This is a genomic window from Mesorhizobium sp. M6A.T.Ce.TU.002.03.1.1, from assembly GCF_003997275.1.
In the GTDB taxonomy this organism is placed as follows: Bacteria; Pseudomonadota; Alphaproteobacteria; order Rhizobiales; family Rhizobiaceae; genus Mesorhizobium; species Mesorhizobium mediterraneum.
On sequence record NZ_RZTI01000032.1, the window covers coordinates 1 to 50,155 of the forward strand.

Consider the following 50,155-nt stretch of genomic DNA (forward strand, 5'->3'; position numbering starts at 1 on the left):
TCACCCGGCTCCGACACGATGGCGGAACTCGCCCGCCTCGGCTTCGGCCTTGTGCAGGCGCCGCACTACCGCTTCGCCGGCGATTTCGCGCGCGGCACCCTGGTCGAGGTGCTGCCGGACTATCCGCCGTCGCCGACGCCGCTGTCGGCGCTGTATCCGCAAAACCGCCAGCTTGCGCCGCGCGTGCGGGTGTTTATCGACTGGGTGATCGGGATTTTTGGCGAGGATGGGAAATCGGGCCGGGTGTGACGAGCCGGGGGGCCGCCGGCTACTTTTGCGCAGGGGCCGCGTTCCTTCGCGCCCCCCTCTGTCCTGCCGACGTCGCTGACGCCCGTCTCCCCACCCATCACGCGTCCATCGGCGCCCATGGCGGTTCTTCCCATCGTGATGTAGTAATCTTGTGTCCAGAACCGGCCATGGCGGCGGGCTTCAATTGGGGGATATGTTGCCATGCGAGCGATGCTGTTCGGCCTGATGCTGTTGCTGCCGACCATGGCCCTGGCGGAACCGATCGAAACCCAGAAGATCATCACCGCGCTGACCGGCGACTGGAACGGCGACGGCGCCGTCGATCTGATGATGATCGTCGAGACCAAGCCCGGCGACCCGATGGACATGTATTTCTTCCTTAGGGACCGCGAGGCCAATTTTCTCAAACCTGCCGGCATCGTGCGTGAGCAGATCTACGGAGAGTGGAACGGTTACGACCGGCCGGGCTACGGGGCTTCCGACACCGAGCCGGAGCTGTCCACGCTGCCCAACGGCTCGATCAACCTATACCTGCCGGCAATGCCGGTCGGCAGCAAACGGACCAACACGACGCTGACGCTCGCTTACCGCAATGACGCCTTCATCGTCGCCGGCTTTGCCTATGACTATCACGATTATCTTGAGGACAATGTCGCAAGCGACTGCGACTACAACGTTTTGACCGGCAAGGGCAAAAGCAGCAAAATGCAGCCCGATGGCACCACAAAGCAGAAGACCGTGGCGGTGGAAGGCAAGGTCATTGCCTTTTCGGAATGGAGCCCCGGAATGGGCTTTAGCGCCTGCGGCGAGTGAGGCACGCCTCACCATCGGATTTTCCGATAGCACTATCGTTTTCTTCCGTTTCCGCTTCGAGCCCAAACCTGCGACTTCCCTGACCAAGTGATCGTCTGTGGAAGCGAAGGATGGCGGATATGGCAAACAGGAAAGTTCTGGTCGTCGGCGGCAGTTCGGGGATGGGTCTGGCGCTGGCAAGGCAGTGTCTCGAGGCTGGCGCCGAGGTCATAATTGCCGGGCGCAACGAGGACAGGCTGAAGCGCGCCCGCGAGCAACTGGGCAACCCCGCCGCACTGGACACGGTCGCGGTCGACATCACTCGCGAGGACCAAGTCGCCGCTCTGTTCAGTCGGATCGGCCGGCTCGACCATATCGTCAGCACAGCAGCCGATATCGAAGGCGCCTATGAGCTGTTGCCTGCGCTCGAGCTGAAGGCGGCGCAAAGGGTGGTGGAAAGCAAATTCTATGGGCCGCTACTGCTGGCCAAACATGGCGCGCCGATGCTTTCGGCCACGGGCTCGATCACCTTCACATCAGGCATCGCGGCCTATCGGCCGGCGGCGCGGGGCTCGGTCGTCGCCGCGGTCAATGCGGCGCTGGAGGGGCTCGTGCGGGCGCTCGCCATCGAGCTGGCGCCCATCCGCGTCAACGCGGTCTCGCCGGGCTGGGTCGACACGCCGATCTGGACCTTCGTTGCCGGCGCCAAGAAGGACGACACGCTGAACGCGATGGCAGAGCGGCTGCCGGTCGGGCGGGTCGGACAACCCGACGACATCGCCGACGCTATTTGCTTCTTGATGGGCAACGCTTTCACGACAGGGACGACACTGCATGTCGAGGGCGGGCATCGGCTGGTCTGACCGGCGCGAAATTGTCGCCAGCGGCCGCCAGCAGCAGTTTCAAGGCTGGCGGCTGCACCCGCCTGCGGCGCCAGATCATGGCAATCGACGCCGTGCGGACCGGGCCCGGCCAGGGCATTTCGATGACCTCGCCACGATCGAGCGCCCCGACCACGGCCAGGCGCGGCACCAGACCAAGGCCGGCCCCAGCCGCCACCAGGCGCGCGATCGTGCCGATGCTGCCGACTTCGGCGGCAAGCCTCGGCGATGCAAGGCCTGCCTCGGCAAAAGCCTTGTCGAACAGGTGCCGATAGATGCATCCAGCTTCGGTGACGACGAAGCTCATTTTGCCGAGCGCCGTTAGATCGCCTCTCATCGCTGCCTCCTCAGGAGGAACGACAAGGATCAATGGTTCCGCCGATAGCGTCCGTCTGGCGAGGCGTTCGTCGACCTTCTCGAAACCGTCCCTGTCGAAGCAAAAGGCGACGTCGATCTCGCCATCTTCCAGCTTGCGCACGAGATCACCGCTGCCCGCGACCTTCAGCCGAAGATCGACGTCGGGATGGGCGACCTGGAAATCCGGGAGCCATTGCGCCAGCTTCGCCGAGGCGATCGTCTCCAGCGCGCCGATCGTCACCGATCCGGCGGCGTGTCCGGCGGTCACGTCCACGGCCGCCCGTGCCTGTTCGATCAGCATCAGAATGTCCACGGCATAGGGCTTCAGCGTGTCGCCCGCAGGTGTCAGCTGCAGGCCCTGCTTCGACCGCGTGAACAGCACCGTGCCAAGCTCGGTCTCAAGCGTCTGGATCTGATCGCTCACGCTCGACTGCGCGAGGTGGATCTCCTCAGCGGCGCGGGTGATGTTTCGACACCGCGCAACCGCGAGGAACGTCTTGAGCAGTCTTGGATGCATCGGGTGACCCGTATCGACTGCTTCACTGCAGCTGCGGTTTCTTGAGAAAGCTGTTGCGGTCGGCCGACTTGACGCGCAGCCAGGTTTCGCGGCCGTCGCGCACCACCCGCAGGGGGATCTCCGCGCCCGCCGGATTCTGCCATAGCTTGCGGTAGAAATCGGCGAGCCCGTCGACTTCGCCGTCGCGCACATCCGAGATGATGTCGCCTTGGCGCAGGCCGGCTTCGGCGGCCGGGCTGCCTTCGGCGACGCTCATCACCACCACCTCGCCATTGCTTTCGGCGGAGAAGGCGCCGAGCCAGGGGCGCGGTGGCTTGGAGACTTGGCCGCGTGTCAGGAGATCGTCGAGAATGGGCGGCAGAAGGTCGATCGGCACCACCATGTTGATATCGGCGATCTCGCCGGCGCGGCTCATCTGCAGGCGCAGCGAACCGATGCCGAGCAGCCTGCCGTCCTGCCCGATGAGTGCCGCACCTCCCCATGACGGATGGGCGGGCGCGGTGAAGATCGCCTCGTCCAGAAGATATTCCCAATAGCCGGCGAATTCCTGCTTGGTGATGATGTGCGCGCTGACCGACTGGCCGATGCCGTCGGCGAGCACCACGGGATCGCCGGCCATCGCCTTGGCCGCGTCGCCGAAAGCCACCGCGGGCAGGCCGAGCGGGGCCAGCGCCTGCACCAGGCCGAAGCCCGATTCCTGGTCGTAGGCGAGCGCGTGCGCGGGAACCACGCGCCCGTTATGGTCGGTCAGCCAGACCTCTTCCGCCTCGGTGATGAGATAGCCGATGGTGAGCACCAGACCGTCCTCGCGTATCACCACGCCGCTGCCCTCCCGGCTCGTGCCCAGCGCATTCGCGGTGAAGGCGTCGTCGGGGATCGAGGCGCGCACCGCCACGATGGACCGCAAAATCGTATCGATGGTCATGCTCTCAATCCCGGCAATATTCATGGCGGCCGCCAAAGGCCCGATATCCTCTATAGGTATGGCGCACGTGACGAGGCGCAAGGGCATCCGTGATCCCTTCCCAAGGGGGAGAACGTGGGCCGGCACCCGGAACCGACAATAGTTCAACACAAGTTGAACTTCCTGCTGCCAGCACTACCTTTATCTATGTGCGGATGAATCTGCCCATCCTCGCTCCCTTTCTCATTGCGCAAGCTGATCCTCCCCAAGACCCTCCCCGCTCCCAACAAAGGCCTCCCGAGATGAACCAATACACACCGCCGAAAGTATGGACCTGGAACAAGGAAAATGGCGGCGCCTTCGCCAGCATCAACCGGCCGATCGCCGGCCCGACGCATGACAAGGAGCTGCCGGTCGGCAAGCATCCGCTACAGCTCTATTCGCTGGCGACACCGAATGGCGTCAAGGTGACGATCATGCTGGAGGAACTCTTGGCGCTCGGCCACAAAGGCGCCGAATATGATGCCTGGCTGATCAGGATCAATGACGGTGATCAGTTCGGCAGCGGCTTCGTCGAGGTCAACCCTAACTCCAAGATCCCCGCGCTGATGGATCGCAGCGGGCCAAAGCCGATCCGCGTCTTCGAATCCGGCTCGATCCTGGTGCATCTGGCCGAAAAATTCGGCGAATTCCTGCCGACCGAGCAACCGGCGCGTGCAGAAACCTTGTCATGGCTGTTCTGGCAGATGGGCTCGGCGCCCTATCTCGGCGGCGGCTTCGGCCATTTCTACGCCTATGCGCCGGAAAAGATCGAATATGCCATCGACCGCTTCGCCATGGAGACCAAGCGCCAGATGGACGTGCTCGACCGGCGCCTCGCTGAAAGCGAATATCTCGGCGGCGATGACTACACGATTGCCGATATAGCCGTGTGGCCCTGGTATGGCGGGCTGGCCAAGGGCCGCATGTACAATGACGCCGGCGAGTTCCTGTCGGTCGCGGAATACAGACACGTGCAGCGCTGGGCCGACGCGATCGACGCGCGGCCGGCGGTGCAGCGCGGGCGCATGGTCAATCGCGCCTTCGGCGAGCCGGCGATGCAGTTGCACGAGCGCCACGACGCCAGCGATTTCGACACTAACACGCAGGACAAGCTGGCGGCGGAGTGAGCAGAGCGACGGAGCTGAGCGGATGACGCGCCGATCTCCCCGGGGGAGATCGGCAGCTTCAACCCGCCACGTCTCGACGGCGGATCAGGATTGCACAAGCCGCAGGCAGGCTTCCGCGCTGCCCAATCCCAGGCATATGTATTCGGAAATATATACTGGTTGACTAAAGTAACGGAACGTCCAATGCACATTCCCAGAACCGAACAAGTCCGCTTTCAAAAGGCTTAGACCATAATGTCTATTTCGGGAACATCATGATCTAAGCATATAGATATTCAGCCGGATTGGCGTCGAATCTCGACACGTCGTAAAACCGGATACCGTCTCGATGGTCCAGCACTCACGGGTCGCGGATCACTTGTGTGTCTTTCGCCCGGTTCTATAGATCAGCCGGACGACGAACACAAAATATCCAACCTGCAAAACGATCAGGGTCAGGACTGTCCAGCCCAGCGCCTTCCAGATTGAACCGGTTGCCAAAAAAGTCGAGAGCGCCACGACGAGTGACGCGGTGGTCATCCCCACCAGGAACTGTGGAAAATTCATTGCTTTTCAAGGCCGTCCCGGGCTTGCAACAGCCGCGACGACCCCCCTTGCCCATTTACCCCAGACCAACGTTTTCACCCTTTCAATGGTTGCGCAAGTGGCAAATGGAACAGAAGTGTGCACATATTTAACGCAATCTTTGGTTGAGGCTCTACCTTGGCTATCGCTGGTCCATTCAAGAAGAGACGACCTGTAACGGGAGGACATGATGGAAATTTGTTGCGCGCCGGACACTCCGGGCGCAACGTAGGCCCTACGGACTGACATAAAATAAGAATATCAGTCCATGGGAGGGATGGGGAACATGGCGCTCAAGGTAATCGGCGCGGGATTCGGACGCACGGGCACATGGTCGACCTTTGCCGCGCTGAACAGGCTCGGCTTTCCCTGCTATCACATGCAGGAAGTGATCCTCAACAAGGCCAACAAGGGCCACCTCAACTTCTGGCGCAAGGTGGCGAACAGCAAGCCCGGCACGCCGCACGACTGGGACCGAGCGTTTGCCAACTACACGGCGACGGTCGACAATCCCGGCTGCTGCGTGTGGCGGGAATTGCTAGCCGCCTATCCCGATGCCAAGGTGCTGCTGACGCTTCACCCGCGCGGCGCCGAAGGCTGGTACGACAGCACGATCGATACGATCTACTTCACCGAAAATCTCTGGCAGTTCAAGATTTTGGAGTGGCTGACGCCGTTCGGCCGGAAATTCGGCGACATGTCGCGCAAGCTGATCTGGGGTCGCGTGCTGGCCGGCGTGATGGACGACCGCGAGCGGGCAATCGCGCGCTACAACGCTTACACCGAGGAGGTGAAGGCCGCAGTGTCGCCGGAAAAACTTCTGGTGTTCACGGTGACCGAAGGCTGGGGGCCGCTGTGCCGCTTTCTCGGCGTGGCGGAACCACGGGAGCCGTTCCCGAACCTCAATGACCGCGAAAGCGTGAAGAAGGTGATCCGCGACGTCATCAAGGGATCGTATATGATGCTCGGGCTGTCGATCGCGGGCGGCGTAGCGGTGCTGGCTGGGCTTTGGTGGTGGCTGGGGTAGCCGGCGTCAGCCAAGGCGCCGCCAGCGAACCCTATTCGGGCGAAGGCACAGGCGGCTTGTTCGTCATGGTGGCGCCGAAGGCAGCGGCTATGACGGCGGCTACCCCCAGGCATTGCAGTCCGGTCAGGATCTCGTGCAGGAACAGGAACCCCGCCAGCGCGCCCAGCGCCGGCTCCAGGCAGGTCAGCGTGCCGTAGAGCCTGGCGGGCATCCTGGTCAGCGCCACCATCTCCAGCCAGAACGGCAGGGCGCTGGAAAACAGCCCGACCAGCAGGGCGCCGGCCAGGATCGACGGCGCGACCAGCGCCGGCCCCGCCTCGGCCACGCCGAACGGCAGCGCAAGCACTGCGGCGATTGCCAGGCCGTAAGCCGTGGTCTGGCCGCCAAGTTCCGCGCCCGCCTTCTGCGCGAACACGATGTAGAGCGCCCAGAAGCCGCCGGCCGCCAGCGCCAGCATCACGCCGGTCGGATCGAGCGGCTGGCGCGAATGCACGAGGGGCGACAACAGCACGATGCCGGCGACGGCAAGCGCCACCCAGGCGAAGTCGCTGCCGCGCCGCGACGATAGCGTCGCGACCAGAAGCGGACCGGTAAATTCGAGCGCCACCGCGATGCCGAGCGGGATCGTCTCGAGCGCCGTGTAGAACAAAAGATTGAGCGCGGCGAGCGTCACCCCATAGGCGATCAGCCACGGCCAGACGGCTTTGGACGGCCGCACCCGCCAGGGCCGCAGCACCGCCGCCAGCATCAGCGCGCCGACGACCAGCCGCAGCGCCGTCGTGCCCTGCGCGCCGACCAGCGGAAACAGGCCCTTGGCGAAGGCCGCGCCAATCTGGATCGACACCATGGCGCCGAGCAGTGCCGCGATGGGCAAGGGTGCAGAAACAGGTTTGATAACCGGCATCGACGTCACGGTGGTTGGTCCTCCCCTGCCGCCGGGCTATGCGCGACGGCATGCGGCGGAGATAGGACCAATGGGCTTGCCTGTCGTGAGGCAGCGAGGGGTGGTTGGGTGGGGCAAGCAAAGACTCTGATAGACGCTGGCGGGACAGCGCCCCCCTCTGTCCTACCGGACATCTCCCCCTCAAGGGGGGAGATTGCGCGCTCAGCCGCTTTCGCCAATCTCAAGCGTTGCAGAGGTGAGCGGAGCGCTGAGGCTGCTGATCTCCCCCCTTGAGGGGGAGATGTCCGGCAGGACAGAGGGGGGTACTGTCCCGCCGGCGCCAAAAATTACTACAGGCGCAACCCTGCCGCTCAGGCCGACATCGCCAGCGGCCTTGCGCTCTTGTTGGGAATCTGGATGTCGATATCCAGCGTCGACATCGTCTCGCCGCGCTCCATCGAGACCTGCAGATAATCCTGGTCGATCTGCACATGCCTGGCGATGACGGCCATGATCTCCTCGCGCAAGATGGAGACGAGATCGGGCTGGCTGCGGCTGCGGCGCTCATAGGCGAGCAGCACCTGCAGCCGCTCGCGCGCCACCGGCGCGCTGCCGCGCCGCTTGAAAAGGTCCAACAGGTTCATGCTGCCCTCCTTCCAAAAAGCCGGTCGAGAAAGCCCTTGCGCTCGAACGGCACGACGACCGGCAGCTCCTCGCCTTCGAGCCGTTTGGCCGCCTCGATATAGGCGCGGGCGGCGGAATTGGTGGGATCGCTGAGCGTCACCGGCGAACCGAGGTTGGAGGCCCTGAGCACGTCCTGGCTCTCGGGAATGATTCCCAGGAGCGGCGTCGACAGGATTTCCAGAACGTCGTCGATCGAGAGCATTTCGCCGCGCGCCGCGCGGGCGGCATCATACCGCGTCACCAGCACGTGCTTGGCGATCTGCTCGCCCCGCTCGGCCTTCACGGTTCTCGCATCGAGCAGGCCGATGATGCGATCGGAATCGCGCACCGAGCTGACTTCCGGGTTGGTGACGATGACCGCCTCGTCGGCAAAGCGCATGGCGAGCTGCGCGCCGCGCTCGATGCCGGCCGGGCTGTCGCAGAAGACATAGTCGAACACCGAGCGCAGCTTGTCGATCACCTCGCCCACGCCCTCCTCGGTCAGCGCATCCTTGTCGCGCGTCTGCGAGGCCGGCAGCAGGAACAGCGTCTCGACCCGCTTGTCGCGGATCAGCGCCTGCGAGAGCTTGGCCGTCCCCTGGATGACGTTGACCAGGTCGAACACGACCCGCCGCTCGGCGCCCATGATCAGGTCGAGATTCCTCAGACCGACATCGAAGTCGACCAGGGCCACCTTCTTGCCGGTTCTCGCGACCGCGGCACCAAGGGCGGCCGTCGAGGTCGTCTTGCCGACGCCCCCTTTGCCTGAGGTGACCACCACTACCTTGCCCATATATGCCTCCATTATTGTTGTTGGTATTGTTAAGCGTCTGATTTATGCGATGCGCTTAAGTCATTGTTTTCGTAAATGCTTCCTAAAGCCGCTGCGTTCCTTTGGTCGGCATGCATTAGCTGAAAGGCGCGATGCGCAGCGTGTCTTTTTCGAGAAAGGCCTGGACCGCTTTTCCACGCAGGGACGGCTCCATCTCCTCGGCGGTGCAATACCAGCCGTCGACCGACAGCAGCTCGGCCTCGTTCCTGCGGCAGAAGATGCGCGCCGCCGAATGGCCGAGCACACCGGCCGAGGCCCGCCCGCGCAGCGTGCCGTAGACATGGATGGAGCCGGCGGCGACGATCTCGGACCCGGAGGCGACGGAGCCCAGCACGATGACATCGCCATGCGCATGAAAGACCGACTGGCCTGAGCGGATCGGCGTCTTGACCATAAGCGTGGCCGGCGCTTCTGGCTGCTTGCCCTGTTCCGCCCTGCCCGCTTCTTCTGGCCTGCCCGTCTCTTCCGGCCTGCCCTTGCTGTCGGCCTGCATGAGCAGCCCGGCGGTGGCCTCCTTGGCGCCGATCAGCACTGGCGGCAGATTGGCCTCGAGTGCGGTGTTGCCGTCGAGCTCGATGGCATAGATGCGGATGCCGCGCAGGCCAAGCTCGGCGACCAGCGCTTCGATCTCGCCGACCTCCGGCTTCAACGTGTTGAGGTTGAGCACCACCGGTCGGCCGGCAAAGTAACCCGGCGAATTGCCGATCCAGCGATCGAGGCTTTCCAGCCATTCCGAAAGTGGCGCCTCCGGCGTCAGCGTGAAGGCGACGAACGAGCGGGCGCGAAAGCGAATGGATTTGGTCTCGACGGGGGCGGCGAAGGTCACGGACAGCGATTCCTTACTGATAGGTAAACGCTAGCCAGCCATGGTTAACGAAAGGTTAACGGAGGGGGTGTTTGCGGCATCCGGAAAGCTGTTACTGACAGACTTGGCGGTGTCAGCAGCCGAGCGGACAGCGTTGGAAATTGCCTGCCCTTTCCTCGACACCTTGCTGGCTAAGTGTCCTTCGCCGCGTCCTCGATCAGTTCCGCTAGCAAGCTAGAGAACCGCTCGTCAGACCTATCCCCTATGTTTCCCACTTCTCTCGCCACGATCCCGGGCGAAGAGACTGAGACTTCCCCACTAAGATGAACGTCGACCGTGAACGTCCTTCTGATTACCTCCTCCTCCATGCCCCGCTTCCTGTAGACTTGGAACCGAATAGACGGTGTTGACGCTTTGGCTTGGTGGCTTGGCGCGGTGTCTATGTCGACAGTCACCTCGCCCGTCACGTCAGCTTGGGCCGCTTGCAACGACGCAACCACGACGTCGTTTAGCCAGGCCCTGGCTTGTGCGCCGAAGTCCACCACACCTTCCTCGGCCTTCTCATTGCCGACCTTCCCCTCTTGCTCACGGCGAGCTTCCTTCCCGCGATCAAGGGCTTCTTTGAACTTTGACATCATGGTTTGCCTCCGATTGTGAGCGCATGAGACCGGCCGTCACATCCGCCATGCTCCTCTAATGGGTAAACGCGCGGAATCGGCGTGCGTTGCGTGAGCGGAGCCCGTGGTTCGCCGCTGCGCACGGTAGTCTTCTTCCGGCGCGGTCGATCGCCGGTGTGGCGGCGGTGATCGCGGCGCTGTCGTGGTGGCTGGGATAGCGTGTCAGCAGCCGAGCGACAGCGCTGGAAATTGCCTGCCCTTTCCCACAAGATGCCTGGACATCCCTGAGGGTTCGACATGTGCAACCTCTACAACATCACCACCAGCCAGGAGGCGATCCGCCAGTGGACCCGCGCCCTGCGCGACATTCTTGGCAATCTCGAACCCTCCATCGACATCTACCCCAACCAGCCCGGCCCGGTGGTGCGCAACGCGCCGGACGGGACGCGCGAGCTGGCCAACCTGCTGTGGGGCATGCCGACGCCGATTGAGCGGGTGAAGGGCAAGGCCGACTACGGCACCACCAACATCCGCAACCCGCAATACGGCCACTGGCAGCAATATCTCGGTGTCGAGAACCGCTGCGTGGTGCCGCTCACCAGCTTCGCCGAACCGAGCCCAACGCCGGGCGACAAGGACCCGGATACCGGTATCCAGAGGAACTACTGGTTCGCGCTGACCGAGGAGCGGCCGCTGTTCTTCTTCGCCGGCCTGTGGACGCGTTGGCAAGGCGTGCGCAAGGTCAAGGACGGCCCCGGCGACTTCGAGCTCTACGGTTTTCTGACCACCAGACCGAACGCCCTGATCGCGCCGATTCACGAGAAGGCCATGCCTGTCATCCTGACCACGCAGGAGGAAACCGAGACTTGGCTGACCGCGCCGTGGTCGGAGGCCAAGCACCTGCAGCGCACGGCACCCGACGACGCGCTGGTGATCGTCGACAAGCCGGCGACGCAGATCAAGTTTCCGCCGCAGGCGCCACAGGCGCCGGTGCAGGGTTCGCTGTTCTAAAGCTTGAACTTCTGCAGCACCCAGACGTAGCCCTTCGGCGGATGGTCCTGGTCGATGAACTGGGTGCGTACGGTGGTATCCTTCCGGCTGCACCGCTTGCACTTGAACCGGATGGTCTCCAGCGGCTTGTTCCAGCCCACCACCTTGGCCACGTCGTTGGCCCGGAAGCGGCCGACATGGTAGCAGTGGCCGCATTCCACGATGAGCAGCATGTTGGCCTTCGCGGCACGTCCAACGCTGTCCATCGGCCCGGCCATGGCTCATTTCCGGGTCAAATAATCCTCGGGAAGCGGAAGCAGGCCAAGATTCGGCATCCGGAAATCGGGCTCCTTCGCCGCTAGGCTGGCCATCACCTCATGCAATTTTTCGACAAGCCCGCAAAGCTGCCAATACAGCTCGCCATGCGCCTTCAGATGCAGCTGCGACGAAAGCACCGTCTTGCGCAGGCTCAGGGCGTCCCTGATGATCGCCTCCGCATCCCTCGTCGACAGCCTGTCAAACCGGCTTTTTCGTCTGCCCATCGCGGCTCTCCCCATTTTGTGAGGAACCGCCCCACCTACTGACAATAGGAAGGCATTCCTCGCGGAGTCAATTCACCCTTGACATTTTTGTTCCCGTTTTGTTCAATTTGAGCAGAAACTAGTGGAGGCATCGCCATGGACCACATCGTGACGCTGGACAGCCGCCAAGAAGCTGCCCTTCAGGCCATCGCCGACAAGTTCATCGCCCAGCACAAGGGCGATGCGGTGAAGGCGCTCAAGGAGATGATCGTGCTGAATGGGCATCTGCAGGAACGGCTTGATGCGATGGAGGGAGCGCGCCGGGCGACGCGTTAAGCGCTCAGAGATGACGGTAGCAGGGCGCGTGTTCAATCGTGCCGTTCGAAGGTCGGCTTAGCGCCATGTTCAGACATTCGCGGTGCTTCTCCAGAGCGGACGTTAGCTCATCGGTAGGAGTCGACCTGCGGACCATGCCTGATGGTAGGTGCAAGGGAACGGCGTGACCCCCATGCGATGAAGCGGCGGTAGGCCGCCGCTCCGAATTTGAGCGGCCCGTCCGGCAACGCTATAATTGACCGGCAGGGGACGTTATCGATGACGCAAATCAGAGCCATGACTGAGCAGGACGTGCCGTCGGTATCGCGGCTCATTGGAGAGTCTTGGCGCAGGACGTACTCGCCAATCATGGGTGCCGAGACCGCGGCCCGGATTTCGGATGAAGATCACACGCTGCAGCGGATTGCGGCGGAACTGACAGACACCAACAAAATGTCGTTCGTGGCAGAACGGCCAGACGGCTCGATTGCCGGCTACGCGATGGCTAAGATGAATGAAGCCGGCGACGTCATGCCGCCCATTCCGGCATCCCCAGCATCGCACTCGAAGTGCTCGAGGGAAACGACCGGGCAATGGCCTTTTACCGCAAACATGGTTCGAAGTGGTCGATCGCAGGACCGCGTCGCACGGTACAGAAGGCCATGCATCGTTGATTATGCGCAAACTGCTATCGCGCGCCTAGTCGGAACTCGCGCATCGAACAGTACATCACGTCTTCCGTCCCCAGCGCACCGGCGGCCTCCCCGTTCGCAATCCAAATAGACGTCATTCAGCTGTTTGATTGGCATGTCAGCGTGAGCGAACGCGAGGTCCTGAGCGTCAGAAGCCGACAATGAAGCCGGACTGATTGCGATCAGCACGGTGCCGAGCGTCCTTGGGGTCGCAGGTGTAGTGCCGTTCGAAGGTCCCGTCCGCGCGCCGCTGCTTGTCGAAGCCGCGATGTAAGGCTCGATCGCGCGTGGACCAGCCAAAGGGGATCTCGGCCGAGGCGTAGCCACTGCCGGCGGCCAACCGTTTCGGGATCGAGGCCGAAGCGATCCTAGTGCGCTCGATCGTCGTGCCGGCCGCGCCTGCCTCCGCATGCGCGGCTTCGCAAAGCGCACATGATTTCGTCACGTGAGATGCGGATGTCGCCAAGAACGTCATCGGGTAAACGGCTCAACTGGTCCGTTGCCGACAAGAGAGCTTTTCGCTCGGCGCGGAGGCGTAACCACCTGCGAAATGGACCAATGGCGGCAGCATGAATTATAACCATGATCAGATCGTCCCTTCATTGATCTGAATTGACCGGTACGGAACGGCGCGAACGGCACTCCGGGCGAGAGCGTCAGCCGTCCGCGAGGCAAGTTAGGCGTAGTGGTCGATGGATTGGTTTTGCCGCGGCGTGCCCATACGGCGCGCGGTGGCTGGCCCCGGGCCACGCATGTAATAAAGCTCCGGGCGGTAGCGCGGCGCGACGAATTTGCGAAACCCCGCAGCAAATTTTGTGACGGGAGCCAAGAATTTCATGACTGTTCCCTTTCCCTTCGCCGGCTTGCACACGAGCCGGCGGGCCTGACGTTGCAACAAGGATATGACAGTCGAACCAGGCTCGGCTGTGGGAATTCCCACACCGGGAAAACATTGGCGAAATCCGCTCCCAGTTTGCATCCCGGAAAGCGGGGCCTGCGGCCATCAAATTTCCTTGGATAGGGAGTAAGGTGAAGTACACTTGATTGAACAAGAGACCGTTGTGACAGGCTCTCTGGCCTTCATCTCAAGACTTTGCGATGCCGACCTCGCCGCGCTGACCAAACGGTGGCACGAGCGCAGCTATCGACACAACGAGCTAATCATTTCCCACGGCGACACTGGTCGCGATGTCTTCTTCCTGCTCGAAGGACGGGCTCGCGTGACACTGGTTTCAGCGGACGGCAGGGAGATAGCGTATCGCGATGTCGAACCGGGTGACATTTTCGGGGAGCTCGGAGGCATTGACGGGATTGCACGCTCTGCCAGCGTAGTCGCACTGGAGGCAACCCGCGCTGCACGGCTGTCCGGCACAGCATTCCGGGATATCGTGATGACCCACCCGACTTTTGCCTGGGTGCTGCTTGAGCATCTGTCTGCCCAGCTCCGGCGCATGACCGAGCGGGTATTCGAATACAGCACTCTGGTCGTGCGAAAACGGCTGATCGTCGAGCTCCTGCATCGGGCGGAGAAAGCCGCACTCGTGGACGGCGAGGTGTCCATAAGCCCGGCACCGACGCATTCCGAGCTGGCGGCAACGATGAGCACGCACAGGGAAGCGGTCTCGCGCGAAATGAGCGACCTCGCCAAGAGAGGCCTGATCGAAAAGCGCGGCAGCAGGTTATTGCTGCATGACGTCTCGGCACTACGGGCGCTGGTCGACAAGAAGGAATAGCGAAGGCTGTCGCTGCGGCGGGGGGGCACCGCACGTTTCATACTCCTCGGCCGCAAGTGATTACGGCATGCGGAAGGCTGCAACGCGGAATCGTGCCTGGGTCCTGCGTTCAAGAGTCCGCTTCGCCAAGGAGCCTAAAGGTCCGTTTCTGACAATCCGAGCCTCGAAGCTGCCGAGCTTGACCGCCATGCCTAATGTCACTTGTCCTGCCAGAAATCGAGCGGCATTTCGTACATAAGCTCGCGCATGAGGCGCGATACTTCCCGCTCCGTCCGGCGGTCCGACACGGTCTGGTCCTCCATTGCCATGTGCCTGCCTGCCACGCCGACGATCGCCCTCGCCTTTTTTCGAGCCTGCGCGATGACGACGTTCTCGATGTCATCGGGTGGCTCGAAGGCATAGACGAAGCGGCAGCCCATGGCTTCGGCGGTGGCCTGCATGGACTTCAGCGTGATGCCGCCATTGAGCTCGGCCCGTTCCGCCTGCGCGATGCGGGCGCGCGTCACCCCCATCCGCCGCGCAAGCTGCGCGCCAGACATGCCGAGCGCCTTGCGCACCGTACGGATCCAACCTTCCGGGGGTATATGAATATTGCCGCCCTGGGCGAGATTCACCGTCGCCTGGTACTGCTCCCGAACAGCCTGTTTAACGCTCATTGCAAACTCGTATATTGACGCAATAATCAAATCGTCAATGTATATATATACAGAGAGGCCCGATCTGTCAATACTTATATTGACACTGCTCAGAGCCGAGGAACCCAGGCTTTCAAGAAATCCCCAACAATCTCTGTATATGCCCGACCATCAAACCCCGAAAGCGCCAGCTCTCCTCCTGCATCTCGACATGGGACGGACCGGAGCGGCACCTTTCCTCCGCCTTCCGGAAGGTCCAGCACGTGTTTGAAGACGCGCGAGGCGCCGCTCACACTCGCACTGCCTCCGCGGGCCGCCTGAATAGGGCTGATAGCTGTTGTCTTCCGGGCGATAGGAGCGGTAGCGGCTGAAGAAATATTGCACGTGATCGGGCGGAAGCCAGGCGGCGCCGGCTTCCTGCGACGGAACGTAGCCATCCATTGGCAGCGTGTCGCTCGCCTCGACATAGCTGGCGCCATCGTCGGGAGGCTGTGCGGCGCGGTCGGCGCAGCGCCGGCATCGAGATAGGGCGAGATGCAGGGGCGCTGCTCTCCGCTGCAGGATGTATAGTGGTCGTCGCTTGGCCTGTAGGAGTGGTAGGCTTCGCGACGGCTTGTTACGGGCTGGAATTCAGGTTCCGCCAGGCATGCGGCGCAACTGCCTGGCGGGCACCGGCCACCGGCGCCCCCTCAATGCCTCTTGAAATACTGCACCTCGCGTTCGTGCTTTTCCGCAGCCTCGCGGCTGTCAAACGTCCCGAGATTGCGGCGCTTGCCGGTCTTTTCGTCCTTCTTGCGCGAATAGAGGCGGTATTTTCCGTCTTTGAGTTTTCTGATCATCCTGTCACTCCCCGAGCTGCTGCTTCCCCTTGAGGTTGCGCGCCGCTTGTTCGATAGCCGCCCGGTCGTTGCCCAGCCTGTCGATCAGCTCCTGCGCCTGTTCGCCCGATATGCCGGTGCGTATCGCCAGGGCCTCCACCGTCAACACGTCGGAGCTCGCGACCGCGCGGGTTTCCGGCAAAGCATCGCCTGCCGTCAACGGCAGGGCTGCCTCCCTGTCGATCTCGGCCTCGGCCCGGTGCCAGTGCCGCTCGGGATCGCCATGGATCCGGCCTTCACGTTCCCAGATCTGGTATGCGCGCTCACGAATCTTGTCTTCCCGGTCGTCGCCCATGTTGATTCCTCCTTTGGGTATCGAATGAACGCCGCGCCAACCCGAACGATCCAAGAAATCTGCGTGATCGTTGGGTGGGGTCGCACAAGGCGCCATGCACTGCGGCCGCCAGCCCGCCCTGCCTACTCGCACTGCCTGCGCGGGCCGCCGGAGTAAGGCTGATAGCTGTTGTCTTCCGGCCGATAGGAGCGGTAGCGGCTGAAGCAATATTGCACGTGGTCGGGCGGAAGCCAGGCGGCGCCGGCTTCCTGCGACGGAACGTAGCCATCCATTGGCAACGTGTCGCTCGCTTCGACATAGCTGGCGCCATCGTCGGGAGGCTGTGCGGTGCGGTCGGCAGCGCCCGCATCGAGATAGGGCGAGATGCAGGGGCGCTGCTCTCCGCTGTAGGACGTGTAGTGGTCGTCGCTTGGCCTGTAGGAGCGGTAGCGGCTTGCGCACCATTCTGCATGGCCGGCAGGCACCGCCTGCTGCTCGCCCGTCTGCTGCTCGTCCGCTTGCGGCTGGATAGAGCCGGTAACGATGGGCGCCGAAGCCGCGGCATCGGCAGGTTTCGAGCTGTGATCAACTGGGCGGGCGGGAAGACGCTCAAGACGCTGCGAAGCAGGGTCTACCTTCCGCGGTTCCTTCGGCCACAGTTCGGCGACGCTCGAGGTCGGGGCGGCTTGCCGCACCGGCTCGGCGGCAAGAATCCAGACAGCGAAGGCCAACCCGCTGGCGAAAACCGCAAGCGTCAGTACGAAGCCACCAAGTACCGCCGATAGAGCTTTCACCCTGCGCTCCTTTGCCCCTCATCTCTAAAATGCGAGGGCATTGGATCCGGTTCCAACCAGGCGCAACGGCAGGAGCTTCCGCGCTCAGGGGAAACCCTCTCCGTCTCGGCTTCGCCGAGACACCTCTCCCCGCTTTACGGGGCGAGGAACCCAAGCTTTCAAAGATCGCCGACAATCTCCATGTACGCCCTCACCTCCCCATCCTGCCCGCGAATCCGCCAGCTCTCACCGTCCTGCGCCTCGACATAGGACGGGCCAAGCGGCACCTTGCCTCCGCCATCCGGCAGGTCCAGCACATAGACGGGGTTGCAGATGCCCGACAGGCGCGCGCGCAAGGCGCTGGCCAGCGCCTGGCCCTCGGCGATCGTCGTGCGCCGATGCGCCATGCCGCGCGCGAGATCGCCGTGGTGCAGGTAATAGGGCTTGACGCCGAGGCGGTACATCAGCTCCCGGCACAGCTCCTCCAGCACCTCGACCGTGTCATTGACGCCTTTCAGCAGAACGCTCTGGTTGAGCAGCACGAAGCCAGCCTGCCGCAACGTGCGGCAGGCCTGCTCGGCGGCATCAGTGATTTCACGCGCGTGGTTGAAATGGGTGACGACGGTGACCATCAGCCGGCCCTGCAGAGAGCGAACCAGCCCTGGCGTGACACGCGAGGGCAGAGCGACGGGCACGCGCGTGTGGATGCGTAAGAGCCGCACATGCGGAACCGCCTCGATGCGGGCGTGAATTTCGGCCAGCGCCTTGTCCGGCAGCGACAGCGGGTCGCCGCCGGTCAGGATCACCTCGCGGATTTCGGGATGGGCCTCGATATAGGCGAAGGCCGGCTCCAGCGCCTCGCGCGTATAACCACGGCCGATCGAGGTCAGCGACTCCTTACGAAAGCAGAACCGGCAATAGACCGCGCATTGATAGGTCGGGAACAAAAGAACCCGGTCGGCATGGCGATGCGTCAATCGCGGCACCGGACTGAAGGCATGGTCGGCGATCGGATCGTCGAGCTCGCCTTCCTGCTCGGCCAGTTCTTCGGGCGACGGGATGACCTGCGCCCGGATGGGATCGGCGGGGTCGCTCCAGTCGATCAGGTCGAGATAGGCTTTTGGGATGCGTACCTTGTGGCGGGTGGCCGCGGCTTGGGCCGCCGCGCGCTCGGCTGGCGACAGTGGCAGCGAATCCAGATCGCGCACATGCCGCACGCCCGCGCGAACATCGTCCTGCCACGCGGCGTCGTCATCGGCCGGCATGCCGGCTGCATCCATGCTGGCGTCGGCGAGATGTGAGGTCATCGAGGGGCTCCTTGAATTCGGGGCTGGATACAGCATTGGAGCCGAGGCTTGAAGGGAATAAGCGGCGTTGCGATGGCACGGACGAAAAGGCCGCTCTCAGCTTCGGCGCCGCGACCCTGCTGCACCCTGCCCCATCAGCGCCCGCGTGATGTCCCAACGCGCCCGTCCGGCTTCATGATGATCTCGCGATGCGGATAGGGGATGTCTATGCCGTTTTCCCTAAAGGTGTCCCACAGCGCCAGCAGCACCCTTCCGCGCACGTTGGTCAGGCCTTGTTGAGGATCGTGGATCCAGAAGCGCAGGACGAAATTGAGCGAGGAGTCGCCGAAGTCCGTGAGCCAGCAGACCGGCCGCCGGCCCGCTTCGACCCGGCCGACGCTCGTGGCGGCCGCTATCGCCAGTTCACTGACCTTATGCGGGTCGGCGTCGTAAGAGACCCCGAAATTGACGTCGAGCCGCACAAGGTTATCGCTGAACGACCAGTTGATGACCCTTTGAGTGATGAAGTCTTCGTTCGGGATCAGGTATTCGCGGCCGTCGCGCGTCACCACCGAGACAAATCGCGCCCGCAATTCGCGTACCCAGCCGAAGGTGCCTTCGAGCGAAATGGTGTCGCCCGGCTTGATCGACTTGTCGAGAAGGATGATCATGCCGGAGACGAAATTTGAAACGACCTTTTGCAGCCCGAAAGCCAGGCCGACGCCGACGGCGCCGGAGAATATCGTCAGAGCCGTCAGGTCGAGACCGACGGAAGACAGGGCGATGACACCCGCGACCAGCACAAGGCCGACCTTTGCGACCTTGCCGACGAGGACGCGGATCGAGGGTGTCAGCTCTTCGGAGATCCGGACGCGCTCATCGATATATTTGCCGACGACCACCGCAAGCCAAACCGTGGCGATCAGCAGCAGCGCCGCTTTCAGCACCATGAGCGCCGAAAGGCGAACCGCGCCCAAAGGTATTGCGAGGCTGTCCAGGAAAGCCGCGGTGTCGTCATCGATGCCCAGGATGACGAGGGCCGCATAGATCCAGGTGAGCCAGGCGAGAGCCCGCGCGACAAAGCGGTTGCGGATGATGCGCGACAGCACCGACGCGAACAGCCACGCGAGGGATAGCGAGAGCGCGATAGTGATGAAATGGCTCCGGCTTGGCCAGGTGACGGCGCGCATGAGAAAGAGCGCGGCAAGCAGGAAGACCGTGAACAGGATCCAGTCGGTGCGCCGCAGCAGGGCAACCACAACCCTCAACAGTCCGGGATGGCCCTTTATCTGGCGTGCCCGGTTCTCCACGAGCGGTTCGATGCGCTGGGCCGCGAGCTTCGCGACGAGGAAGAGCACGACGATGATGGCAGCCTGATAGAAGAACCACGGCGTGACGGCGTAGTCGAACCATCCGCTGGCCCAGGCCAGCGATTCATCGATGGCGTTGCGAAAATCCATTCCCACACGACCGTTATGGACTGGCGAACAGCAACTCGCCATCCACAATGTCGCCGGCCTCCTGAATGGTCAAGCCGACCACCAAGACGCCTTCCAGGCCTCCGCTCTGCGCATCAGCCCTGCAAGTCCGGCGGCTCCTGCCAAAGCGTTCGGGACAGTCAGGTATAGCCGCTGCCATAGGTGTGGATGTCTCGGGCGTCAGTTCGGCACCCGGTTCGAGCGCACGGCCGATCAGAAACAACCGCTGGAAATCGCTAACTCATAACATTAGCTTGCGCTTACATTAGCTTGAGCGTATGTATCTAAATTGGCCGGTGATCTACCCCCCAACCGGTTAGGCTCGGCGCCAGTCCCCCCCTCAGGCCAACGACGCCGGGCCGCTCCGGGCTTGGTCCGGGAAGCCCTGCTTTAAGTGCCCCCCACTGTTCCTGTCGCGGCAGTTGAGAAAGTCGACCGATCGTCGGCCTTTTCGATATCGATCAAGGGCCTCGCCCACCGGCGGTGAACACATCGACGATGTCCCCTCAGGTGTCGGCCTTCCCGTCGCCAGCCATGGTCGCTAATCTCGGCTCAGGGAAAGGCTGGAGAAGAGGAATGGCGAACGACTTGTCGCCAAGGCTTTTGGCGATCGTCGATGCGCTGCCTTTGCGGCAGGGCATGCGGGTGCTCGAGATCGGCTGCGGACCGGGTGCCGCGGCGCGCGAGATCGCACGCCGGATTGGCGACGGCCACGTGCTGGCGATCGACCGCTCGGCCAAAGCCATCGCGCAGGCCAGGGCCGCCTCGCGCGCCGAGATTGCAGCGGGCCGGCTGAGCCTTCGTCAGGTCGCTATCGAGGACTTCAACCTAGAGGCGGACGAGAAGCCCTTCGACATTGCCGTTGCGGTGCGCGTCGGCGCACTGGACGGGCGTCATCCCGAGGCAGGAAAAATCGCCCTGCAACGGCTTGAGGCCGCGTTGACGGCGCAAGGCCGGCTGTTCATCGACGGCGGCGATCCGCTGCGCGAAATTGTGATACGCGGCTGAGCAGCCGGTGGCTTTCTCTCCGGAATCGAGGGTTTGAGTGACGGTGAGCGGCAGCGTCGGGCCTGCGCCTCAGCTCCTCAGCCCCGGCGCTTCCTGCCCGGTGCGCTCGACATATTCCGTATAGCCGCCGCCATAGGTTTGAATGCCCTCGGGCGTCAGTTCCAGCACCCGGTTCGACAGCGCTGCCAGGAAATGCCGGTCGTGCGAGACGAACAGCATGGTGCCCTCATACTGCGAGAGCGCCGTGATCAGCATTTCTTTGGTGGCGATGTCGAGGTGGTTGGTCGGCTCGTCCAGCACCAGAAGGTTGGGCGGGTCGAACAGCATCAAGGCCATCACCAGCCGCGCCTTCTCGCCACCCGACAGCACCCGGCATTTCTTCTCGATCTCGTCACCGGAAAAGCCGAAGCAGCCGGCAAGCGCCCTGAGCGGCGCCTGGCCGGCCTGCGGAAACGCGTCCTCCAGCGTCTGGAACACGGTGCGTTCGCCCTCCAGCACTTCCATGGCGTGCTGGGCGAAATAGCCCATCTTGACGCTGGGCCCGCGCGCCACCGTGCCATTGTCCGGCTCGGAAGCACCGGCCACCAGCTTCAAGAGCGTCGACTTGCCGGCGCCGTTGATGCCCATCACGCACCAGCGCTCGCGGCGGCGCACCTGGAAATCCAGCCCCTCATAGATCGAGCGACTGCCATAGCTTTTGTGGATGTTCTTCAACGTCACCACGTCCTCGCCGCAGCGCGGCGCCGGCTGGAAATCGAACGACACCTTCTGGCGGCGCTTGGGCGGCTCGACGCGGTCGATCTTCTCCAGCTTCTTCACCCGGCTCTGCACCTGGGCGGCATGCGAAGCGCGCGCCTTGAAACGCTCGATGAAGGCGATCTCCTTGGCCAGCATCGCCTGCTGGCGCTCGAACTGCGCCTGCTGCTGCCGGTCGGCGATCGCCCGCTGCTGCTGGTAGAATTCGTAATTGCCGGAGTAAGCGGTCAGCGAGCCGCCATCGATCTCCACCACCTTGTTGACGATGCGGTTCATGAACTCGCGGTCGTGCGAGGTCATCAGCAGCGCGCCGTCGTAACCTTTCAAAAACTGCTCCAGCCAGATCAGGCTTTCCAGGTCGAGATGGTTGCTCGGCTCGTCGAGTAGCATGGCGTCGGGCCGCATCAGCAGGATCCTGGCCAGCGCCACGCGCATCTTCCAGCCGCCGGAAAGTTTTCCGACGTCACCGTCCATCATCTCCTGGCTGAAGCCGAGGCCGTCCAGCACCTCGCGGGCGCGGCCATCCAGAGCATAGCCGTCGAGCTCCTCGAACCGCGCCTGCAGGTCGCCATAGCGGGCGATGATCTCGTCCATCTCGTCGGCCCGCTCCGGGTCGCCCATGGCGGCCTCGAGCTCACGCATCTCGGCCGCCACTTCGCTCACCGGCCCGGCGCCGTCCATCACTTCGGCAACCGCACTGCGGCCTTCCATGTCGCCAACATCCTGGCTGAAATAGCCGATGGTGACGCCGCGATCGACCGATACCTGGCCCTCGTCGGGCTGTTCCTCGCCGTTGATCATACGAAACAACGTCGTCTTGCCGGCGCCGTTGGGGCCGACCAGCCCGACCTTCTCGCCCTTCTGCAGGGAGGCAGAGGCTTCGATGAAGACGATCTGCCGGCCGTTCTGCTTGCTGATGCTTTCCAGTCGAATCATACTTTTCACGCGTGCCCAAGGGATTTTCCCTGGCCCAATACGCGATAGGCCGCGCCTGCGGAAGCCCGCAAATCAATGGGAATACGTCGCCAGATAGATGCCGGCCAGATAGATGCCGGAACGATCCGCTGAGCGTTCAGATCGAGTTCGAACTGAATTAGCGGAACCTTGGATACCGCCGGCAGTTTAGAAAGATAGGCTCAAACCGAAAGGAGGATGAGATGAAAACCCTAACTGCTATTTTGCTCGCCACCTCTATGATCGGCCTGAGCGCCGGCACGGCAAGCGCCACCTGCCATGACACGACCGCATCGATCGAAGCTCAATCAGGCATCGCAAAAGACGCAACGCGTGCGCCCCTCGAAACCGACGCGAATACCGGCAACAGGGTAGAGGGCGGCCCGGCCAATAAGGACGCCAACACCATGCCGCTTGCCAACCAGGAAGCCGGTGGGGATAAAAACCTTGCCACTTCGCAGCAGGATGTCGAGGCGCAGCAGGAGGGCGAAAAGACGGCAGCGGCCAAAGCCGACCCCTGCAAGCCGGATTGACGCGGATTGAAAGACTGGCCGCAGACGCTGCGCTGGATGCCGTGGCACCAGCCGAAGCGCGATGTTACCCAATCCCTCCCGTCACCGCATAGGCGCCGGCGATCCGTCCGTCCTCAAGACGCACGACGGCGGTGACGATTGAGCCGTACGAGCCGCGCCAGACGCTGTGGATCGCCTGGTGCGTGGCAGCCGGTACGACCGCACGCCCGGTGAAGCGCGCGCCGGTCCGCTGCATGGCGACAGGCTCGCCGTTGACATGGATTTTCACGCTGGTCTCGGCTCCGGCCTCGCCATGCACATCAAGCGTGATTGTTATCTCGTCCTGGCCACCCGCATGCCGCGCCTCGGCGGCAAGCGTGATGGTCAGGCGGCACATCATTGGTCGTGATGTCGCCATGCCGGGCGGCAAAGACATCGTCGGCCAATTCCGGCGTGCGCGGCGGGCGGGTGCGGCGCAGGCCGAAACGCTCGAAGTCGCCGGCCAGCCGAAGCAGCTTCGTATCCTCATAGGCCTTGCCGGCGAAGGTCAGCCCGACCGGCATGCCGATATCGGCCATCGTGCCCATCGGCACGGTGACGGTCGGAATGCCGAGATGGCGCGGCACGAGATTGCCGTTGGCGACCCAGGTGCCGTTTCGCCAGGCCAGCGCTGCGGACGCCTCGTTGACATCCGCGTCGGCCGGCCCGACGTCGGCGACGGCGGGAAACACCACGGCGTCGAGCCCTTGCGCGTCAAGCCAGTCTTCGAAATCGATCCGCCGCGTCGTCTCAAGGCCCTTCAGGCCGGCCTCCAGCTCGGGAATGGCCTCGAACGGTGTGACGCCGCGCTTGGCTCGCTCGACATATTCCGCCAGATCGAAGCTGTCCTCGTAACGATCCGGCAGCGTGCCCGGCGGTTGCGGAAAGATATTTGGGCCGTGGACCGAGGCGAGATCGGGGATGGCAGGGTCGGCATTGGCGCGCAGGAAATCGTCCCAGGCGAAGACGCACAGGTCCCAGATTTCGCGCTCGGCGAATTCTTCCGGAACCAGCCCGCGATCGACCATGTTCCTCGTGCCCGGCCGGTCGCGCTCGTAATTCGAGACAACGGGAAAATTGACCTCCACCACATCGGCGCCGAGCCGTCGCAAATCCGCTGCCGCCTGCTCCCACAGCTCCAACACCGACGCGCGGGTCTGGATCGGAACGTCAGCCTCGGTGTCGCAGCCGATATACATGCGGGGCACTCCGAGCCGCATGCCCTGCAGCGCCCCCTCCAGCCTGAGCCCGGTGTAGCGCGGTGGCCGTACATCCGAGCTCTTCGGCAGCGTTACCCAGGGCTGCGCGCGCCAGAAATCGCCTCTCGTGTCGGGGTCGTTGGCGACGATCACGTCGAGCAATTCCAGCATATCGGCAACGCTGCGCGTATGCGGCACCACCACGTCCATCGTCGGCACCAGCGGCCAGTTGCCACGCACGGAAATGACGCCACGCGACGGCGTGTAGGCGACCAGCGCGTTGTTCGACGCCGGCGCCCGCCCGGAGGACCATGTCTCCTCGCCCAGCCCGAAGGCGGCGAAGCTGGCGGCGGTCGCGGTGCCGGAGCCGTTCGACGATCCAGAGGCGAAGGCGGCGGTCAGCCAGTCGGCATTGTAGGGGCTTTCCGCCCGGCCATAGACGCCGCGCTGCATGCCGCCATTGGCCATCGGCGGCATGTTGGTCAGCCCGATCAGCACCGCGCCGCCGGCCCTCAGTCTTCCGATGGTAAAGGCGTCCTCGTTGGCGGTGAGGTGCTCGAAAGCGGGCGAGCCGGCGGCCACCGACAAGCCCGCCGCCTTATAGCTGTCCTTGGCGGTGTAGGGGATGCCGTCCAGCGGCCCGAGCGTCGCGCCGTCCCGGCGGCGCCGGTCGGACGCGGCCGCCTCTTGGAACATCTTTGGATTGAGCACGGGAACGGCGTTGAGGGTGATGCCATGCCGGTCGTAACGCGCAATTCTGCGCAGGCAGGCGCCGACCAGCTCGACGCTGGTGACGGTGCCGGCCTCCAGCGCCCGCCGCAACTGTTCGATCGACGCCTCGACGAAGTGGAGATTCGTCATGTTCGGTCCCTCCACCCTGCGCGACGATGGGGCCTTGGGCCGATTTTGTACAGGTCGCGTTTGCCCTCGAAACTAATCTGCGCGGAGGAGCTTACGGCGATCACTCCGGCGCGCCCGGAAACAGCACCACCCCATCGCCGCCGCCGGCAGGCCAGTCCCGGATGGTGCGGTCGTAGCCGCCGGTCAGCACCGTGCCGTCGGCGGCGAACGCCACCGCGTAGATCGGGCCGGAGCGGCTGTCGAACAGGGCGGTCTCGTTGCCGGTTTCCATGTCCCACAGCCGTGCCGATCCGTCGAGCGAGCCGGAGAGCAGCCGCTTGCCGTCGGCCGACAGCGCCAGCGCATAGACCGTGCCCGAATGGCCCTCGAGGCGGCGGACTTCGCGGCCGGTGTCGAGATCCCATCGCTTGATCGTATAGTCGCCGCTGCCGGTGATCAGATGGCGCCCGTCGGCCATGAACACGACGCCATAGGGGCCACGCTCATGCCCGTGCCAGCTGCGCAGCTGCTTGCCGGCGTCGATGTCCCATAACTTCAGCGTGCCCTCGATGCTGCCGCTGATCGCGCGTGTGCCGTCCGGCGAGACGGCGAGCCCGCTGATAGACCAGTCATGCCCCGGCATCACATGCAGCACCGAGCCTTTCTCGATATCCCAGACGATGACCCTGCCGGTGTCGTGCCCGCTGACGGCACGTTTGCCGTCGGGGCTGATCGCGAGCTTGTTGACGCCACCGTTCTGGCCTGACGAGAACACATGCAGCACCGCTCCATCGGAGAGCTGGCGCAGCACGATCTCGCCATCGTCGCCGGCCGTCAGCGCCCGCGCCCCATCGGGCAGGAAAAGCGCTGTCCGCGCCATGTCCTTGTGGACGCCGAGAGTGCGGATCAGGCGCTTGCCGTCGATATCCCAGAGCTTGATCGTGCGGTCGGTGCTGGCGCTCAGGATCGAGTGCCCGTCAGGCGCAACTGCCAGCCAGACGACGGGCTCGCGGTGGCCATCCGCCTGCGTCGGCTGCGGCGGCGGAGCCTGGGGCAGCGGCGCAACAGTCTGCGGTGGCGGGGCTGGAGCAGCCTCCGGCGGTGAGGCGGGTGGGGCAAGCGCGACCTCGGATGGCGAGGCAGGAGCCGGCGGCTATACCGGTTCCGCGCTGGCGACGTCTTCGCCCTTCGGCGTGCTCGGCGCGGGTTGCTCGGCGGTCAGGCTTTTGCCGGCGTCCTGTGGCTGTCGCAACCAGGGGCCGAGTTGGTCGGCCACCAAAGCGAGTACGGCAAGGAACGGAATGACGACGAAGATCTTCCGCAGGCGTGATCGTCCGGCGGGTTGCGTTTCGGCACCCCTGCCGAACAGCGGCACCTTCGGATCTTGCGTCGATCGGCCCGGCAACAGGCCGGCCCAGAACAGCAGGGCTGCAAGGGCTGAGAAAACGCCCGCCGCCCCGACCAAAGCCAGGCGCACGGACGCGAAGCCTTCGCCGGCGCCCTCGCCGCCCAGCGCGAAATACACACGTGTGAAGCAGAGCAAGCCGATCGCCAGCAGCAGCACCGCAAGCAGCCTGTCGACAAACCTGTTCATCGGGCTCCCCTCGGGCCGCTATCCGCTTCGCCCGCAATGATGCCGGTCAGCGCCGGGCTTGTCGATGTCCTTCTGATAGTAGCCAATCTCCCCCACAGGGAGATTGGCTCTCCGCCCTCACCGCAACTCCACCCACACCGGCGCGTGGTCGCTGGCGCCGGTCTCGCCGCGCACGTCGCGGTCGATCCCTGCCCCGGTCAGCCCGCGCACCAGCTTTTTGCTGAGCAATATATGGTCCAGCCGCAGGCCGGCGTCGCGCGGCCAGCGGTTGCGGCGATAATCCCAGAATGTGTAGAGCGTCTCCTTCGGGTGCTTCTTGCGCAGCGCGTCGGTCCAGCCCTGGTCGAGGAGTGCTCCGAAGGCGGCGCGGCTTTCCGGCTGCACCAGCGCGTTATCGTCATAGGAGCGGGTCGGGTAGATGTCGCGCGGCTCGGGCACGATGTTGTAGTCGCCGGCCAGCACCACCGGCAGCCCGGTGTCGAACAATTCCGCCGCATGCGCGTTCAGGCGCTCGTGCCAGGCGAGCTTGTACTGGAATTTCGGACCGGGCTGCGGGTTGCCGTTTGGCGCATAGAGGCAGGCGACGACGATGCCGTTGACCGCCGCCTCGATGTAGCGGGCCTGCTGGTCGCTCTCGTCGCCGGGCAGCACCTCGCGGGTCAGAATGGGTTCTGAACCCCGCGCGAGTATGGCGACGCCGTTCCAGGTCGGCTGCCCCACCCACACCGCGCCATAGCCGGCCGCGGCGAGTGCTGTGCGCGGAAACTGCATGTCCCTCGCCTTGAGCTCCTGCAGGCAGACGACATCAGGCTTGGCGACAGTCAACCAGGCCAGCAGGTTTTGCAGCCGGCTGTTGATGTTGTTGATGTTGAAGGTGGCGATCTTCATCGGCCTGCTTCAGCGCACGATGCGCTCGGCCCACGCCTTCACCGCATCAGCGAGTGTCTTCAAATGATCGGCGGTGGAGAAGCCGGAGATGCTCTTGCGCGGCTTGAGGTCGTGGTCTCCGTCTTCCAGCCAGAGCATCTCGATGCGGTCGGAAAGATCGTAGGTCGCGACCTCGTCCGGCGTTCCGAACTCGTCGCGTGTGCCTTGGCAGATTAGTGTTGGCGTCTTCAGCCCTGCGAGATGTTTTGTCCGCAACTGCGTCGGCTTGGCCGGCGGATGGAAAGGGTAGCCCAGGCAGAGCAGCCCGGCGATCTTGCCTTCGGCGAACGTTTCGTCGGCGATCATCGAGGCGACGCGTCCGCCCATCGACTTGCCGCCGATGATGAGCGGCCCCTTCACGCCCTTCGCCCTGAGGTCGGCGATCGCCTTGATGTATTCGGGATTCACCGTCTCGGCGCGCGGCGGCGGCTTGCGGTGGCCGTAGCGGCGGGCGGCCATGTAGTGGAATTCAAAGCGCGCGACGCGGAAGCCGGCTGCGGCAAGTGCTTTGGCTGTCGCAGCCATCGAAGCCGAATCCATCGGCGCCCCGGCACCGTGGGCGAGCAGGATGGTGAGGGGGGCGGTTTCGGGGCCGTCGAAGAGGAAGGTGGTCATTGGAACTCCAACGTTGACGACCCCTTCTCCCCTTGTGGGAGAAGGTGGCCGAGCGAAGCTCGGTCGGATGAGGGGTGTTGGACGGAATACCAACGTCTCATTTCTACCAGCACCCCTCATCCGTCTCGGCGCCAATGCGCCGATCCACCTTCTCCCACAAGGGGAGAAGGGAGCGCCATCGCCTCACCCCGCCGATTTCTGCGCCAGCTGCAAATCGACGAACTGTATCCCCTTGGCCGCCATGCGTGCCCATTCGGAGCTGGCGTCGAGCTCAAGGTAGCGCGACCAGTTCCGCCGTGCCTCGGCAAGGTTGCCGGCGTCGAACTCCAGCCGGGCAAGATTAAACACCGCATCGGCATAATTGGCATCGAGCGCGATCGCCTTTTGCAGATGCCGGCGCGCGGAGGCCTCGCGGCTTTGGTCGCTCATCAGCCCGGCCAAATTGAACCATGCCTCGACAAAACCGGGATCACATTTGATGGCGCGGGCATAGTCATGCGCCGCCTCGGCTGCGCGTCCAACGGCGCGCAGGCAGTTGGCGCGGTTGAAGGCGGCAATCGCATCGCTCGGGTCGATGGCTAGGCAGCGCTGGTAGAGTGCCGCCGCCTGCTCGTGGTGTTCGGCCTCTTCCGCGGCTTCGGCGTCGGCGAACAATTCTTCCAGCGTGTCGTCATCCGGCGACCCCAGATCGAACAGCAGCTGGCCGTCCAGTTCACTCTGGCCGCCCTCGAGATAGATCGCGTCTGCGCGCCCATGCTGCGAGCCGACATTGAGTGACTTGGCGGTGAGCGAGGCGACCGGGCCGGAGCGGTGCACGGAGCGCGCGATCGCCCCCCACGAAGCGCCGCCAGCAACCAGCCCGGCATATTTGCGGGCGAGGATCAGGTCGCGGAAGGAATAGGGTTCGCCATCATGCTCGAAGGCGTCGAAAAGCGATAACAGGTCAAGGTCGGATGCGGCCAGCCGCGACTGATCGAGAAGCGACTGCCGCGACAGGGCCGAGGCCTCCGGCGCCTTCATCAGCCCGAGCAGGCGCAAAAAGCCGTTCTCGCTGATCAGCTTACGGCCGGCCGCGCGCTCGGCCGCGACGCGGCGCTCGATCTCGGCATCCCCGGCCTTGGCGAGATAAATGCGTCCGAACACCACATGGCTGGTGCGCCTGTTGACGCCGCGTCGCAACTGGCCCTGCTGGCGCGCGACCTCACGCGCGGCCAGCCGAAGCGGAAACGCCGCCAGCGCGCCGACGACGCCGAAGATGCCGCCGGCGGGGACCCTCACGCCTTGCTCTTGCCGACGGCCTTCAGCAGATTGGCCTTCAGCGGATTTTCCTTGGCAGCACCGCCTGCTGCCGCCTTCTTGGCCGCGGGCTTCGCCGCCTCATCGGCCTTGCTCTTCGACTTGGCGGGCGGCTTGGCCGATTGCGACAGGCTCGCCTTCAGCGCATCCATCAGATTGATGACATTGCCGCGTTCGGGCGCAGCCGCGATGATCGGCTTGTGGCCCTTGAGCTTCTCGCGGATCATCGCCATCAGCGCGATCTCGTAGCGGTCCTCGTAATTCTTCGGATCGAAGGTGGTTTCCTTCTGCTTGATCAGCGCTTCGGCCAACTGCAGCATTTCCGGGTCTGGCTTGCCGGCCGGGATGTTGCCGAAATATTCAGCCGTGCCGCGCACTTCGTTGGGATTCCTGAGCGTGCAGACGAACATGCCGTTCTCGCGCGCGCCGATCGTCACCACGCGTTCACGGCTCGATAGCACCAGCCGCGCGATCGCCAGCTTGCCGGATTGGCGCATCGCTTCGCGAAGCACGGCGAAGGTTTCCTCGGCCATCGCGCCATCGGGTGCCAGATAATAGGGCGCGTCCTGATAGATCACGTCGACTTCGCCCTCGTCGACAAAGGCCTCGATGTTCATCGTATGATTGGATTCGATGCGCACCGCGTCGAGGTCGGTATCATCGATGATGATGTACTGCTTGTCCTCGTACTCGTAGCCCTTGACGAGGTCCGAGCGCTCGACCAGCCCGAGCTCGGGATCGACCGGCTTCATGTTGATGCGGTTGTGGGTCTTCTTGTGCAACTGGTTGAAGCTGATGCGCTCGCTCGCGCTCGTCGCCGGATAGAGCCGGACCGGACAGCTGACGAGGCTGAGCTTGAGGTAACCTTTCCAACTTGCCCTGGGCGCCATGAGTTTCTCCTACGCGGCCGTGCACTGTCGAACTTTTGCAGCGCTTCGTCCAAAGGACGAACGGCGCTGCGCAAAACCTACATCCCACCTACAATACCGGCAAATCCCTAGCGAAATCTTCCATGTCGGCCCAGGGATCGCCGGAGCTGGCCAGAAGGCCCGGCAGCGAAGAATAATTCAAATCTTCCGGAGCGTCGATGGATTCCAGATCGGACCAGCTCACCGGCGTCGAGGCCGGCAGGTTTGTGCGGGCGCGCAGCGAGTAAGGTGCCGCCGAGGTGTGGCCGCGCGCATTGCGGTGGTAGTCTATGAAGATGCGCCGCTTGCGGTTGTCCTTGCCCATGGTGGTGGTGAACGTGTCGGGCGCGGAGGCGGCCACCGCCGAAGAAATGGCGCTGGTCGCCTGGTGTAGCTTCTTCCAGTTCTGTTTCTGCGTCACCGGCACTGATATGTGGATGCCCTTGCCGCCAGAGGTTTTGGCGAACGGCACCAGCCCCATCGCCTCCAGCTCGCCCTTGATATGCACTGCCGCCTCGACCACCTCGCGCCAGGCGATGCCCTCGCCGGGGTCGAGGTCGAAAACGATCAGGTCGGGCTTGTCGAGCCGCGTGCGGTGGGTGCCCCAGGTATGGAACTCGACGACGCCGAACTGCGCCAGCGCCAGATAGCCCTTGGCGCCCTCGACCGACAGATAGGACTTGGTCTCGCCCTCGGAATTGGTCGCCTCGAATGTGACGACCGAAGGCGGCATGCCGGTGAAGGCATGGCGCTGGAAGAAACAGTCCTGCGGCTTGCCGGTCGGGCAGCGCACCAGCGACACCGGGCGGCCGAGAATATGCGGCAGCATGAAGTCGCCGACCAGCGCGTAGTAGACGGCAATATCGAGCTTGGTCGGTCCGGTCTTGCCGAACAGCCGCCGCGTCGGATTGGTCACCCAGATCGTGGCGAGGTCGGCCTCAGCGATCAGCCGCTTGCGCTTGGCCGAAACCGGCGTCGACAGGCCGACATCCCTGAGCCCGCGGAACACGCCGTGGCGCAGCGCATTGTCTGCTGTGCGGTTGGCATAGTGGATGCGGGCCGAGAGCAGCGGCCGCACCCAGTTCATCTCGCGCATGATCTCGCGCGGAACCCCTTCGGGCGCCGACGCGCCGGCGCGCAGCGGCTCCAGCCGGGCCAGCAATTCGCCTGCTGTCGCGGCATCGAAGCCGGTGCCGACCTTGCCGCGATAGTGCAATTCGCCGTCCTCGAATTCGGCCATGCCTAGCGCCGCCAGCCCCTCGGCCGCGTCGGAGGTGGTGTAGCCGGCGATGACGAAGTCGTCGGACTTGAGCGCCTTGGTCTTGGTCCAGGTCTTGGTGCGGCCGCTCTGGTACGTTGCCGTGGCGCGCTTCGAGACGACGCCTTCCAGCCCCAGTTCGGAGGCCTGGTCATAGAGCCCCTGCCCGTCGCCTTCGACATGATCGCTGAACTGGATGGCGGAGTTGGCGCCCAAGCCGGACAGCAATTGCGACAGCAGCGCCTTGCGCCTGATGAGCGGCGCTTTTCTCAGGTCCCAGCCGTCGAGATACAACAGGTCGAAGGCATAGAAGTGCAGCTTGTTGCCGGCACCCTCGGCCAGCGCATCCTGCAAAAGGGCAAAGCGGCTGATGCCCTTGGCGTCGAGCACGACGATCTCGCCGTCGATAACAGCATCGCGGCAGGGCAGTCTGGCGAAGGCATGCGGCAGGTCGCCATAGCGCTTGGTCCAGTCGAGGCCCCCGCGGGTGATCAGCTCGACCACGCCGTCGGCCAGATGCGCCATGGTACGATAGCCGTCGAACTTGATCTCGTGCAGCCAGGTTTCGCGCGTTTTTTCCGCGGGGTGTTCACTGCCGGGAGGCTTCGGAACCTGCGTCGCCAGCTGCGGCTCGATGCGGGCGGGCGCCTGCGCTTTGATCGCGCCCGGCAAAGCGCCGGGCTTCAGCACGACCGGTTTCGCGGGCCTCGCGGCAGGCCGCGGCGTTGCCACCAGCTCCTCGATGCGGCGGCCGGATTTGACGCTTTCCGGCCGGGCTTCCAGTATGTCGAGCTTGGCGTCGGCGGCGAGATCACGCTCCTTGAACAGCAGCCAGTTCTTTTTGCCCTCATCCTCGCCGGGCTTCGGTTTCAGCCGCGCCAGCATCCAACCGCCATTCAGTTTCTCGCCGGCCAGCCGGAACTTGAAGGAACCGGTGCGCAAACTCTTTTCGACGTCGTCCATCGGCGCCCAGATGCCGGTGTCCCAGACGATCATCGGCCCGCCGCCATATTCGCCCTCGGGAATGACGCCTTCGAAGTCGATATATTCGAGCGGATGGTCCTCGGTCTCGACCGCGAGCCTTTTGTCGGCTGGGTTGAGCGACGGGCCGCGAGGCACCGCCCAGCTCTTCAGCACATCGCCGACCTGCAGGCGAAGGTCGTAGTGGTCGGCGGTGGCGTGATGTTTGTGGACGACGAAGCGATTGCCTTCTCCGGCAACCAGACCGCCGACGGGTTCCGGCGTCTTGCTGAATTCGCGCTTGGCGCGATAGGCCTTGAGTTTTGGGGTCATGTCCGCATGCCAGGCGGGATGCGTCGGCTACGCAAAAACAAGGACTTGACCCACATCGCTTGAATCATTTTGTCAGCATGCGGCGGGCCGATGTCGTGCCTCACACAGCTCAATCGTCGGCGGCCGGCGTCAATTCGAGCTCGGCCGGCGACAGACCCTGCTGGAGCTGGCTCAGCCGGAATTCGTCGACCCAGTAGGCCTCGCCGTCAACGAGGACACGCGCCTTGTACGCGCCGGCGGAAAAGCTCTGTGCGGTGATATAGACCTTGTGGCGGTCGAGCGCCTTGCGCACCGCGGCGCGCTTGGATTTCTGGCTGGTGACGGAACTGGCCATAACTCGCTCACACACGCTGCCGCAGGAAAAACACGGCTGGTATAAGGATGGCCGAGACCGGCTGTCGTGTCAATTTGGGATGATCAGGCCAACTTTTTCGCCCAGCCAGCCTGGGAGCGTCAGCTTTCGAAGCCGCTGCCGCATGACATTGGGCAAGCTGCGCCGGGGCGAGAGCCACCCGGCACTACTCACATCCACTATCCGATACCGCCCACCAATTCCTCCGCCCTGGCTATGACGGCCGCCTGATGCGGCTGCAGGGGCTGGCCGGCGTAGCCTTCGAAGACCGGCAGGAAAGGATCATCGATATCAGTCCTGATGCCGGACAATTGCTCCATCACCGCCAGGCCGCAATAGGGCACGTAGGAAGCCGAATAGCCGCCTTCATGCGACATCATCAGCCGCCCGCCGCAGAGATCGTCCGCCGCCTGCATCAGCAGCCGCGTCATCTCGCGGTAGCTGCCGCTATGCAGCATCATGCGTCCCAGCGGATCGGCCGCCGATGCATCAAAGCCCGATGGCACGACGATGAGATCGGGCTTGTAGCGACTGAGCGCCGGCAGCACGATGCGTTCGAATACCGACATGTAGGCGCCGTGACCACATCCGGCCGGCAGCGGCACGTTGATGTTGTAGCCTTCGCCCCTGCCCTCGCCGCGTTCCCTATGAAAGCCGCTATCAGGCGGATAGAGCCCGTCCTGGTGGATCGAGATCGTCAGCACCGACGGGTCCGCATAGAACGCCGCCTGGGTGCCGTTGCCGTGATGCACGTCCCAGTCGACGGTGGCTACCCGCTCAAAGCCGTGTTTGGCCCGGTTCTTCAGGATGGCGACCGGAACATTGCCGAACAGGCAAAAGCCCAGGCCTTGCGCGCGCTCGGCATGATGACCGGGCGGCCGCACCAGCGCGTAGCCATTGTCGATATCGCCGCTCAGCACCGCATCCATCACCGCAGCGGTGCCGCCAGCCGCCAGGCAGGCGATCTCGTAACTGCCGTGACCGAAGGGGGTGAGATAGCTCGCATCGCCGCCGCGCTCGTCGCTGAGCGTCTTGATGCGGCGGATGTAGTCGCGATCGTGAAACAGCGCCAGATCATCCTCGCTCACCGCAACGGAGGCGATCTTCGACAGCTTTTCGGTGAGGCCTGAAACCTCCATGAGGTTGCGGAACCGGCGTTTGGTCGCGGCATTCTCGGCATGCTCGCCCGGTTCGATGGTCAGGCTCGGCTGAAAGAACTGCGCGGCGTTCCCAGTCTCGTGCCAGAGATAGAGTTCATGGAAGTTCCAACCCGTCGCCATGTTGTTTCTTATCCTCCCAGGATCATCGATGCGGCGCGTTCGGCGATCATGATCGTCGGCGCGTTGGTGTTGCCCGAAACCATCTTTGGAAAGACTGAAGCGTCGGCGATGCAAAGCCCGTCCAGCCCATGCACCTTCATCGACGCGGGATCGACGACGGCCATGGCGTCGGTGCCCATGCGGCAGGTGCTGGTCGGGTGATAGAGCGTCGTGCAGTGACCACGAATGTACTCGGCGATCTCGGCATCGCTTTCGCATTCGGCGCTTGGCGTGATTTCGCCGACCAGCATTTCTTTGAGCGGCGACTGCGCCGCGATCCGGCGGCTGATGCGAATGCCCTCTACCAGCGTGGCGATATCCGATCCGTCCTCGTCGCTGGCGAAGTAACGCGGGTCGATCGCCGGATATTCGATGGGATTGGCCGAGCGCAGGCGGATCTCGCCGCGGCTGTCAGGCCGCTGCAGCGTGGTGTGCAGTGTGATGCCGGGCTTCGACGAGAGGAAGCGCACATAGTCGCGATGCGGGCTGATGGCGCCGTAAAGCTGCAGGTCCGGTTCGACATCCGGTCGGCTCCTGACGAAGCCGCCGGCCGCCACCCAGGGCGAGGAGCGCGGGCCGCTGCGCGAGGTCTGCCACTCCGCAAAATCGCGCTGCAGCGTCTCGTCGGTCCAGGCGCCGACGCCGATCTTGTCCTTTGTGTAGAAGGTAATCGGAATGTTGATATGGTCCTGCAGATCCTTGCCGACGCCCGGCAGATCGTGGAGGGGATCAACGCCGACGCTCCTGAGTTCGTCGGCCGGGCCGATGCCGGAAAGCAGCATCAGCTGGCAGCTGCCGATCGAGCCTGACGACAGCACCACCTCGCTGTCGGCAAAGGCAGTCTCCGGCACGCCGTTGACCAGATAGCGGATGCCTTTGACCCGGCCCTTCTCGACGATCAGGCCCGTCGCCAGCACCCCGGTCTTCACGGTGAGGTTTGGGCGTTGCCGCGCCGGGCGCAGATAGGCCTTGCCGGTACCCCAGCGTTCGCCGTTCTTGATGGTGAACTGGAAGAGTCCGACGCCTTCCTGCTCGACGCCGTTGAAATCGCGATTGTGCTGGTAGCCGGCGGCCTTGCAGGCCTCGATCCAGGCGAGCTCGTTGAGATCGACATGTCCGACATTGCCGATATGCAGCGGCCCGTTGGCGCCGTGCAGCGGATCGTTGCCAAGCTCGGCATTGCTTTCGCTGGCCTTGAACACCGGCAGCACGTCTTCCCAGGCCCAGCCGGGGCAGCCCATAGCGGCCCAGCCATCATAGTCGGACGGCAGGCCGCGAATATAGATCATCGCGTTCAGCGCACCGGAACCGCCGATCATCTTGCCGCGCGGCCAGAACACCCGCCTGCCGCGGCAGCCGGCCTGCGGCTCGGTGTAATAGCCCCAGTCGACGGCGGTGTTGAACATGGTCGGCCAGTCCGACGGCACGTCCGAGGCGAGCGGCGCCTCGCGCCCTGCCTCCAGCAAAAGCACCTTGCGGGCAGGATCGGCGCTGAGCCGGTTTGCCAGCACACAGCCGGCCGAGCCGGCACCCACTATGATCGTGTCGAACATCGTCGGTCTCTCATTTTCCGGCCGCAGCCGGGCTTTGCACAATGTTGCTGCCCGTTGGGCCGGTGCGCTTGCGCGCCAGCCAGCGGACAAGATCGCCGAAGCGGCCGACCAGCCCCTTCGGCATCAGCACCACCGACAGCGCGATGATCAGGCCGAGGCCGAGCGTGCGGAATTCGCCGCTCTCGCGCATCAGCTCGTCGGCCAGGACCAGCACCACGGTGCCGACCAGCGGCCCCCAGAACGTGCCGACGCCGCCGACCACGACGATGGCGATGATGAACATCAGCTGCGACATCGACAGCACGCCGGGGCCGATCGCCTGGAAATGCGCGGCATAGAAACCGCCGGCCAGCCCGGTGAAGAAGGCGGAAATCCCGAAGACCAGAAGCTGCGCCTGGAAGCGGTTGACGCCACGCGCCACCGCATAGCCGGGGTTATCCTTCAGCGCCCGGAAGGCCAGCCCAATCGGGCTTTTGACGATCGCGTAGGTGAAGACCATGGTCACCGCGAAAAGCACGGCGATGATGGCATAGTTGCCGACCAGCCACTGCGCTCTCAGCAAGGCCCTGGTGCCGAGATCGCCGAAGCGGGCAAAGCCGACGGCGCCGCCGGTGAACTGGCGGCAGACGGAGCCGACCATGACGAAGCACTCGGTGTCGGTGACGATCAGCAGATACATCGTCTGGGCAATCGCCAGCGTCAGCAGCGCGACATAGACGCCGGTCAGCCGCAGGCAGGCGAGGCCGACGACGAGCGAGAACAGCACCGCGCCGAGCGCGCCGGGCACAAGGGCCGCCCACACATTCCAGCCGAAATAGAAGCAGAGCATCGCGGTCGCGTAGCCGCCGAAGGCGAAGATCGCCATTTGCGCCAGCGAGAAGATGCCGGAGAAGCCGAACAAAAGGTTCCACTGCGATGCGATCGTTGCATAAAACAGCGCCAGCACGATTTGGCCGAGGATGTAGCGGCTGTCGATCATGAAGGGCAACGCAATCGCCGCAGCGATCAGAACCAGGCTGATGGCAAGATCGGTTTTGGCAGACCGCGACATGGATCTGGTGTCTGTCATGGTGCCCTCACATGCGTCGGATTTCGGCGCGGCCGAAGAGGCCCGACGGTCGCCAGATCAGCACGCCAATGACCACGAACAGCAGCGACGGAAAGCCCCAGCGGGCGCCAAGCGCGTATTGGACGAAGGATTCGAGCAGCGCCAGGCCAAGCGCGGCGGCGACGGCGCCCGGCAGATTGCCGAGGCCGGCGACGACGCACATGATGAAGGCTTTCAGCATCGGATCGTTGCCGAGCGGCGGTGACAATTGCGTCATCGACGAGACCATCACGCCGCAGATGCCGGCGAGCGCGCCGGACAGCATCAGCACCTGCAGATAGACGCGGTTGACGGCGACGCCCATGAGCTGGGCCGCATCGCGGTTCTGCGCCGTCGCCCGGATTGCACGGCCCATCCGCGTCCGGCCGAGCGCCAGCGAGACCACCACCATCATGACGACGACGACCGCGATAATCAAAAGGTTCTGCCAGGGCAGCGTCAGCGGCCCGAGGCGAAAGGCGCCGGAGATCGAGACCGGCTGCTTCAGCGGCTGTCCGCCGTAGGTCAGCAGGATCGCATTCTCCAGCGCAATGCCGATGCCGACCGTGGCGATCATGACGTTGGCTTCGAACGTCGACTTGTCGTTCTTCAACAGATTGCGCACGATCGCAAAATAAAGGATCGCACCGGCCGCGGCGCCCACGAGAATGGCGCCGGCAAAACCGATCGCGATCGGCAGGCCGAGCGAGGTGATCACGGTATAGGCGACGTAGCCGCCAAGCGTCAGCATCGCCGCATGGGCCATGTTGAGCATGCCCATCGAGCCCCAGACCAGCGACAGCCCGACCGTCGCCAGCGCATAGAGCGCGCCCGACGTGAACCCGGCGACGAGAATGGCCATGAGAACGTCGGTCATGGCGTCAGCCTCCAAGATAGGTTGCGAGGAGCTCGTCGCGCGCCATCAGTTCGGCGGGCTTGCCCGACCAGACGATAGCGCCGTCGTCGAGCAGATGCAGGCGGTCGGCGAGGTCCTCGACCCGCGCCGGGTTCTCCTCGACGAGGAGGATCGTCCGGCCGGCTTTGCTCAGTTCGGCAATGACGCCGTAGACCTGATCGATGATCAGCGGCGCCAGGCCGAGCGACGGCTCGTCGATCAGCAGGATGCGCCCGCCCATCATCAGGCCGCGGCCGATGCCGGCCATGCGCCGTTCGCCGCCGGACAGGCTCGAGGCAATCTGGTCGCGACGGTCGGCGAGCTTCGGCAAAAGCGTGTAGACCTCGTCCAGCCGGCGCTTGATCTCCGCCTTGTCCGGCGCCAGATAGGCGCCCATCAGCAGGTTTTCGAGCACGCTCATCTGCGCAAACAGCATGTCGCCCTGCGGCACGTGGGCGACGCCCAGCATCGCCGTTTCGTGTGGCTTTCCGGACAGGCGCTGGCCGTCGATGCTGATCTGCCCGCCGCGTAGCGGCACGAGGCCGGAGATCGTCTTGAGAAGCGTCGATTTGCCATGGCCGTTCGGGCCGACGACGGTGACGAATTCTCCGGCACGGACGGTCAGCGAAATGCCCTTGAGCACCTCAAGGCCGTCATAGCCGGAGACGATGGCGTCGAGCTGCAGGACGGGCGGTTTGGCGGCTGCGCTCGTCATTGCGCCCCCTCGACCGGGCTCGTTGCGGCCTGGTCGTCGAAGAATTTCTTCAGCCGCTTCTGCGTGCCTTGTCCCAGATAGGTTTCGACGACGGTCTGGTCCTCGGCCACCTTGTCCGGCCTGCCCTCGAAGATCACCTTGCCGTGGTGCATGATGATGACGCGGCTGGACAGCGCCAGGAGAAAGCGCATGACATGCTCGATCAGCACGATAGTCAGTCCCTGATCGCGCAATTTCAGCACCATCGCCATGATCTGGTCGATCTCGGCGACGTTGAGCCCGCCGACCGGCTCGTCGAGGAACAGCATCTTCGGCTTGGTGGCGATGGCACCGGCGATCATCAGGAGCTTGCGGTCGAGCACCGGCAGCCGCGCCACGGTCTCTTCAGCCTTGCCCGCAAGTCCGACGAAATCCAGCGCCTCCATTGTTGCCTGCCGGACATCCTCGCCGAGGCGGAAGCCGGCCAGCCTGCGCCGCTGGCGGCCGAAATAGGCGGCGATCTCGATGTTTTCGCGAACCGTCAAGCTATCGAAGGCGGCATTGAGCTGGAAGGTCCGGGCCATGCCGAGCTGGCAGATGCGGTCGGCTCCCAAAGTTGAAATGTCGGTGTCGCCGAAATGCACGCGGCCGGCGCTGGCCGGCGTGATCCCGGTCACGACATCAAAAAAAGTCGTCTTGCCGGCGCCGTTCGGCCCGCCAATGCCGACGATCTCGCCCGGATTGACCACCATCGACACGCCGTCGACGGCGGCCAGCGAGCCGAACCGTTTGACGACGCCGTCACAAACCAGCATCGGGCCTGCGGCCTCAGTCATCTCGTTTGCCTGGCATCTCTTCTTTCACCTCATGGAGACCGGTCGGACGCACGAGCCGGCCGGTCTTGTCCGCTGCGTCCCTTCATCCGTTCATTTGATCCATGGCGGCAGGATGAAGCTGTCCGTTGCATAGAGCACCGGCGCGATCAGCTTCGGATCGGTCTTGTAATCCTGATGCTGCAGGAACTGGTGCGGCATGCCGAGCGACGGATCCGCCACCTGCGTCGGGTAGCAGAACGCCGACTGACCCGCCGGATCGGCCCGGTAGGTGCCGTTGACCCCGCGATAGACCAAGCGTTTCATGGCATTGGCCACTTTGGTGGTCTGCTCCTTGTTGAACGGCTCGCCCGGACCGCCGGCGATTGCCGCCGCAAGCGCCCACATCCATAGGCCGTCATAGGTCTGCGATCCGGTGATGTAAGCCGAGTTCGGACCAAATTTCGCCCGGTAACTCTCGCGGAACGATTTGGAGAAATCGTCCGGCAGGCAGCCGATCACCGTCGAATAGACGACGCCGTTGACCGCTTCGCCGCCGATCTCGCGGAACGCGGGCAGCGACGGCCCGTACTGCATATAGATCAGACTGTTGATCGGCTCGGCGAGGAACTGGACCATGAACTGCGCCAGGTCCTGCGGCAGGAAATGCGTGACCAGGATCGCCGCCGGCGGATCCTGCCGGAGCTTCGCCAGTGTCGGACCCCACTGGTTGGTCGGGAACGGAACCGTCTCGAACAGGCTGACCTCGAATCCATATTCGGCGGCCTTGTCGCGGATCGCATTGGCGATGACGATCGAATATTCATTGGCCGACGGGATGATGGCGATCTTCTTGTTCGGCGCCTTCCATTTGCCGTCCGCGGCTAGTGTCTTGAGAAAATTCAGGCAGCCGGGACCATACCAGAATTCCGGCGGATCGCCCTGGAAGGAACTGTAGTAGCGGGCCGGGTCGGTCTTGAACTTCTCATTGTGCGAAATCAGCGTGTTGTAGTGCATCATGATGACGTCATTGTCGGCGGCGACGTCCATCTCGATCATGTTGGTGCCGAGATTGTAGCCGTTGATGATGACCGGGGCGGTGAAACGATCGATCAGGCGCTGCATCGACTGGCTGACCAGATCGGCGCCCATTTCCTTGGTGTCTTCGATGTGGATCTCGACAGGCCGGCCGAGAATGCCGCCCGCCGCATTGATCTCCTCGGCGGCGAGGTCGAGGCCGTTCTTGAATTCGATGCCGTCGGCGGCGGCGATACCGGACATCGGCAGGGCCGAGCCGACCGGAATGGGGGTAGCGTCCTGGGCGATCGCCGCATTGTTCATGTCGGCAAGAAGAGCAGCGCCAGCTCCCGCGCCGGCCACCCCTTGCAGCATTGCACGTCTGTTGATCATGGCAAAATTCCCCTTTTTTGTCGTCGGTTACGGTCTGTTCTTTATGCGAAATAGGTCAGGCGAAATCCTTCAGGCGAAACGCTTGCGTCAGGGGCCGAAAGGCGGCTTCCAGGTCGGCCGCCGCGGAAAGCACGCGGGCATCGTCGCCACGCGCACCGATGATCTGGAAGCCGACCGGCAGGCCCGCCGCCGTCATGCCGCAAGGGATGACGCAGGCCGGTTGCTGGCTGAGATTGATTGGATAACTGAATGCCGCCCATTCGGTCCAGCGCGACAGGCCGCTGCCCGAGGGAACTTCAAGCCCGACGTCGAAGGCCGAGATCGATGCTCCCGGCGAAACGATGAAGTCATAGGTGTCGAGCAGCCGATCCATGGCGGCGCCGAATTCGCCGCGCTGTAACTGTGCGGCGACCAGTGCCTTGGCGTCGAACGCCGCCCCCGCCCGGGCGATCTCCAGGAAGCCCGGATCGATCCCTGCCCGTTCGTTCTCAGGGATCAGCGCCAGACGCGCAGCGGCGCCGGTGAACCAATGGGACTGGAACAGATCGAGCAGATCGCCGCCGGGGAGATCAATGGGTTCGACCGTCGCGCCAAACCCGCTGAAATACGTCAGCGCGTGGGACACGGCGGCGGCGATCTCTTCATCCAGCACGCCGGATGGCGGCTTCGACCAGTAGCCGACCCGGGCCCCTTGCAGCGTCGCCTCGATCCGCCCAAGCGGCGCCAGCGTTCCCCCGCCTTGCTGCCAGTCGCTGAGGTCGCGGCCGGACATCGCCTGCGTCATGACGGAAAGGTCCTGCGCGGTCCGCGCCATCGGCCCGATATGGGCGACGGTTCCGAATGCGCTCGACGGATAGGCCGGCACGCGGCCGAAGGTCGGCTTCAGTCCGGCGATGCCGGTGAAGGAGGCCGGGATACGGATCGATCCGCCGCCATCGGTGCCGAGGTGGAAGACGCCGGCTCCGGTGGCAGCCGCCACCGCCGCGCCGCCGGAAGAGCCGCCGGGCGTCTTTTCGGCATTCCAGGGATTGCGCGTGATGCCGCAAAGCCCGCTGTCGGTGATCGCCTTCCAGCCGAATTCGGGCGTCGTCGTCTGTCCAATGAAGACAGCGCCCGCTCGGCGCAGCAGGGCAACGGCGGGCGCATCCCTGTCGCAGGGCGCAGCCGGCGTGGTCCTGCTGCCATAGCGAACGCTCCAGCCCTCGACCCAGACGATGTCCTTGAGCGTCGTGGGTATGCCGTCGGCGGCGGACAGCGGCTCGCCTGCCCGCCAGCGTTTTTCGGAGGCGCCGGCGGCCTCGATCGCAGCCTTGCGGTCGATCATGGTGAAGGCGTTGAAAAGCGGATTGATCGCTTCGGCGCGAGCAAGCGCCGCCATCGTCACCTCGACGGGCGATAGCGATCCAGCGCGATAGGCAACGTTAAGCTCCGCGGCGCTCAGGCGGCACAGATCATCGGCGTCGGCAATGGGAGATATCCCATTCGGCATGCAGTTCGAACCCCTCGTTCCATGGCCACTCTTTCGGCAGCCTTGTCAGCAGAGGCAGTCTGGCGGGTTTCTGCACTTCCACAAAATGTATTATTGCGAGTAACATGCGCTATTAAATGCAACAATTGGATTTTCTATGAACCTGACCGTCCGGCAGTTGCGCTATGTCTGCGAAGTCGCTCGCCTCGGCAGCGTGCTGGCGGCCTCCAAATCGCTCTACATCTCGCAATCATCCATCCTGGCGGCGATCACGCTAGCCGAGGCCGAGATGGAGGCGCGTATTTTCGACAGGCGGCCGGCGCGCGGCGTCTCCATCACGCCGGCCGGCCAACGCTTCGTCGCAGCAGCCCGCGTCATGCTGGCGGCGGAAACCGAGTTCAACCGGTCGATCGGCGATCTCAGCGGCCGCGTGCCGAAAGTCCTGCGCATCGGCTGTTTCGAGCCGTTCGGAGCGCTATTCATGCCGGAAATGCTGCGCAGCTATATCGACAGCGTCGGCGATGTCGAGATCGACCTGGTCGAGGCCGACCAGGTCCAGCTTCAGGAACGGCTTGTCGCCGGCCAGATCGACCTGGCCATTCTCTACGACATCGGGCCGATCGGCATCGACAGCGTCACCCGCATCTGCAAGGTGCCGGCGCACGCCGTGCTCAATGCCGATGATCCCCTCGCCGTGCGCGACGGCATCTGGCTGGCGGAACTTGCGGAGCGGCCGCTGGTCCTGCTCGATCTGCCGCACACCGCAACCTATCTCCTGACCTTGTTTGACGTGCTGGCCAAACGACCGGAGGTGCGCTTTCGCACGCGCTCCTACGAGACGGTCCGCTCGGCGGTCGCCTCGGGCTTCGGCATGGCCATCCTCAACATGCGGCCGATCGGCCGGGCCACCGCCGATGGCGACGAGATCGTTCGAAAACCGATCTTCGACGAATTGCCGCCACCGACACTGATCGTCGCCGACATGTACGGTTCGGCAAAGCCGCTCTTCGTGCGGGTCTTCATCGAGATATTCCACCGCTTCTTCGACACGGTCGGCCCGTCCGGCTTTTCGGTGACGACGCCGCAGCGCGAGCCTTTGCTGCTGGTTGCCAGGAAAGGCTGACGATGATCCTCTTCGGCTCACGCGATCGTGCGATTAGCCCTCAGCCGAGCGACTGTGGAAACTAAGCGAACGCTCTATATCGTCCTGACGCATACGAACCCTGACGCTTTTCCGGAGATCTCTTCCATGACCTTGAGCACACGCAAGCTGGGCAGCCAGGGGCTGCAGGTATCGGTGATCGGCCTCGGCTGCATGGGCATGAGCCAGTCCTACGGCCCGGCCGACGAGGCGGAATCGATCGCCACGCTGCATCGCGCCATCGAGCTCGGCTGCACCTTCCTCGACACGGCAGAAGTCTATGGCCCGCACACCAATGAGGAACTGCTCGGCCGCGCCCTGAAGGGCCGGCGCGACGAGGTGACGATCGCCACCAAATTCGGCTTTCGTATCGAAAACGGCAAGCAAATCGGCACCGACCGCAACAGCCGGCCCGAGCATATCCGCGAGGCGGTCGAAGGCTCGCTCAGCCGGCTCGCCACCGACCATATCGACCTGCTCTACCAGCACCGCGTCGACCCGGCGGTGCCAATCGAGGATGTGGCGGGTGCTGTTGGCAAACTGATCGCTGAAGGCAAGGTGCGTTACTTCGGCCTGTCGGAGGCCAGCGCCGCCAACATCCGCCGCGCGCATGCCGTGCATCCGGTGTCGGCTGTGCAGAGCGAATATTCGCTGTGGGAACGCAATCTGGAACCGGAGATCATCCCGCTGCTCAGTGAGCTCGGCATCGGCCTGGTGCCGTTCGCGCCGCTTGGCCGCGGCTTCCTCACCGGCGACGTCAAGCGCGCCGAAGACTACCCGGAGGGCGACTTCCGGCGCGGCGACCCGCGCTACCAGGGCGCCAACTACGACGCCAACGTGCAGGCGGCCGGGATTGTCCGCGACATCGCCACGTCCAAGGGCGTCAAGCCGGGCCAGATCGCGCTGGCCTGGCTGCTGCACAAGGGCACTGACCTCGGGCTGGACATCGTGCCGATCCCCGGCACCAAGCGCAGAAAGTACCTCGAGGAGAACGTCGCCGCCGCAGCGATCAAGCTCGACGCCGCCGCAATGCAGGCGCTCGACGACGCGCTGGCGCCGGGCAAGGTCTCGGGCGAGCGCTACAACGAACGCGTCATGGTGACGATCGACCGGTAGGGGTCTACGGCAGCTTCGCCAGTCCGGCAGCGTGGCGGATGGCAAGCAACGCGTCCCGGTTGGTCACGGGATAGCCTGCGATGAAGCGTTCGACCGAAAAGCCTGGAAATTCGGCTCTCAAGCGGGCCGCGGCGCGCACTGCCTCGCCGGCCTCGCCCATGGCCGCATGCGAAAGCGCCAGGAACATCAGCACGTCCGGCGACTCCGGCGAACTCCTGCGGAGCGCCGCAATGGCTTGCTCGTGTCTGCCGGCGACGAACAGGATGCGGCCTTGCATGCCGAAATACCAGGGCGGGGCCAATGGATTGAGGCGCATGGCACGCTCGATGATCGGGATCGCCTCGGCCGGATCACCGACGACAAGCGCCTTGCTGCCGGCCAGCAGCAGCAGTATGCCGGCGTGGTTGGAGCCATATTCGAGAGCGCGCCGGTGCGCGCGCTCCGCCCCTTCGAGATCGCCAAGGCATGCCCTGACATTGCCAAGGCATGCGTGAGCGCAGCTGTCCGTCGGGTCGAGGCGCAAGGCGTTTTCGGCCGCCGTCCGCCAGTTCTCGATCGACGTCAGCACGTCGTCGCCAAAGCCGTTGCAGGCCTCGACCGAATAGGCATAGGCGAGCTCGGCCCAGCAGTTGGCGAAAGTAGGGTCAAGCTCCAGCGCGCGTAAAAACAGGCGGATCGCCTCGACATTGCCGGCGCGGCTGAACGTGGTGTGCTGTTCGAGGGCGAGCAAGTAACAGTCATAGGCCCGCAAGCTGGCCGGCGGCTTGCGGCGAACCGCATTGCGGCCGACGGTGGCAAGCGTTCCGTAACTGCCGGCGAACACATTGATGATGCTTTCGGTCAGGCTGTCCTGCAGCGCGAAAATATGCTCGACCGGGCGGTCGTAGCGCTCCCTCCACAGGCTGACGCCGTTGCGTGCATCGGCAAGCTCTATCGTCAAGCGAATCCTCTGGTCGTCGGCGCGCAACTGTCCCGATACGAAATAGGTGATGCCAAGCGCCTTGCCGTCCGCCGCGAAATCGGCCGGCTTGCTGCCCAATGATTTCATCGTGTGGAAGGCGATGACAGGCAAGCCCGCGTAACGTGCCAGGTCGATGGTGATGTCCGACGACAGGCCGTCGGCAAAGCGGCGCCAACGCTCTTCGGAATTGAGGCATTCGATCGGGAATATCGCGAGCACTGGCGGAGCGTCCGACGGGAGTGATAGCCCGTCCGGCCGAGCGCTGGAAGCGCCGGCAAAATACGCCGCGAGCCCGATCTTGGTGCGCACGCCAAGTTTTTCGTAGATGGCCGCAAGGTGGGTGCGAACAGTGGTCGGGGCAATGAAAAGTGCATTGCCGATTTCGCGATAGGTCATGCCGGTTGCGAATTTTTCCGCGACCGCGCGCTCGCGGCCCGACAAGGCATCGAGCGTCTGCGCTTTCGAAGCGTCATTGACCGTCATGGTGGAAACCGCCCCAGGACAGAATACTACAAATGCAGGAGGTCGAATACTGCATCTGCCCGATCCCGCCGCAGGCGCACAAATTGCACGATCGCTTGCAGCAACAAGCTGCAATCAGGGGAGGTTTCCATGCGTCCTGTTTCCATAGTGCTGGCATGCACGATCTTGAGTCTTTCCGCCGCCCAGTCGCCGTCGTTCGCAAGAGGATGCAGGCAGGTGCTGGAATCGGATGTGAAAATCACGAGCATGCGCGTCTATGCCGACATCCTGGCCAATGCCGCCCGCAACGGCTGGGACTACACGCCTGAATCGATCGTCAGCGGTTCAAAGCGGCATTTCGAGGAGATGAAGCTCCAGTTGAACCACGCCGGCTATGAGATCGTCCCCGTCGGCGTCCGCCCGTATTGCAAACGGTTGGATAAGCTCGCCGCCCGCTAGCAACCAGCGATCCGCCCTTTGCGGCGCAAGCTTTCGGCAATGTTGAGCAGAAGACCGTGCCGGATATATTTCGATCCGCTCAGCGCCGTGGGCAGTCAACGAGCGTCCATAAACCTTCCCGATGCTGCCGCCAGACAGCCGGGCGACACCTCAGGCAAACGCGCCGGGTACACACCCGGGCAGCAAACCATCCACTACCCACTGGGACGTCGTAACTCATGAGGGGGATTTGATGGGGCTCGAAGACGACCATGCGCCACTCCGCCTGGATCACGCGCTGTACCATTTGGACGGCACGCCAGCCGGCCGGCGCAACGCCTCGGCGCTGGCCGATGTCCAGTCCTTCGAACCGTCGATGCTCGACGAAAAACCGTTACCGAGGCTGCGGCCGAAAAGCGCTATCCCCGATTGGTATCGGGTGGTGCGGGCGCTGTCGCGGTTTACCGCTGCAATCCGCTCGCGCATGGTCGGTCCCGGCGGATATTACAATCTCGGCAATGCGCTCGGGCTGGTGACGGGTGTCACGGTCCAGATCGTCGCCGTGCCGCGAGGTCCCGGCCTGAGTGGTTCTGCCGCGCTCCTCGATTATTTCGCCGGCAGCATCGCCGCCATGGCACTGACACTGGCCACGCTGGTCTTCTTCTACAGCGGCGAAATCTACTGCCGCGCCTGGGCTAGAAAGCCGAGCCCCGACGCGTCCCTGAACCGCCTTGGCGACATACTGTCGGGGATCGGGGCGATTGGGCTTGGCATCGCCCTGTTCCTGTTCGGTGAGCCTGTGCTTGCGGCGACCTCGGGCCTGCTGCATGCACTCGGCAAGTTTGGCAGCGCTTTCGCGGCCGGCAGGCCGTTGCCCGGCTGGCAAGCCACCTGGCCCGACCCGTTCCGCAGCGCCGTGCTGGCCAGCCGCCTTCCGGCGATGGTAGCGGCGGCGGCGGGGATCGGCGGTGCCTTGCCGCCGGTGTGGTCGGGCGCTTCGTCGACGCTCGTTGCTGCGCCGCTGACATTGCTCGTCTGCTACCTGCTATGGGCAAAGGCCGACCTGCTGCTGCTCCAGGACGGGCGAGCCGAGCGCGCGCTGGCTTCGCACGCCGGAAACCGCCGAGATGCAGTGTGACGCCCGCATCGAAAATCCAAATTGGCAAGCCGGCGGTGGCAGACTGAGAGATTATCGGGGCAATGCGTAGTCGCGGACTCCTCGGCAAGGCCTCAACCGAGCCTTGCCAGCTTTGCGGCGTCGCGTATGGCTTGCACGGCATGCGGGTTTGTCACGGGATAGGCTGCGATGAAGCGTTCGACCGAAAAGTCCGGGAATTCAGCTTTCAAGCGGGCTGCAATCCTGGCCGCCTCGCCGGTCTCGCTCACGGCTGCGTGCGCCAGCGCCAAGAACATCAGCACGTTCGGAGAATCCGGCGAACTCCTGCGGAGCGCTGCGATGGCTTCGCGATGCCTGCCGGCGACGAACAGGATGCGGCCTTGCATGCCGAAATACCAGGGCGGGGCCAGTGGATTGAGGCGCATGGCGCGCTCGATGAGCGGGATCGCCTCGGCCGGATCGCCGGCGACAAGGGCCTTGCTGCCGGCCAGCAGCGCCAGCGTGTCGGCATGATTGGAGCCGTATTCGAAGCCACGCTGATACGCGCGCTCTGCCCCCTCAAGGTCGCCGAGACATCCCTTGAGATCGCCAAGGCAGGTGTGGGCGGCGCTGTCCGTCGGGTCGAGCCGCAAGGCGTTTTCGACCGCCGCCCGCCAGTTCTCGATTGAACCCGGCACATCGTCGCCAAAGCCGTTGCAGGCCTCGATGGAATAGGCATAGGCAAGCTCGGTCCAGGCCCTGACCAGAGTTGGGTCAAGCTCCAGCGCTCGTGAAAGCAGGCGGATTGCCTCCGTATTCCCGGCGCGGCTGAACATGTTGTGCTGTTCGACGCCAAGCAGATAAAAGTCGTAGGCCCGCAGGCTGGCCGGCGGCTTGCGGCGGACCGCATTGCGGCCCACCGTGGCGATCGCCCCAAAACAGCCAGCAAGGACATTGATGACGCCTTCCGTCAGGCTGTCCTGCAGCTTGAAAACGTCCTCGACCGGACGGTCGTAGCGCTCGCTCCAAAGGCTGACGCCGTTCTCCGCATCGGCAAGCTCTATCGTCAACCGAACCCGCCGCTCTTCAGCGCGCAATTGGCCCGACACGAGATAGGTGGCGCCCAGCGCCTTGCCGTCCGCCGCGAAGTCGGCCGGCTTGCTGCCCAGCGATTTCATCGTGTGGAAAGCGATGACCGGCAAGCCCGCGTATCGCGCCAGGTCGATGGTGATGTCCGACGACAGACCGTCGGCAAAGCGCTGCCAGCGCTCTTCGGAATTCAGACATTCGATCGGGAATATGGCGAGCACCGGCGAGGCGTCGGACAAGGACGGAGCCGGCTGCGCGCTAGTGGCGCCGGCAAAATACGATGCGAGAGCGACTTTGTTGCGGACGCCAAGTTTTTCATAGATCGAGGCGAGATGGGTGCGGACGGTCGAGGGGGCGATGAACAGCGCCTCGCCGATCTCGCGATAGGTCAGGCCGGCGGCAAACTTCTCCGCGACCGCGCGCTCGCGGTCGGATAGAGCCGGCGAAGACGTCGCGATGCGGTTCATGGCAAATTTCCTGCCACCGGACGGAGAGACGGGGTTCAACTGCTGCCGACGCAGGATACTACAAATGGAGAACCCTAAACACCGCATCTGGCCGATTGTGATGTCGCGCTTCGAAGCCGAAAGCTTCTCGCACGCCGCTCCGACCAGCCGCTGCGCTCCATTCGATTTCAGCACAATATCAGCATCCGTTCAGGACGCGGATGCCATGTCGCGGCGATGCTCTCTCGGGAGACAAACCCGATAAGCGGCCATGACAATTGCCCTGACAGAAGACCTCCTCGCCAAGATCGATCGCAAGATCGAAGACGCCGGCTCGGCGCCCGGACTGCGCAATCTGGAGGATCGCGACTATGCCGACATTCGCACGCAGCTGCTTGCGGGACGCCCGCGTGACGTTTGGGTGTTCGCCTATGGCTCGCTGCTGTGGAACCCATGCTTCGAATTCGTCGAGGAGCGACCGGCGACCGTGCATGGCTGGCATCGGCGATTTTCGCTGTGGCTGACCCGCTGGCGCGGCACGCGCGAGCGGCCCGGGCTGATGCTTGCGCTCGACCGTGGCGGCAGCTGCCGCGGTGTCGTCTACCGTCTCCCTGACCTTGATATCGACGCGGCAATCGACCGGCTGCTGCGCCGTGAGATGAGCGCCAACCCGCCGACCAACATTCCGCGCTGGATCTCGGTTCGAGGCGCGGCTGGGAATTTTCGGGCCATCGCCTTCGTCGCCGCCCGGAATGGCCCCGCCTCTGCCGCCGGCCTGAACG

The 50,155-nt window shown here is 64.0% G+C and carries 55 protein-coding genes and 2 pseudogenes; 15 read left to right on the forward strand and 42 right to left on the reverse strand.

The window, feature by feature from the left end:
- The 3 genes from EOC93_RS12620 to EOC93_RS12630 all read left to right on the forward strand — a co-directional run.
- On the forward strand, nt 1-249 hold a 249-nt coding region (locus EOC93_RS12620), incomplete at its 5' end, for a LysR substrate-binding domain-containing protein (RefSeq protein ID WP_245461445.1).
- 201 nt (nt 250-450) lie between these two features.
- On the forward strand, nt 451-1,062 hold the full coding sequence (locus EOC93_RS12625) for a hypothetical protein (RefSeq protein ID WP_127204755.1): 612 nt from the start codon (nt 451-453) through the stop codon (nt 1,060-1,062).
- Nucleotides 1,063-1,172: 110 nt separating this feature from the next.
- Nucleotides 1,173-1,904 (forward strand): SDR family oxidoreductase, encoded by a 732-nt coding sequence (locus EOC93_RS12630; protein WP_127204756.1) that lies wholly within the window; start codon nt 1,173-1,175, stop codon nt 1,902-1,904.
- Here EOC93_RS12630 and EOC93_RS12635 read toward each other — a convergent pair.
- On the reverse strand, nt 1,855-2,796 hold the full coding sequence (locus EOC93_RS12635; protein ID WP_127204757.1) for a LysR family transcriptional regulator: 942 nt from the start codon (nt 2,794-2,796) through the stop codon (nt 1,855-1,857). The genes EOC93_RS12630 and EOC93_RS12635 overlap by 50 nt on opposite strands.
- 22 nt (nt 2,797-2,818) lie before the next feature.
- Nucleotides 2,819-3,721, reverse strand: a complete 903-nt coding sequence (locus EOC93_RS12640) for a S1C family serine protease (RefSeq protein ID WP_127204758.1) — start codon at nt 3,719-3,721, stop codon at nt 2,819-2,821.
- A gap of 281 nt (nt 3,722-4,002) precedes the next feature.
- Between EOC93_RS12640 and yghU the strand changes: the two genes are divergently transcribed.
- Entirely contained in the window at nt 4,003-4,869 is an 867-nt protein-coding gene (gene yghU, locus EOC93_RS12645) for a glutathione-dependent disulfide-bond oxidoreductase (protein WP_127204759.1), read from the forward strand.
- A gap of 354 nt (nt 4,870-5,223) precedes the next feature.
- Here the strand turns inward: yghU and EOC93_RS12650 are convergent, their stop codons facing one another.
- Nucleotides 5,224-5,415 (reverse strand): hypothetical protein, encoded by a 192-nt coding sequence (locus EOC93_RS12650; RefSeq protein WP_127204760.1) that lies wholly within the window; start codon nt 5,413-5,415, stop codon nt 5,224-5,226.
- A 304-nt stretch (nt 5,416-5,719) separates the two neighbouring features.
- Here EOC93_RS12650 and EOC93_RS12655 point away from each other — a divergent pair, with 304 nt between their 5' ends.
- A complete protein-coding gene (locus tag EOC93_RS12655) occupies nt 5,720-6,460 on the forward strand; it encodes a sulfotransferase family protein (RefSeq protein ID WP_127204761.1) in 741 nt (246 codons plus the stop codon).
- Between the two features lie 31 nt (nt 6,461-6,491).
- On the opposite strand, the gene EOC93_RS12660 is transcribed toward EOC93_RS12655, so the two are convergent.
- The 5 genes from EOC93_RS12660 to EOC93_RS12685 form a co-directional block, all read right to left on the reverse strand.
- Nucleotides 6,492-7,373: a DMT family transporter gene (locus tag EOC93_RS12660; RefSeq protein WP_127204762.1), complete on the reverse strand. Its 882-nt coding sequence runs from the start codon at nt 7,371-7,373 to the stop codon at nt 6,492-6,494.
- Nucleotides 7,374-7,714: 341 nt separating this feature from the next.
- Nucleotides 7,715-7,987, reverse strand: coding sequence for a cell division topological specificity factor MinE (gene minE, locus EOC93_RS12670; RefSeq protein ID WP_095482719.1), 273 nt, complete (start codon nt 7,985-7,987; stop codon nt 7,715-7,717).
- Complete coding sequence (gene minD / locus EOC93_RS12675) at nt 7,984-8,799, reverse strand: septum site-determining protein MinD (RefSeq protein ID WP_095482856.1); 816 nt, start codon at nt 8,797-8,799, stop codon at nt 7,984-7,986. The genes minE and minD overlap by 4 nt, the downstream gene beginning before the upstream one ends.
- Before the next feature lie 115 nt (nt 8,800-8,914).
- Nucleotides 8,915-9,664, reverse strand: coding sequence for a septum site-determining protein MinC (gene minC, locus EOC93_RS12680; RefSeq protein ID WP_127204763.1), 750 nt, complete (start codon nt 9,662-9,664; stop codon nt 8,915-8,917).
- Between the two features lie 170 nt (nt 9,665-9,834).
- The gene (locus tag EOC93_RS12685) at nt 9,835-10,281 is read right to left on the reverse strand and encodes a hypothetical protein (RefSeq protein WP_127204764.1); all 447 of its coding nucleotides are present in this window, start codon (nt 10,279-10,281) and stop codon (nt 9,835-9,837) included.
- Between the two features lie 276 nt (nt 10,282-10,557).
- Between EOC93_RS12685 and EOC93_RS12690 the strand changes: the two genes are divergently transcribed.
- Nucleotides 10,558-11,271, forward strand: coding sequence for an SOS response-associated peptidase (locus tag EOC93_RS12690; protein ID WP_127204765.1), 714 nt, complete (start codon nt 10,558-10,560; stop codon nt 11,269-11,271).
- On the opposite strand, the gene EOC93_RS12695 is transcribed toward EOC93_RS12690, so the two are convergent.
- On the reverse strand, nt 11,268-11,528 hold the full coding sequence (locus tag EOC93_RS12695) for a hypothetical protein (RefSeq protein ID WP_127204766.1): 261 nt from the start codon (nt 11,526-11,528) through the stop codon (nt 11,268-11,270). The two genes, EOC93_RS12690 and EOC93_RS12695, sit on opposite strands and share 4 nt — an antisense overlap.
- Before the next feature lie 3 nt (nt 11,529-11,531).
- Entirely contained in the window at nt 11,532-11,792 is a 261-nt protein-coding gene (locus tag EOC93_RS12700; protein WP_127204767.1) for a hypothetical protein, read from the reverse strand.
- A gap of 135 nt (nt 11,793-11,927) precedes the next feature.
- On the opposite strand from EOC93_RS12700, the gene EOC93_RS12705 reads away from it, so the two are divergent.
- Nucleotides 11,928-12,107, forward strand: coding sequence for a hypothetical protein (locus EOC93_RS12705; protein ID WP_127204768.1), 180 nt, complete (start codon nt 11,928-11,930; stop codon nt 12,105-12,107).
- An 819-nt stretch (nt 12,108-12,926) separates the two neighbouring features.
- Here EOC93_RS12705 and EOC93_RS12715 read toward each other — a convergent pair.
- Nucleotides 12,927-13,223, reverse strand: a complete 297-nt coding sequence (locus tag EOC93_RS12715) for a hypothetical protein (protein WP_095482726.1) — start codon at nt 13,221-13,223, stop codon at nt 12,927-12,929.
- Between the two features lie 231 nt (nt 13,224-13,454).
- A complete protein-coding gene (locus EOC93_RS34075) occupies nt 13,455-13,616 on the reverse strand; it encodes a hypothetical protein (RefSeq protein ID WP_164547162.1) in 162 nt (53 codons plus the stop codon).
- Nucleotides 13,617-13,839: 223 nt separating this feature from the next.
- Between EOC93_RS34075 and EOC93_RS12720 the strand changes: the two genes are divergently transcribed.
- On the forward strand, nt 13,840-14,511 hold the full coding sequence (locus tag EOC93_RS12720; RefSeq protein WP_095482857.1) for a Crp/Fnr family transcriptional regulator: 672 nt from the start codon (nt 13,840-13,842) through the stop codon (nt 14,509-14,511).
- Between the two features lie 197 nt (nt 14,512-14,708).
- Here EOC93_RS12720 and EOC93_RS12725 read toward each other — a convergent pair whose 3' ends face one another.
- From EOC93_RS12725 to EOC93_RS12760, 7 genes and pseudogenes are all read right to left on the reverse strand, one after another.
- Nucleotides 14,709-15,167, reverse strand: coding sequence for a mobile mystery protein A (locus tag EOC93_RS12725; RefSeq protein ID WP_095482728.1), 459 nt, complete (start codon nt 15,165-15,167; stop codon nt 14,709-14,711).
- A 276-nt stretch (nt 15,168-15,443) separates the two neighbouring features.
- Nucleotides 15,444-15,545: pseudogene (locus EOC93_RS35560) on the reverse strand (BA14K family protein); the annotation flags it as partial.
- A gap of 290 nt (nt 15,546-15,835) precedes the next feature.
- Complete coding sequence (locus EOC93_RS12740) at nt 15,836-15,985, reverse strand: hypothetical protein (protein ID WP_127204769.1); 150 nt, start codon at nt 15,983-15,985, stop codon at nt 15,836-15,838.
- Nucleotides 15,986-15,989: 4 nt separating this feature from the next.
- Nucleotides 15,990-16,319 carry a DUF2934 domain-containing protein gene (locus EOC93_RS12745; protein ID WP_127204770.1) on the reverse strand — a complete coding sequence of 110 codons (330 nt, stop codon included), beginning with the start codon at nt 16,317-16,319 and terminating at the stop codon, nt 15,990-15,992.
- A 122-nt stretch (nt 16,320-16,441) separates the two neighbouring features.
- Nucleotides 16,442-17,092 (reverse strand): BA14K family protein, encoded by a 651-nt coding sequence (locus tag EOC93_RS12750; protein ID WP_095482730.1) that lies wholly within the window; start codon nt 17,090-17,092, stop codon nt 16,442-16,444.
- Nucleotides 17,093-17,250: 158 nt separating this feature from the next.
- The gene (locus EOC93_RS12755; protein ID WP_127204771.1) at nt 17,251-18,378 is read right to left on the reverse strand and encodes a KamA family radical SAM protein; all 1,128 of its coding nucleotides are present in this window, start codon (nt 18,376-18,378) and stop codon (nt 17,251-17,253) included.
- A 134-nt stretch (nt 18,379-18,512) separates the two neighbouring features.
- On the reverse strand, nt 18,513-19,817 hold the full coding sequence (locus EOC93_RS12760; protein WP_127204772.1) for a mechanosensitive ion channel domain-containing protein: 1,305 nt from the start codon (nt 19,815-19,817) through the stop codon (nt 18,513-18,515).
- A 594-nt stretch (nt 19,818-20,411) separates the two neighbouring features.
- On the opposite strand from EOC93_RS12760, the gene EOC93_RS12765 reads away from it, so the two are divergent.
- Nucleotides 20,412-20,843 carry a methyltransferase domain-containing protein gene (locus tag EOC93_RS12765; RefSeq protein ID WP_095482732.1) on the forward strand — a complete coding sequence of 144 codons (432 nt, stop codon included), beginning with the start codon at nt 20,412-20,414 and terminating at the stop codon, nt 20,841-20,843.
- A gap of 69 nt (nt 20,844-20,912) precedes the next feature.
- On the opposite strand, the gene EOC93_RS12770 is transcribed toward EOC93_RS12765, so the two are convergent.
- Nucleotides 20,913-22,535: an ABC-F family ATP-binding cassette domain-containing protein gene (locus EOC93_RS12770; protein ID WP_127204773.1), complete on the reverse strand. Its 1,623-nt coding sequence runs from the start codon at nt 22,533-22,535 to the stop codon at nt 20,913-20,915.
- A gap of 221 nt (nt 22,536-22,756) precedes the next feature.
- On the opposite strand from EOC93_RS12770, the gene EOC93_RS12775 reads away from it, so the two are divergent.
- Nucleotides 22,757-23,086, forward strand: coding sequence for a hypothetical protein (locus EOC93_RS12775; protein WP_127204774.1), 330 nt, complete (start codon nt 22,757-22,759; stop codon nt 23,084-23,086).
- Nucleotides 23,087-23,150: 64 nt separating this feature from the next.
- Here the strand turns inward: EOC93_RS12775 and EOC93_RS34765 are convergent, their stop codons facing one another.
- The 19 genes and pseudogenes from EOC93_RS34765 to EOC93_RS12855 all read right to left on the reverse strand — a co-directional run bounded on the left by EOC93_RS34765 (nt 23,151) and on the right by EOC93_RS12855 (nt 42,645).
- Nucleotides 23,151-23,465, reverse strand: coding sequence for a hypothetical protein (locus EOC93_RS34765; protein WP_164759125.1), 315 nt, complete (start codon nt 23,463-23,465; stop codon nt 23,151-23,153).
- Nucleotides 23,386-25,164, reverse strand: coding sequence for an amidase (locus EOC93_RS12780; RefSeq protein WP_164759126.1), 1,779 nt, complete (start codon nt 25,162-25,164; stop codon nt 23,386-23,388). Before EOC93_RS12780 ends, EOC93_RS34765 begins: the two co-directional genes overlap by 80 nt.
- Before the next feature lie 100 nt (nt 25,165-25,264).
- The gene (locus EOC93_RS34770; RefSeq protein WP_245461447.1) at nt 25,265-26,023 is read right to left on the reverse strand and encodes a WD40 repeat domain-containing protein; all 759 of its coding nucleotides are present in this window, start codon (nt 26,021-26,023) and stop codon (nt 25,265-25,267) included.
- Between the two features lie 57 nt (nt 26,024-26,080).
- A pseudogene (locus EOC93_RS35355) lies at nt 26,081-26,200 on the reverse strand (WD40 repeat domain-containing protein); the annotation flags it as partial.
- Between the two features lie 96 nt (nt 26,201-26,296).
- Nucleotides 26,297-26,737, reverse strand: a complete 441-nt coding sequence (locus tag EOC93_RS34780) for a hypothetical protein (RefSeq protein ID WP_245461448.1) — start codon at nt 26,735-26,737, stop codon at nt 26,297-26,299.
- Between the two features lie 117 nt (nt 26,738-26,854).
- Nucleotides 26,855-27,625: an exodeoxyribonuclease III gene (locus EOC93_RS12790; protein WP_127204775.1), complete on the reverse strand. Its 771-nt coding sequence runs from the start codon at nt 27,623-27,625 to the stop codon at nt 26,855-26,857.
- A gap of 9 nt (nt 27,626-27,634) precedes the next feature.
- On the reverse strand, nt 27,635-28,279 hold the full coding sequence (locus EOC93_RS12795) for an alpha/beta fold hydrolase (RefSeq protein ID WP_127204776.1): 645 nt from the start codon (nt 28,277-28,279) through the stop codon (nt 27,635-27,637).
- Between the two features lie 183 nt (nt 28,280-28,462).
- The gene (locus EOC93_RS12800) at nt 28,463-29,557 is read right to left on the reverse strand and encodes a tetratricopeptide repeat protein (RefSeq protein WP_127204777.1); all 1,095 of its coding nucleotides are present in this window, start codon (nt 29,555-29,557) and stop codon (nt 28,463-28,465) included.
- Nucleotides 29,554-30,465 carry a Ku protein gene (locus EOC93_RS12805; RefSeq protein WP_126105714.1) on the reverse strand — a complete coding sequence of 304 codons (912 nt, stop codon included), beginning with the start codon at nt 30,463-30,465 and terminating at the stop codon, nt 29,554-29,556. Before EOC93_RS12805 ends, EOC93_RS12800 begins: the two co-directional genes overlap by 4 nt.
- Before the next feature lie 88 nt (nt 30,466-30,553).
- Nucleotides 30,554-33,034 (reverse strand): DNA ligase D, encoded by a 2,481-nt coding sequence (gene ligD / locus EOC93_RS12810; RefSeq protein WP_127204778.1) that lies wholly within the window; start codon nt 33,032-33,034, stop codon nt 30,554-30,556.
- A 109-nt stretch (nt 33,035-33,143) separates the two neighbouring features.
- The gene (locus tag EOC93_RS12815; protein WP_126105712.1) at nt 33,144-33,368 is read right to left on the reverse strand and encodes a hypothetical protein; all 225 of its coding nucleotides are present in this window, start codon (nt 33,366-33,368) and stop codon (nt 33,144-33,146) included.
- Nucleotides 33,369-33,565: 197 nt separating this feature from the next.
- Nucleotides 33,566-34,666 (reverse strand): class II histone deacetylase, encoded by a 1,101-nt coding sequence (locus tag EOC93_RS12820; protein WP_127204779.1) that lies wholly within the window; start codon nt 34,664-34,666, stop codon nt 33,566-33,568.
- Nucleotides 34,667-34,674: 8 nt separating this feature from the next.
- Nucleotides 34,675-36,258 (reverse strand): GMC family oxidoreductase N-terminal domain-containing protein, encoded by a 1,584-nt coding sequence (locus EOC93_RS12825; protein ID WP_127204780.1) that lies wholly within the window; start codon nt 36,256-36,258, stop codon nt 34,675-34,677.
- A 10-nt stretch (nt 36,259-36,268) separates the two neighbouring features.
- Nucleotides 36,269-37,327 (reverse strand): branched-chain amino acid ABC transporter permease, encoded by a 1,059-nt coding sequence (locus EOC93_RS12830; protein WP_127204781.1) that lies wholly within the window; start codon nt 37,325-37,327, stop codon nt 36,269-36,271.
- A 7-nt stretch (nt 37,328-37,334) separates the two neighbouring features.
- Entirely contained in the window at nt 37,335-38,222 is an 888-nt protein-coding gene (locus EOC93_RS12835) for a branched-chain amino acid ABC transporter permease (RefSeq protein ID WP_127204782.1), read from the reverse strand.
- 4 nt (nt 38,223-38,226) lie between these two features.
- Entirely contained in the window at nt 38,227-38,955 is a 729-nt protein-coding gene (locus EOC93_RS12840) for an ABC transporter ATP-binding protein (RefSeq protein WP_127204783.1), read from the reverse strand.
- The gene (locus tag EOC93_RS12845; RefSeq protein ID WP_127204784.1) at nt 38,952-39,770 is read right to left on the reverse strand and encodes an ABC transporter ATP-binding protein; all 819 of its coding nucleotides are present in this window, start codon (nt 39,768-39,770) and stop codon (nt 38,952-38,954) included. The genes EOC93_RS12840 and EOC93_RS12845 overlap by 4 nt, the downstream gene beginning before the upstream one ends.
- A gap of 90 nt (nt 39,771-39,860) precedes the next feature.
- Entirely contained in the window at nt 39,861-41,156 is a 1,296-nt protein-coding gene (locus tag EOC93_RS12850) for an ABC transporter substrate-binding protein (RefSeq protein ID WP_127204785.1), read from the reverse strand.
- Between the two features lie 55 nt (nt 41,157-41,211).
- On the reverse strand, nt 41,212-42,645 hold the full coding sequence (locus tag EOC93_RS12855; protein WP_127204786.1) for an amidase: 1,434 nt from the start codon (nt 42,643-42,645) through the stop codon (nt 41,212-41,214).
- Between the two features lie 136 nt (nt 42,646-42,781).
- Between EOC93_RS12855 and EOC93_RS12860 the strand changes: the two genes are divergently transcribed.
- Together EOC93_RS12860 and EOC93_RS12865 are read left to right on the forward strand one after the other, a co-directional pair.
- Nucleotides 42,782-43,747: a LysR family transcriptional regulator gene (locus EOC93_RS12860; protein WP_127204787.1), complete on the forward strand. Its 966-nt coding sequence runs from the start codon at nt 42,782-42,784 to the stop codon at nt 43,745-43,747.
- A 126-nt stretch (nt 43,748-43,873) separates the two neighbouring features.
- Nucleotides 43,874-44,881: an aldo/keto reductase gene (locus EOC93_RS12865; RefSeq protein WP_095482752.1), complete on the forward strand. Its 1,008-nt coding sequence runs from the start codon at nt 43,874-43,876 to the stop codon at nt 44,879-44,881.
- 4 nt (nt 44,882-44,885) lie between these two features.
- On the opposite strand, the gene EOC93_RS12870 is transcribed toward EOC93_RS12865, so the two are convergent.
- On the reverse strand, nt 44,886-46,325 hold the full coding sequence (locus tag EOC93_RS12870) for a LuxR C-terminal-related transcriptional regulator (RefSeq protein WP_127204788.1): 1,440 nt from the start codon (nt 46,323-46,325) through the stop codon (nt 44,886-44,888).
- A 26-nt stretch (nt 46,326-46,351) separates the two neighbouring features.
- Complete coding sequence (locus EOC93_RS12875; RefSeq protein ID WP_127204789.1) at nt 46,352-46,573, reverse strand: hypothetical protein; 222 nt, start codon at nt 46,571-46,573, stop codon at nt 46,352-46,354.
- Here EOC93_RS12875 and EOC93_RS12880 point away from each other — a divergent pair.
- Nucleotides 46,557-46,763: a hypothetical protein gene (locus EOC93_RS12880; protein WP_127204790.1), complete on the forward strand. Its 207-nt coding sequence runs from the start codon at nt 46,557-46,559 to the stop codon at nt 46,761-46,763. The two genes, EOC93_RS12875 and EOC93_RS12880, sit on opposite strands and share 17 nt — an antisense overlap.
- 232 nt (nt 46,764-46,995) lie before the next feature.
- Nucleotides 46,996-47,880, forward strand: coding sequence for a hypothetical protein (locus tag EOC93_RS12885; protein WP_245461449.1), 885 nt, complete (start codon nt 46,996-46,998; stop codon nt 47,878-47,880).
- Between the two features lie 92 nt (nt 47,881-47,972).
- Here EOC93_RS12885 and EOC93_RS12890 read toward each other — a convergent pair whose 3' ends face one another.
- Nucleotides 47,973-49,394, reverse strand: coding sequence for a LuxR C-terminal-related transcriptional regulator (locus EOC93_RS12890; RefSeq protein WP_127204791.1), 1,422 nt, complete (start codon nt 49,392-49,394; stop codon nt 47,973-47,975).
- A gap of 250 nt (nt 49,395-49,644) precedes the next feature.
- On the opposite strand from EOC93_RS12890, the gene EOC93_RS12895 reads away from it, so the two are divergent.
- A partial coding sequence (locus tag EOC93_RS12895; RefSeq protein ID WP_127204792.1) for a gamma-glutamylcyclotransferase occupies nt 49,645-50,155 on the forward strand: 511 nt, incomplete at its 3' end.

Excerpts from the sequence above, each read along its gene's own strand:
- EOC93_RS12790 (WP_127204775.1), bottom strand. The coding sequence starts at position 27,625 with ATGAAGATCGCCACCTTCAACATCAACAACATCAACAGCCGGCTGCAA.
- EOC93_RS12820 (WP_127204779.1), bottom strand. The coding sequence starts at position 34,666 with ATGGCGACGGGTTGGAACTTCCATGAACTCTATCTCTGGCACGAGACT.
- EOC93_RS12860 (WP_127204787.1), top strand. The coding sequence starts at position 42,782 with ATGAACCTGACCGTCCGGCAGTTGCGCTATGTCTGCGAAGTCGCTCGC.
- EOC93_RS12765 (WP_095482732.1), top strand. The coding sequence starts at position 20,412 with ATGGCGAACGACTTGTCGCCAAGGCTTTTGGCGATCGTCGATGCGCTG.
- EOC93_RS12690 (WP_127204765.1), top strand. The coding sequence starts at position 10,558 with ATGTGCAACCTCTACAACATCACCACCAGCCAGGAGGCGATCCGCCAG.
- EOC93_RS34770 (WP_245461447.1), bottom strand. The coding sequence starts at position 26,023 with ATGGCGCGGACAGCGCTTTTCCTGCCCGATGGGGCGCGGGCGCTGACG.
- EOC93_RS12705 (WP_127204768.1), top strand. The coding sequence starts at position 11,928 with ATGGACCACATCGTGACGCTGGACAGCCGCCAAGAAGCTGCCCTTCAG.
- EOC93_RS12725 (WP_095482728.1), bottom strand. The coding sequence starts at position 15,167 with ATGAGCGTTAAACAGGCTGTTCGGGAGCAGTACCAGGCGACGGTGAAT.
- EOC93_RS12815 (WP_126105712.1), bottom strand. The coding sequence starts at position 33,368 with ATGGCCAGTTCCGTCACCAGCCAGAAATCCAAGCGCGCCGCGGTGCGC.
- EOC93_RS12890 (WP_127204791.1), bottom strand. The coding sequence starts at position 49,394 with ATGAACCGCATCGCGACGTCTTCGCCGGCTCTATCCGACCGCGAGCGC.
- EOC93_RS12775 (WP_127204774.1), top strand. The coding sequence starts at position 22,757 with ATGAAAACCCTAACTGCTATTTTGCTCGCCACCTCTATGATCGGCCTG.
- EOC93_RS12745 (WP_127204770.1), bottom strand. The coding sequence starts at position 16,319 with ATGGGCGACGACCGGGAAGACAAGATTCGTGAGCGCGCATACCAGATC.
- EOC93_RS12870 (WP_127204788.1), bottom strand. The coding sequence starts at position 46,325 with ATGACGGTCAATGACGCTTCGAAAGCGCAGACGCTCGATGCCTTGTCG.
- EOC93_RS12740 (WP_127204769.1), bottom strand. The coding sequence starts at position 15,985 with ATGATCAGAAAACTCAAAGACGGAAAATACCGCCTCTATTCGCGCAAG.
- EOC93_RS12685 (WP_127204764.1), bottom strand. The coding sequence starts at position 10,281 with ATGATGTCAAAGTTCAAAGAAGCCCTTGATCGCGGGAAGGAAGCTCGC.
- EOC93_RS12695 (WP_127204766.1), bottom strand. The coding sequence starts at position 11,528 with ATGGCCGGGCCGATGGACAGCGTTGGACGTGCCGCGAAGGCCAACATG.
- EOC93_RS12655 (WP_127204761.1), top strand. The coding sequence starts at position 5,720 with ATGGCGCTCAAGGTAATCGGCGCGGGATTCGGACGCACGGGCACATGG.
- EOC93_RS12780 (WP_164759126.1), bottom strand. The coding sequence starts at position 25,164 with ATGACGAATCTCCACTTCGTCGAGGCGTCGATCGAACAGTTGCGGCGG.
- EOC93_RS12795 (WP_127204776.1), bottom strand. The coding sequence starts at position 28,279 with ATGACCACCTTCCTCTTCGACGGCCCCGAAACCGCCCCCCTCACCATC.
- minE (WP_095482719.1), bottom strand. The coding sequence starts at position 7,987 with ATGAACCTGTTGGACCTTTTCAAGCGGCGCGGCAGCGCGCCGGTGGCG.
- EOC93_RS12855 (WP_127204786.1), bottom strand. The coding sequence starts at position 42,645 with ATGCCGAATGGGATATCTCCCATTGCCGACGCCGATGATCTGTGCCGC.
- minD (WP_095482856.1), bottom strand. The coding sequence starts at position 8,799 with ATGGGCAAGGTAGTGGTGGTCACCTCAGGCAAAGGGGGCGTCGGCAAG.
- ligD (WP_127204778.1), bottom strand. The coding sequence starts at position 33,034 with ATGACCCCAAAACTCAAGGCCTATCGCGCCAAGCGCGAATTCAGCAAG.
- EOC93_RS12635 (WP_127204757.1), bottom strand. The coding sequence starts at position 2,796 with ATGCATCCAAGACTGCTCAAGACGTTCCTCGCGGTTGCGCGGTGTCGA.
- EOC93_RS12825 (WP_127204780.1), bottom strand. The coding sequence starts at position 36,258 with ATGTTCGACACGATCATAGTGGGTGCCGGCTCGGCCGGCTGTGTGCTG.
- EOC93_RS12700 (WP_127204767.1), bottom strand. The coding sequence starts at position 11,792 with ATGGGCAGACGAAAAAGCCGGTTTGACAGGCTGTCGACGAGGGATGCG.
- EOC93_RS34765 (WP_164759125.1), bottom strand. The coding sequence starts at position 23,465 with ATGATGTGCCGCCTGACCATCACGCTTGCCGCCGAGGCGCGGCATGCG.
- EOC93_RS12845 (WP_127204784.1), bottom strand. The coding sequence starts at position 39,770 with ATGACTGAGGCCGCAGGCCCGATGCTGGTTTGTGACGGCGTCGTCAAA.
- EOC93_RS34075 (WP_164547162.1), bottom strand. The coding sequence starts at position 13,616 with ATGAAATTCTTGGCTCCCGTCACAAAATTTGCTGCGGGGTTTCGCAAA.
- EOC93_RS12805 (WP_126105714.1), bottom strand. The coding sequence starts at position 30,465 with ATGGCGCCCAGGGCAAGTTGGAAAGGTTACCTCAAGCTCAGCCTCGTC.
- EOC93_RS12835 (WP_127204782.1), bottom strand. The coding sequence starts at position 38,222 with ATGACCGACGTTCTCATGGCCATTCTCGTCGCCGGGTTCACGTCGGGC.
- EOC93_RS12865 (WP_095482752.1), top strand. The coding sequence starts at position 43,874 with ATGACCTTGAGCACACGCAAGCTGGGCAGCCAGGGGCTGCAGGTATCG.
- EOC93_RS12885 (WP_245461449.1), top strand. The coding sequence starts at position 46,996 with ATGGGGCTCGAAGACGACCATGCGCCACTCCGCCTGGATCACGCGCTG.
- EOC93_RS12830 (WP_127204781.1), bottom strand. The coding sequence starts at position 37,327 with ATGACAGACACCAGATCCATGTCGCGGTCTGCCAAAACCGATCTTGCC.
- EOC93_RS12840 (WP_127204783.1), bottom strand. The coding sequence starts at position 38,955 with ATGACGAGCGCAGCCGCCAAACCGCCCGTCCTGCAGCTCGACGCCATC.
- EOC93_RS12850 (WP_127204785.1), bottom strand. The coding sequence starts at position 41,156 with ATGATCAACAGACGTGCAATGCTGCAAGGGGTGGCCGGCGCGGGAGCT.
- EOC93_RS12650 (WP_127204760.1), bottom strand. The coding sequence starts at position 5,415 with ATGAATTTTCCACAGTTCCTGGTGGGGATGACCACCGCGTCACTCGTC.
- EOC93_RS34780 (WP_245461448.1), bottom strand. The coding sequence starts at position 26,737 with ATGAACAGGTTTGTCGACAGGCTGCTTGCGGTGCTGCTGCTGGCGATC.
- yghU (WP_127204759.1), top strand. The coding sequence starts at position 4,003 with ATGAACCAATACACACCGCCGAAAGTATGGACCTGGAACAAGGAAAAT.
- EOC93_RS12640 (WP_127204758.1), bottom strand. The coding sequence starts at position 3,721 with ATGACCATCGATACGATTTTGCGGTCCATCGTGGCGGTGCGCGCCTCG.
- EOC93_RS12755 (WP_127204771.1), bottom strand. The coding sequence starts at position 18,378 with ATGACCTCACATCTCGCCGACGCCAGCATGGATGCAGCCGGCATGCCG.
- EOC93_RS12770 (WP_127204773.1), bottom strand. The coding sequence starts at position 22,535 with ATGATTCGACTGGAAAGCATCAGCAAGCAGAACGGCCGGCAGATCGTC.
- EOC93_RS12760 (WP_127204772.1), bottom strand. The coding sequence starts at position 19,817 with ATGGATTTTCGCAACGCCATCGATGAATCGCTGGCCTGGGCCAGCGGA.
- EOC93_RS12625 (WP_127204755.1), top strand. The coding sequence starts at position 451 with ATGCGAGCGATGCTGTTCGGCCTGATGCTGTTGCTGCCGACCATGGCC.
- EOC93_RS12875 (WP_127204789.1), bottom strand. The coding sequence starts at position 46,573 with ATGCTCGTGATTTTCACATCCGATTCCAGCACCTGCCTGCATCCTCTT.
- EOC93_RS12630 (WP_127204756.1), top strand. The coding sequence starts at position 1,173 with ATGGCGGATATGGCAAACAGGAAAGTTCTGGTCGTCGGCGGCAGTTCG.